This window comes from Streptomyces odontomachi (genome assembly GCF_024435355.1).
Classification (GTDB): domain Bacteria; phylum Actinomycetota; class Actinomycetes; order Streptomycetales; family Streptomycetaceae; genus Streptomyces; species Streptomyces odontomachi.
On the sequence record NZ_JAMJWG010000004.1, the window covers coordinates 1 to 57671 of the forward strand.

Sequence of the window (57671 nt, forward strand, 5' to 3'; positions counted from 1 at the left end):
GCGGAGTTTGGGGGGGAGGAGCGGCACACCCGGGGGCCCCCCGGCGGCCCCCGCGGGTCGGGGGGGGGGCGGCGCCGCCCCGCCCCCGCACGCCCCGCTTTCTTTTTGCCGCCGAGGCCGGGGCGGGGGGGGGGGGGGGGGGGGGGGGCCCCGGCGGCACCCGCCGTGAAGTAGGACGTGTCGATCGTCGCGCCGTGGGTGCGGAGCATCCGGTCGCTACGGTGCACGGCCGGCGTGCTGCCGGCCGTGGCCACGCCGGTCCAGATGCCGGCCGTGACGAGCACGGCCAACGCGAGGGCCGCCGCCGCGAGGCGCCGGGGGCGCGGTCGGCCGGGGAGTCGGAGATCCATGTCTCAACCGTACGGGCGGTTGTGGGCGGGGCGGCGGAGCGGAGGTCTGATCCGGGAAACCTTCCCGTGGTGTACACCTGCCGGTGGGGGTACTGCGGTGGCAGTACGTCCGGGTGTTCGTTGCGGTGTTGCCCCTTGGGGTGCGTTGCGGTCCGCGGGTGCGTTGTGGCTTGTCGCGCAGTTCCCCGCGCCCCTTTTTGTGGGCGCCGTTGGCCGTCGCGGTGTCCGTCTGATCTGCGACGGGCGCGTCAGGTCTCGTCCCGGGTCGGAGCCGCGGGGGGATGTACGTGCTCGATCCGGCGCGTGCCGTACGTCCACCGAGCACCCGGCACCTTATTGCGCCGGCTGCTGCGCGCGCACATCCCCCCACGTCTCCTCCCGTCTCGTACGCGTCCGCACCCCGGTGGGCCTGCTGGTGCCCTCAAGGCGTGCGGGGGAAAGCCGCCGACGGTGAGAAGGGGGTGTGGGGGTATGTGCGCGCAGGATCCGATGCATGCAACGAGCACCCTTCGGACAACGTCCACGCGTCGGACCGAGCACGTACATGCCCCCGCGCCCCCGACCCAAGAACCGGCATACAGCGCCCCGCACCACTGCGGTCAACGGCACCCACCGATAAGGGGCGCACGCCACCGCAACGGACAACCGCACCAATAAGGGGCGCGGGGAACTGCGCAAACGGCACCCTCGGCGCACGGGCACCGCAACGGACAACGGCACCGCTAAGGGGCGCGGGGAACTGCGCAAACAGCACCCCCGACGCACGGGCACCACAACGGACAACCACACCAATAAGGGGCGCGGGGAACTGCGCAAACAGCACCCCCGACGCACGGGCACCACAACGGACAACCACACCAATAAGGGGCGCGGGGAACTGCGCAAACGGCACCCGCGGCGCACGGGCACCGCAACGGACACGGCGCGACCCGCAGGCCGCAACGCACCCCAGGGGGCACCCCCAAGCCGCCTCGGCGCGCGGCAGCGCAGGGGAAGCCGGGGGCACCCCGGCGCGGCGAAACCCGGGCAACCGGGGGCACCCCGGGCAACCGTCGTCAGTGGTTCTTGGGGAAACCCAAGTCCACCCCGGAAGGGGCGTCCGCGGGGTCCGGCCAGCGCGACGTGATCGCCTTGCCGCGCGTGTAGAACCGCGCGCCGTCGTTGCCGTAGACGTGGTGATCGCCGAAGAGGGAGTCCTTCCAGCCGCCGAAGGAGTGGTAGCCGACGGGGACCGGGATGGGAACGTTGACGCCGACCATGCCGACCTCCACTTCCATCTGGAAGCGCCGCGCCGCACCGCCGTCACGGGTGAAGATCGCCACACCGTTGCCGTAGGGGGAGGCGTTGATGAGGGCAAGGCCCTCCTCGTAGGTGTCGGCCCGCACCACGGACAGCACCGGGCCGAAGATCTCGTCACGGTAGGCGTCCGCGGTGACCGGCACCCGGTCGAGCAGGGAGACGCCGACCCAGTGGCCGTTCTCGTAGCCCTCGACGGTGTGCCCGGAGCCGTCCAGGACGACGTCGCAGCCCTGCGCAGCGGCCCCGCTGACGTAGGAGGCGACCTTGTCGCGGTGCGCCGCGGTGATCAGGGGGCCCATCTGGGAGGCGGGGTCGGAGCCGGGTCCGATGACGATCTTCTCGGCGCGTTCCCGGATGCGCGCGACGAGTTCGTCCCCGATCGCGCCGACCGCGACGACCGCGGAGACGGCCATGCACCGCTCCCCCGCCGAGCCGTACGCGGCGGACACCGCCGCATCCGCGGCCGCGTCCAGATCGGCGTCGGGCAGCACGAGCATGTGGTTCTTGGCGCCGCCGAGGGCCTGGACGCGCTTGCCGTGCGCGCTGGCGGTGCGGTGGATGTGGCGGGCGATGGGGGTGGAGCCGACGAAGGAGACGGCGGCGACGTCGGGGTGCTCCAGCAGCCGGTCGACGGCGACCTTGTCGCCCTGCACGACGTTGAAGACGCCGTCCGGCAGGCCCGCCTCGGCGAGCAGTTCGGCGAGCCGGAGGGACGCCGACGGGTCCTTCTCGCTGGGCTTCAGCACGAACGTGTTGCCGCAGGCGATGGCGATCGGGAACATCCACATCGGCACCATGGCCGGGAAGTTGAACGGGGTGATGCCCGCGACGACGCCCAGCGGCTGCCGGATCGTGGCCACGTCCACCCGCTGGGAGACCTGCGTGGACAGCTCGCCCTTGAGCTGGTTCGGGATGCCGCAGGCCAGGTCGATGATCTCCAGGCCGCGGGCGACCTCACCGAGCGCGTCCGCGTGCACCTTGCCGTGCTCGGCGGTGATCAGCCGGGCCAGCTCGTCGCGGTGCGCGTGGACGAGGGCGCGGAACGCGAAGAGGATGCCGGTGCGCTGCGCCAGCGAGGAGCCGCCCCAGTCGGGGTAGGCCGCCTTGGCGGCGGCGACGGCCGCGTCCACCTCGGAGGCGTCCGCGAAGGACACGCGGGTGGTCACCTCGCCGGTCGCGGGGTCGGTGACCGGCCCGTACGAGCCGGAGGTGCCCTCGACGGGCTTCCCGCCGATCCAGTGACTGACGGTCTTCGTCATGGTCGAACTCCCGATCTGTGTGGGGTGGCGGGACTGCGTTCTCCCAGGGGCTGCGGCATCAGCGGCTGCCGCCGCGGGCCCCCGGACCCCCAGCCGGCTGCGTCTTTCCGGGGGATGCCCCCGGACCTCCAGCAGGCCGGCCGAGGTGACCGGCGCCAACGCACGTGGCAAACCTGGATAACCGGTCGGTGGTGCGGGGGCGGGTTCGCTCACACATGCCGCCTCCGCTGTGCGGCGTGCCGTGCGTACTCCTCGCGCGCCGCCTGCGCGGGCGCGCGGGTCGCCGTTTCGGCCACCGGCACATCCCACCATGCCTCAGCCGGTGGGGTGCCCGGCACCGCGCCGGTGTCGATCTCCACGTACACGCAGGTGGGACGGTCCGCGGCGCGTGCCGCTGCGAGCGCGGCGGGCAGCTCGGCCGCGGTGGTGGGGCGCAGCACCTGCATGCCGAGGCTGGCCGCGTTGGCGGCGAGGTCGACGGGCAGCGGGTCACCGGTGTAGCCGCCGTCGTCCGCCCGGTAGCGGTAGGCCGTGGCGAAGCGTTCGGCGCCGACCGATTCGGACAGGCCGCCGATCGACGCGTAGCCGTGGTTCTGGAGGATGACGACCTTGATCGGGATGTTCTCCTGCACGGCGGTGACGATCTCACCGGGCATCATCAGGTAGGTGCCGTCGCCGACCATCGCCCACACCGGCCGGCCCGGCGCGGCCAGGCAGGTGCCGATCGCGGCGGGGATCTCGTAACCCATGCAGGAGTAGCCGTACTCGACGTGGTACTGGTCGCGTGACCTGGCCCGCCACAGCTTGTGCAGCTCGCCGGGGAGGGATCCGGCGGCGTTGATGACGATGTCCTGGTCGTCGACGACCGAGTCCAGCGCGCCGAGTACCTGCGCCTGGGTGGGGCGCGCGGTCTCGTCCCGCACCTCGAACGCGGCGTCCACCCGGCGCTCCCAGCGGGACTTCGCGTTGCGGTAGTCGATGATGTACGCGTTCGGGACGTGGTCCATGACGCGCCGGGTGAGCGCTTCGAGGGCGGTGCGGGCGTCCGCGACCAGCGGCAGCCCGGCCATCTTGTGGCCCTCGCAGGGCGCGATGTTGATGTTGACGAAGCGCACGTCGGCGTTGCTGAAGAGGGTGCCGGACGCGGTGGTGAAGTCGGTCCAGCGGGTGCCTACGCCGATCACCAGGTCCGCCTCGCGGGCCAGGGCGTCGGCGGTGGCGGTGCCGGTGTGCCCGACGGCGCCGACCTCGGCGGGGTGGTCGTGGCGCAGGGCGCCCTTGCCGGCCTGGGTGCAGGCGACCGGGATGCCGGTCTCGTCCGCGAAGTGCTTGAGCGCCTCTTCGGCGGCGCTGTGGTGCACCCCGCCGCCGGCGACGACCAGCGGCCGGTGCGCCGCGCGGATCGCGCGCACCACCGCCTCCAGCTCCCGCTCGTCGGGGGCCGGGCGGCGCACGTGCCACACCCGCTCGGCGAAGAACTCCTCCGGCCAGTCGTACGCCTCGGCCTGCACGTCCTGCGGCAGCGCGAGCGTGACGGCGCCGGTGGCGACGGGGTCGGTCAGGGTGCGCATGGCGGCCAGCGCGGCCGGCATCAGCGCCTCGGGGCGGGTGATCCGGTCGAAGTAGGCGGAGACGGGCCGCAGGCAGTCGTTCACGGACACGTCGCCCGCGTAGGGCACTTCGAGCTGCTGGAGCACCGGGTCGGCGGGGCGGGTCGCGAAGATGTCGCCGGGCAGCAGCAGGACGGGCAGGTGGTTGATGGTGGCGAGCGCGGCCCCGGTGACCAGGTTCGTGGCGCCGGGGCCGATCGACGTGGTCACGGCGTGCGTGGCCAGCCGCCCGGACTGCCGGGCGTAGCCGACCGCAGCGTGCACCATGGCCTGCTCGTTGCGGCCCTGGTGGAACGGCATCTCGTCGGCGTACTCGACGAGCGCCTGGCCGATCCCGGCGACGTTGCCGTGCCCGAAGATGCCCCAGGTGGCGCCGATCAGGCGGTGCCGCTCGCCGTCCCGTTCGGTGTACTGCCGGGCGAGGAAGGCGACCAGGGCCTGTGCGGTGGTGAGCCGGCGGGTGCGGCGCGCGGGGGTGGTGGACTCGGGGGCGGCCTCGGTGCTCTCGGCGGCGGTGGCCGCGGTGGCCGCAGTGGCCGCTTCGGGGCGTGGGGTTCGGGGGGCGTGGGCGTGCGGGGCGGGATCCCCGGTGGCGGTGTGCGCCTCCGTGGGCGGCGGAGCGCCGGTGGGGGCCGCGGCTGCGGTCGACGCGGGTTTCTGGGGGGACGGCGCGGGCGTCGTGGCCGGCGAGGTGGGCGGCTGCGCGGCCGGCACCGCGTGGCCCTTCTTCCGTGTGCTCATCGGTAGCCCTCGGTGGTTGCGAGATGGTCGGGGTGGAAGGAGATCTGCCAGGCCCGTTCGGCACCGGGGCCCGCCATCACGTTCAGGTAGTACATGTCGTGCCCGGGTGCGGCGATCGACGGTCCGTGCCACCCGTCGGGCACCAGCACCGCGTCGCCGCTGCGCACCTCGGCGAGCACGTCGCTGCCGCCCGGGCGGGACGGGAAGACCCGCTGGTAGCCGAAGCCGTGCGGCCCGGCGATCTCGAAGTAGTAGATCTCCTCCAGCTCGCTCTCCTCACCCGGCCGGTGCTCGTCGTGCTTGTGCGGCGGGTACGAGGACCAGTTGCCGGCCGGGGTGAGCACCTCCACGGCGATCAGCCGGTCGCAGTCGAAGACGCCGGCGGCCGCGAAGTTGCGCACCTGGCGCGTGCAGCTGCCGCCGCCGCGGCTCTCGACGGGTACCTCCGGCGCGGGGCCGTAGCGGGCGGGGAGCTTACGCTCGCACTTCGCTCCTGCCAGGGCGAAGCGGCCTCCCGCACCGGAGGTGATTGTGGCGCGGGCGTCCCGCGGCACGTAGGCGAAGTCACTGACCGACTCGAAAACGTCGGGTCGACCCGCGAGTTCCATCGTCATCCCGTCCGCGTGCACCGTGCAGCCGCCGTTCAACGGCATCACGATCCACTCGGTGTCCCCGCTCGTGAAGGAGTGCGTCGCGCCGGCGGCGAGCTCCAGCACGCGCAGTGCGGAGTACGCCCATCCGGCGCGGGCCGGGGTGACGTCGAGGGCGTACGGGGCGGTGGCGGCGGTGCCGTGGGGGAGGTGGAGGCGGGTACGGCGTGGCGCGGCGCCGGTACGGCCACCGGCGCCGGTACCGCTCCGGGCACCGGCGCCGCCCGGTCCCGGTGCGGCCACTCCGCCGTCCCCGCCCTGACCGCTCGCCCCACTCGCCTCGACCATGCGCCTATCCCTACCCCACGCCTCACACACCGTTAACCGATCGATCTTTCCGGGCTTCACCCGAAGCCCCTGCCACGCGAGCACTCGGGACCGTCCACCGGCCCGGTGGCCCGGACACGACAGAAACAGCCCTCTGGGGCCGGTGACGACCCGACGATCTCGTCGGGGCTGGTCGCGCAGTTCCCCGCGCCCCTACCGGGCGCGCCCGCGCGCCGAAGGCGCTGAAAAGGGGCGCGGGGCTGTGTCGATATGCGGCTCCGCCGCGTGGGCGCGACCAGCCCCCACCGGCCGGTGGCCCGGACACGACAGGAACGGCCCCCTCGAGACGGTGACGACCCGCCCGTCTCGTCGGGCCGATCGCGCAGTTCCCCGCGCCCCTACCGGGCGCGCCCCTCCGAGGCACGGCCAGGCGCACGCCCCAGGGGGGCACGCAGTGCCCACAAAGGGGCGCGGGGAACTGCGCGACCAGCCCCCACCGGCCGGTGGTCCGGACACGACAGGAACGCCCCCACCCGGCCGGTGGCGACCCACGGTCCCGCCGAAACCACGCGCACCCCTGCCGGCAGGCACCCCGCCGGCAGGCGCCCGCGCTCACAGCAACCCCACCGCGGTGTCGACCGCCCCGACCACGTCGCCGTCCCCGGGATACAGCAGGGACCGTCCCACGACGAGTCCCTGCACCGTCGGCAACCGGAGCGCGGCGCGCCACCGTTCGTAGGCGCGCTGCTGGGCCTGAGCGGTGTCGCCCACCTCGCCGCCGAGCAGTACCGCGGGCAGCGTGGTGGTCGCCATGACGCGAGCCATGTCCGCCGGGTCCTCGGTGACGGGCACCTTCAGCCAGGTGTACGCGGAGGTCCCGGCGAGTCCGGACGCGATCGCCAGGGACGTGCTGACGGCCGCGGCGCTCAGGTCGTTGCGCAGGGCGCCGTGCGTGTCGCGGCGGCACAGGAACGGCTCGACGAACACCGGCAGGCCCCGTTCGGCCATGCCGTCCACCACCCGTGCCGCCGCCTCCAGCGTGCGCAGCGAGCCGGGGTCGTCGTAGTCGATGCGCAGCAGCAGCTTCCCCGCGTCGAAGCCGCGCCGTTCGATGTCCTGCGGGCGCAGCCCGGTGAACCGGTCGTCGAGTTCGAAGGCGGCACCGGCGAGCCCGCCCCGGTTCATCGAGCCGATGACGACCTTGCCGTCCAGCGCGCCGAGCAGCAGCAGGTCGTCGAGGACGTCGGCGGCGGCCAGCACACCGTCGACGCCGGGCCTGGCGAGCGCCCGGCACAGGCGGGTGAGGAGATCGGCCCGGTCGGCCATGGCGAAGGCGCGCTCACCGACGCCGAGCGCACCGCGCGCCGGATGGTCTGCGGCGATGATCATCAGCCGCTGCCGCGGCCCGAGCAGCGCCCGCCGGGTCCGTTGCGCAGCCGCCGCTGCCACCGCCTCCGGGTGCCGCGCCCTGGTCCTGGCCAGCGCGGCGACGTCGACGGCACCGTCGGCCGTCCACATGTCCGGCATGTCCACCGGCGCGTCACCGGTACCGCGGCGGCGCGGCCCGGACCGCGTACCGGACGACGACGTCACCGCACCGACCCCTCGGTCACCGCCGTCTCCACCTCGGCGGGCGTGGGCATCGCCGAGGAACACTCCAGGCGGCCGGCCACGATCGCCCCGGCCGCGTTCGCGTACCGCATGGTGCGCTCCAGGTCCCAGCCCGCCAGCAGCCCGTGGCAGAGGGCGCCGCCGAACGCGTCGCCGGCGCCGAGGCCGTTGAGCACCCGCACCGGCAGTGGCGGCACCTCTGCCCGCTGCCCGTCGGCGGTCATCGCGAGGACGCCCTTCGGGCCCTGTTTGACCACCGCGACCTCGACGCCAGCGGCGAGCAGGGCGCGCGCGGCGGCGAGCGGCTCGCGTTCCCCGGTGGCCACCTCCACCTCGTCCAGGTTGCCCACGGCGACGGTGGCGTGCCGCAGCGCCTCGACGTAGTACGGGCGGGCGCCGTCGGGGCCCAGTTCGTGGCGCACGGGGACGTCGGCGGGGTCGCCCGGGCCCGCGGTCGGCGCTCGTCCGGCGTTCTCCTCGTGCCAGAACATCGGCCGCCAGTCCAGGTCGAACACGGTCAGGCCGGCCCGTGCGCGGTGGGCGAGCGCGGTCAGCGTCGCCGTCCGGCTCGGCTCCTCGCACAGTCCGGTCCCGGTCATCCAGAAGACCCGTGCGGCGGCGACGGCGTCGAGGTCGAGTTCACCCGGCCTGATCACGAGGTCGGGCGCTTTGGGCTGGCGGTAGAAGTAGAGCGGGAAGTCGTCGGGCGGGAAGATCTCGCAGAACGTGACCGGGGTCGGCAGCCCCGGCACCGGGGTGACCCACCGGTCGTCGACGCCGAGGTCACGCAGCGTCCGGTGCACGTAGTCGCCGAAGGCGTCGTGACCGGTGCGGCTGATCACCGCGCTGCGCAGCCCGAGCCGGGCGGCCGCGACCGCGACGTTGGTGGCCGATCCGCCGAGGAACTTCCCGAACTGCTCGACGTCCGCCAGCGGCACCCCGGCCTGGAGCGGGTACAGGTCGACCCCGATCCGCCCCATCGTGAGGACGTCGAACGGGGTGTCAGGCGAGGCGTCGGGCAGGGCGGCGCCGTCGTCCGGGTCGGTCACGGATACGTCCCTTCCTGGCGAACCGGCAGGAGCAGGGCTGCCGGTACGGCCCAGGGGAGGCGGGCCCGCGGCGGCTCACCCCAAGGTCTAGTGCCGGGCGCCAGCCCTGTCAATGTTTTGTCCGGACATTCGGACCAGACCCTTGACACCCCGTCCGTGACGCCCGGAAAGTGACGCTCATGACGACGCTGTCACGCATCCGGATCGGTTCCGCACCCGACTCGTGGGGCGTCTGGTTCCCCGACGACCCGCGCCAGGTCCCCTGGCAGAGCTTCCTCGACGAGGTCAGCGCATCCGGCTACGAGTGGATCGAGCTCGGCCCTTACGGCTATCTCCCCACCGATCCCGCGGTACTGGGCGAAGAGACCCGGCGGCGCGGGCTCAAGGTCTCCGCCGGCACCGTCTTCACGGGTCTGCACCACGGCCCGGAGGTCTGGGAGTCCACCTGGCGCCATGTCGCGGGGGTCGCCGAGTTGGCCCGCGCGATGGGCGCCCGGCACCTGGTCGTCATCCCCGCCTTCTGGCGCGACGACAAGACCGGCGAGGTGCTGGAGGACCGTACCCTCACCCCCGCCCAGTGGCGCGACCTGACCCGCCTGACCGAGCGTCTGGCCCGCGAGGTGCGCGAGCGCCACGGTCTGAAGGTGGTCGTCCACCCGCACGCCGACACCCACATCGACAGCGAGGAGAACGTCACCCGCTTCCTCGACGCCACCGACCCCGACCTGGTCTCGCTCTGCCTGGACACCGGGCACTACGCGTACTGCGGCGGCGACAGCGTCAAACTCATCGAGACCTACGGCGAACGCATCGGCTATCTGCATCTCAAGCAGGTCGACCCCGGGATCCTGGCCGAGGTCCACGCCCGGCAACTGCCGTTCGGCCCCGCGGTCGCACGCGGCGTGATGTGCGAACCGCCGTGCGGCGTGCCCGCGTTGGAACCGGTGCTGGAGGCCGCCGGCCGGCTCGACGTCGACCTCTTCGCCATCGTCGAGCAGGACATGTACCCCTGCCCACCCGACCGCCCCCTGCCCATCGCCCGCCGCACCCGCGCATTCCTCCGGTCCTGCGGGGCCTGAGGGGCGCGCGAGGTTACGGCCCTTTTCGCACCGCTTCCGTCACAAACTCCTCCTTCTTGTCACACATGTCCGCGCTGGGCCGATTCCGTGTCACAGCCGATCCACACCCCCTGACCGGGATCACCCTGCGTCGTTCACCCGGCAAGGCTCAGCAATCGCCAGCGTCGCGCCCGGCTCGTCCGACGGCTCCCTGCCGCCGCTGGGCGCGGCGGGGAGGAGAAGCCACGGTGACCGACCACGGACTCTGGTCATACAGAGACATCGCCGCACACATCAAGGTCCGCCCGGACACGGTGCGTTCGTACCGCAAACACGGGCTGCTGCCCCCACCCGACCGCGTGGAGAACGGCAAGCCGTACTGGTACGCGGACACCGTCCGGGCGTGGGTCGCCGCCCGCCCGAGCAACCGCCGGCGCCAGGGCGACTGACCCCGCCCCGACCGCAACCACCGGCCGCCGGGGCCCGCGCCGGGCCCCGGCAACGGCACGCGGGGCAAGGGTCGGTCGGGCGCGGCCAGACGGGCCGGACGGGTCAGACGGGTCAGACGGGGGATCCTCGTTCGCCGAGAAATTCTCGTTCGCCGGGAGGATCCTCGTCTGCCGGGGGATTCTCGTTTGCCGGCGCCGACCGTGGCCACGCAGAATCCGCAGATGACAGCGGCACATGTGGACCATTCCTCGACGAATCCCCCGGACGACTTCTCCGTCAAGCCGGTACTGACCGGCGACAAGGTGGTGCTGCGCCCCGTCGCCGCAGCCGACGCCGCGGAGATGTTCGCGATGATCGGCGATCCGGAGGTGACCCTCTTCATGGGCCACCCGCGCAGCACGCTCACGGAGGAGCGGGTACGCGCCTGGTACGCGTCGCGCGCCACGACGGACGACCGGCTCGACCTCGCCGTGATCGACCGGGACAGCGGCGCACTCGTCGGTGAAAGCGTGCTGTTCGACTGGCATCCGGCCGACCGCAGCTGCACCTTCCGCATCATGCTGGGGCCCGCCGGCCGGAACCGCGGGCTGGGCACCGAGGCGGTCCGGCTCACCCTCGGCCACGGCTTCGAGCGGCTCGGCCTGAACCGCATCGAACTGGGTGTCTACACCCACAACCAGCGGGCCCGGCGTGTCTACGAGCGGGTCGGCTTCGTTGCAGAGGGCGTGCGGCGGGAGGCGATGCTGCGGGACGGTGAGCCGTTCGACGAGGTGATCATGTCGGTGCTGGCCCGGGAGTGGGCCGTCCATCACGGCCGCCCCGAGGCTACGCATTCCCCTACCCCCTAGGGGTATAGTGTGAGGAGAGTCGGGCGAGGCGCAGGTGCCGGGTGAGTCCGGCGCGGCGCCGTTCCATCCGCCCGTACGGGTCCGTGCGGTACGGGTCCGTGCCGTACCCGCGCCCGGCCCGGGTAGGCGCGCACCGTTCCCGTCCCCGCGCCCGGCTTTCCGTCCACCCACGCACACCGCACTCCCGAGGAGCCCCATATGACCACCCAGGGCGAGGCCGCCACCCCCACTCCGGCCACCGACGGCGAGGTCACCGCGACCTACCAGGTGACCGGGATGACCTGCGGACACTGCGAAAGCGCGGTCGTCAGCGAGATCGGCGAGCTGGCGGGCGTACGCTCCGTCGCCGCCGAGGCCGCCAGCGGCCGGGTCACCGTGGTCTCCGCGGCCGCGCTCGACGACGAGGCGGTACGCGCCGCGATCGACGAAGCGGGATACGAGTTCGCCGGCCGCGCCTGAGCCGGCACACCGGCGAGCCGGCACGCCTGGCGTCCCCCGGCCGGCCGTTTTCAGGAGCACGCAGCACCGCACCGCCATCTGGAGCCCGCAATGACCAGCACCGCACCAGAGACCGCCGGCCAGACCGCCGACCGGCCGGCCGGCCACCAGCCGACCGGGGTGGCCGAAGCGCCAGGCACCCCCGAGCCTTCCGCCGCTCCGCCGGCCACCGCCACCGCGGCCGCCGGGACCCCGGCACCACCCGACCACCCCGCGTCCGTCTCGCAGGTCGAACTCCGCATCGGCGGGATGACCTGCGCGGCGTGCGCGGCACGGGTGGAGAAGAAGCTCAACCGCATGGCGGGCGTCACCGCCACCGTGAACTTCGCCACCCAGAAGGCCCGGGTCAGCTACCCCGACGGGGTCGAGGTCGCCGATCTCGTCGCCACCGTCGTGAAGACCGGCTACACCGCCGAGCAGCCCGCGCCACCACCCCCCGCGGTCCCGCCACCCCACAGCGCCCATGACGCCGCCGACAGCGCCCCCGAACGGGATCACCGTACGGACCGGGCCGGACCGCACGGCCGGCCGGACGGGCGGGACTGGCCGGACCGCGGTCCCGCCGGAGCGGCCACCGACGCGACCGCCACCGGTCCGGCGGCCACCGCCGCCACCGACCCGGAGGTCACCGCGCTCCGCGACCGCCTTCGCGGCTCCGCGCTGCTCGCGCTCCCGGTGATCGTGCTCTCGATGGTCCCCGCCCTCCAGTTCGACAACTGGCAGTGGCTCTCGCTGACACTCGCGGCCCCGGTCGTCATCTGGGGTGGCCTGCCCTTCCACCGCGCCGCGTGGAAGAACGCACGGCACGGCGCGGCCACCATGGACACCCTGGTCTCGCTCGGCACCCTGGCCGCCTTCGGCTGGTCGCTGTGGGCGCTGTTCTTCGGCGACGCCGGGATGCCGGGCATGCGGCACGGATTCGACCTGCTCGCCGCACGCACCGACACCTCCTCGGCCCTCTATCTGGAGGTCGCGGCCGGCGTCGTCACCTTCCTGCTGCTCGGCCGCTACCTGGAGGCCCGTTCCAAACGACGCGCGGGAGCCGCCCTGCACGCCCTGCTGGAGCTGGGCGCCAAGGACGTCTGCGTGCTGCGGCCCGCGCCGGGCGGCGGCGCACCGGTGGAGACACGCGTCCCGGTGAGCCGGCTGGCCGTCGGTGACCGGTTCGTCGTACGACCCGGAGAGAAGATCGCCACCGACGGCACCGTCGTCGAGGGCACCTCGGCGGTCGACGCCTCGATGCTCACCGGCGAGTCGGTACCGGTCGACGTGACCGTCGGCGCCACCGTCACCGGCGCCACCGTGAACGCCGGGGGCCGGCTCGTCGTCGAAGCGACCCGGGTCGGCGCCGACACGCAGCTGGCCCGGATGGCCCGGCTCGTGGAGGACGCGCAGAACGGCAAGGCGCAGGTGCAGCGGCTCGCCGACCGGATCGCCGGGATCTTCGTACCCGTCGTGCTGCTGATCGCCGCGGGCACGCTGCTGGCCTGGCTCGTGGTCGGCGGCGGGGCCGGCGCGGCGTTCACCGCCGCGGTGGCGGTACTGATCATCGCCTGCCCCTGCGCGCTCGGCCTGGCGACGCCCACCGCCCTCATGGTCGGCACCGGCCGCGGCGCCCAGCTCGGCATCCTCATCCGGGGCCCCGAGGTCCTGGAATCCACCCGCCGCGTCGACACGGTCGTCCTCGACAAGACCGGCACGGTCACCACCGGCCGGATGACGCTGAGGGACGTGCACGCGCCGGACACGGACCAGAAGCTGCTGCTCCGGCTCGCCGGTGCCGTGGAGAACGCCTCCGAGCACCCCATCGCGCAGGCCATCGCCACCGGCGCCGTCGAGCGAGGGGCCACCGAGGCGGACGGGAGCGGTGCGGCACTGCCCACCCCCGAGCCGTTCGAGAACGTCCCCGGGCTCGGCGTGCGCGGCACCGTCGAGGGGCACGACGTGCTCGTCGGGCGCGAGCAGTTGCTCACCGCCGTCGGTATCGCACTGCCCCCGCAGCTGGCCGCCGCCAAGGCCGCCGCCGAAGAGGCCGGCCACACGGCCGTCACCGTCGCCTGGGACGGCACGGCGCGTGGCGTGCTGACCGTCGCCGACGCCGTCAAGGACACCAGCGCCGAGGCGGTGCGCGAGCTGCGCGCACTCGGCCTCACGCCGATCCTGCTGACCGGCGACCACCCGGCCGTGGCCGCGACCGTGGCCCGCACCGTCGGCATCGACGAGGTGATCGCCGAGGTGCTGCCGCAGGACAAGGTGGCCGTCGTACGGCGCCTGAAGGACGAGGGCCGGACCGTCGCCATGGTCGGCGACGGAGTCAACGACGCCGCCGCACTCGCCACCGCCGACCTCGGCCTGGCCATGGGCACCGGCACCGACGCCGCGATCGAGGCGAGCGACCTCACCCTGGTCCGCGGCGACCTGCGGGTGGCCGCGGACGCCATCCGGCTCTCGCGCCGCACACTGGCCACCATCAAAGGCAACCTTTTCTGGGCCTTCGGCTATAACCTTGCAGCCCTGCCGCTCGCCGCGGCCGGACTGCTCAACCCGATGATCGCCGGAGCCGCGATGGCGTTCTCGTCGGTCTTCGTAGTCAGCAACAGCCTGCGCCTGCGGAACTTCACGTAGCCGCCTTCACCTGGCGCCTACAGCAGTCCACGTATGTTGTCTCAGAAGCGAGACCCAAATTCTTCACAGGCCTTCACATGTGCGGTTCAACATCCTTACACTTAACCCCCGGTCACCACGACGGGGCTCTTGCGAAAGAGTTCGACGTATGCAAGAGACGTACGTCACATAGATTTAAGCGTAACCATAGAAGGGGCTCGCGAGTCTAAGAGGACGATGCTGGAGACGTCTTGGGGGGCGAATCCGACATCAGCGGAGATGTCTTGGGGGACGTCTCCGGAGGTTGTGAGCCGGGACACGTACACCGGGGAGCTTTGAGCGGCCCCCCCGACCGTACGCGTCCCGGCAGACCACAACGCGGCTGGCGCAGCCCACCGACGCCCGGCCGGATCCCGTGGGGGGAATCCGCACCGGGACACAGGAAAGCGCCCCGCCCGCCGGCCCGTGGGGGGACCGGCGACGGGGCGCTTTCCCTTTTTTTAAAAGCTCGGTTCGCCGCCGGGCGCCTCAGCCGGTGTCGAGCGACCGATCGTGCTCAGCCCGACTTCGTCGGGCCTCCGCGCGTTCGGCCACTCAACACCGGCGCGCCCTTTGGCTCACTCGCTGCACCGGGGTGCCGAACAGAGATACACGGCAACCCAACACGCCCCAAGAGCAGGCCGAAGGCCATGAACTTGGGGCGCAGGCGAGCAGGCCGCAGGCCGCGACCAAGGTGCGCAGGTGAGCAGGCCGAAGGCCGCGACCAAGGGGCGCGGGGAACTGCGCGACCAGCCACAACGAAACCAGCAGGTCGCCACCGCCCCAGAGGGGCACCCCCTACCGCAGCCCCCGCCGGCCGAAGGCCGCAATCAAGGGGCGCGGGGAACTGCGCGACCCGCCACGACGAGACCGGCAGGTCGCTACCAACGCCAAGGGGCAGCCCCCACCGCGCCGATCCCCACCCGGGGACACCGACACACGGCGGGACCGCCCCAGACCGGGAAGCCGAAGGCCGAAGGCCGAAGGCTACCGCTCCTCCACCGGGATGAAGTCCCGATTGACGACACCCGTGTAGATCTGCCGCGGACGCCCGATCCGCGAACCCGGCTCCTTGATCATCTCCTGCCACTGGGCGATCCACCCGGGCAACCGGCCAAGCGCGAACAGCACGGTGAACATCTCCGTCGGGAAGCCCATCGCGCGGTAGATCAGACCCGTGTAGAAGTCCACGTTCGGGTAGAGCTTCCGCTCCACGAAGTAGTCGTCGGCGAGCGCGTGCTCCTCGAGGCGCAGCGCGATGTCGAGCAGCTCGTCGGACTTGCCGAGCGCGGAGAGGACGTCGTGCGCCGCAGCCTTGATGATCTTCGCCCGGGGGTCGAAGTTCTTGTAGACGCGGTGCCCGAAGCCCATGAGCTTCACGCCGTCTTCCTTGTTCTTCACCTTGCGGATGAAGGTGTCGACGTCGCTCCCGGAGTTCTGGATACCCTCCAGCATCTCCAGCACCGACTGGTTCGCACCACCGTGCAGCGGGCCCCACAGGGCCGAGATGCCGGCCGAGATGGACGCGAACATGTTCGCCTGCGAGGAGCCCACCAGGCGCACCGTCGACGTCGAACAGTTCTGCTCGTGGTCGGCGTGCAGGATCAGCAGCTTGTCCAGCGCCGACACCACCACCGGGTCCAGCGCGTACTCGGCGGCCGGCACCGAGAACGTCATCCGCAGGAAGTTCTCGACATACCCGAGGTCGTTGCGCGGGTAGACGACGGGCTGGCCGACCGACTTCTTGTACGCGTAGGCGGCGATCGTCGGGAGCTTCGCCAGCAGCCGGATCGTCGACAGGTGGCGCTGCTTCTCGTCGAACGGGTTGTGGCTGTCCTGGTAGAACGTGGACAGCGCGCTGACCACCGACGACAGCATCGCCATCGGGTGGGCGTCACGCGGGAACCCGTCGTAGAAGCGCTTGACGTCCTCGTGCAGCAGGGTGTGCCGGGTGATCTCGTCCCGGAACTCCGCCAGCTCGTCGACGGTCGGCAGCTCGCCGTTGATCAGCAGGTAGGCGACCTCGACGAACGTGGAACGCTCGGCCAGCTGCTCGATCGGATAGCCGCGGTAACGCAGAATGCCCTGCTCACCGTCGAGATAGGTGATCCCCGACTTGTAGGCGGCAGTGTTGCCGTAACCGCTGTCCAGGGTCACCAGACCGGTCTGGGCGCGCAGCTTCCCGATGTCGAAGCCCTTGTCCCCGACGGTGCTGTCCTCCACCGAGTACGTGTATTCACCCTCGCCGTACCGCAGTACTACTGCGTCATCGCGTTTGTCGCTCACGTCTTCCCTCACCCGACGTTGTACCTCATCTTCGAGGTGCCTGCCCTGACTGCCCTGACTGCCTCTACCATCCCCCATTTGGCGCAGGAGAGTGCACTCGGGGTCGGCCATTGGGCCTATCGGCGGCACTGAGTGCCGCCAGTCTGCTCATCCTGCCCCCTTCGCCCCGGTTCCGGAAGGGCCCTGTGAGCTTTCCGACTGATTGATCGATCAAAATTCACGGCCTCGCCACGCCCCGCGGGACGCCGCGGGACCGACGGCGTTACGGGTGATCCGGATGCGCCTGGATTAGTCCTGATTTCCCTCGCCGGCGAGGGTGGGAGGGCTCGGCGTCCGGGGTTGCGTTCCCGCCACCGGGGCACGCGGGCGCCCCGGCGCGAGCCGGACCCCGTACCGTCGCTCAGACCGCCGCGCCCCGGCCGGAGCGCAACCGGAAGTCCAGGGCCGTACAGCGGCGGCCCGCCGAGACGGTGCGTACCGCCTGGCCGAGCGCGCGGCGCGAGCCGACCAGGACGACCAGCTTCTTCGCCCTGGTCACCGCGGTGTACAGCAGATTGCGCTGGAGCATCATCCAGGCACTGGTGGTCACCGGGATCACCACGGCCGGGTACTCGCTGCCCTGCGAGCGGTGGATGGTCACCGCGTAGGCATGGGCGAGTTCGTCCAGCTCGTCGAAGTCGTACGGGACCTCTTCGTCCTCGTCGGTACGGACCATGAGGCGCTGCTCGTCGGCGTCCAGGGCGGTGACGACGCCGACCGTGCCGTTGAAGACGCCGTTCTCGCCCTTGTCGTAGTTGTTTCGGATCTGGGTGACCTTGTCGCCTACGCGGAAGACCCGGCCGCCGAAGCGTTTTTCGGCCACATCGGGGCGGCCCGGGGTGATGGCCTGCTGGAGCAGCCCGTTGAGGACGCCGGCGCCGGCGGGGCCGCGGTGCATGGGGGCCAGGACCTGCACGTCACGGCGTGGGTCGAGGCCGAAGCGGGCCGGGATGCGGCGCGCGGCGACGTCCACCGTGAGCCGTCCGGCCTCCTCGGTGTCGTCCTCGACGAAGAGGAAGAAGTCCGTCAGGCCCTGGGTGACGGGCGGCTGCCCGGAGTTGATCCGGTGCGCGTTGGTGACCACGCCGGACTGCTGGGCCTGGCGGAAGATCTTGGTGAGCCGCACCGCCGGCACCGGGCTGCCGTCGCCGAGCAGGTCCCGCAGCACCTCTCCGGCGCCGACGCTGGGCAACTGGTCGACATCGCCGACGAAGAGCAGGTGGCCGCCTTCGGGAACCGCCTTGACCAGCTTGTTCGCGAGGAGTAGGTCCAGCATCGACGCTTCGTCGACCACGACGAGGTCGGCGTCCAGCGGTCGCTCCCGGTCGTACGCAGCGTCCCCGCCGGGCTTGAGCTCCAGGAGGCGGTGCACGGTGGACGCCTCGGCGCCGGTCAGCTCGGCGAGCCGCTTCGCCGCCCGTCCGGTGGGCGCGGCGAGCACCACCTTGGCGCGCTTGGCACGGGCCAGCTCCACGATCGAGCGGACCGTGAACGACTTGCCGCAGCCCGGGCCGCCGGTGAGCACCGCGACCTTGCGGGTGAGCGCCAGCTTGACGGCCTCCTGCTGCTCGGGCGCGAGATCGGCACCGGTGCGCCCGGCCAGCCAGCCGAGCGCCTTGTCCCAGGCGACGTCCTGGAACGCGGGCATCCGGTCCTGCTCGGTGCGCAGCAGCCGTAGCAACTGGCCGGAAAGAGACAGCTCCGCGCGGTGGAACGGCACGAGGTAGACCGCGGTGACGGGCCCGCCGTCGACCCCGGGCACCTCTTCGCGCACCACGCCCTCGTCCAGCGCGGCCAGCTCCGCCAGGCACTCGATGACCAGCCCTGTGTCGACCTGGAGCAGCTTCACCGCGTCGGCGATCAGCTGCTCCTCGGGCAGGAAGCAGTGGCCCTGGTCGGTGGACTGCGACAGCGCGTACTGCAAGCCGGCCTTGACGCGCTCCGGGCTGTCGTGCGGGATGCCAACGGACTGGGCGATCTTGTCGGCGGTGAGGAACCCGATGCCCCAGACGTCGGCTGCGAGCCGGTACGGCTCCTGCTTGACGACGGAGATCGACGCGTCGCCGTACTTCTTGTAGATGCGCACCGCGATGGAGGTGGAGACCTCCACGGTCTGGAGGAAGAGCATCACTTCCTTGATCGCCTTCTGCTCCTCCCAGGCGTCGGCGATCTTCTTGGTGCGCTTCGGGCCGAGGCCGGGGACCTCGATGAGGCGCTTGGGCTCCTCCTCGATGATCTGGAGGGTGTCCAGGCCGAAGTGCTGGGTGATGCGGTCGGCGAAGATCGGGCCGATGCCCTTGACCAGGCCGGAGCCGAGATAGCGCCGGATGCCCTGGACGGTGGCGGGGAGCACGGTGGTGTAGTTCTCACACGTGAACTGCTTGCCGTACTGCGGATGGGAGCCCCAACGGCCCTCCATCCGCAGCGACTCCCCCACCTGCGCACCGAGCAGCGCCCCCACGACCGTGAGGAGATCACCGCTGCCCCGGCCGGTGTCGACGCGGGCGACCGTGTAGCCGTTCTCCTCGTTCGCGTAGGTGATCCGCTCCAGGACGCCCTCGACCACCGCAAGCCGCCGCGGCTCCACCGGATTCGCCATGATCCGACGGTACCGCCGGCGAGTGACATCGGTGCCTACGGGACTTGGGGGGCGGCCGGGGGGAGCGCCGGCGGGCGCGTGGGGCAGGGGTGCGCATCCACCGACCGGTGGACCCCAGGTTCCATCGGTCGAGGCTGTTGGCACGCACACGCCCGCGACCAGCATGAATGCATGACAAATCTTCCTGTGCGGATGGCGCGTTGGAGCGCCTGGCACCCATGGCGCGCGATCGCCGGCTGGTTCATCTTCGTGGCGCTCTGCCTGGGTTCCGGCATCGCGGTCGGCGGCCATCCGGCCACCTCCGCGGACTTCCGGGTGGGCGAGGCCGGGCGAGCCGAGGCGATGGCGGCCTCGGGCGGTCTCCAGCAGCGTCCGGTGGAGCAGGTGCTCGTCACCGCGGCATCCGGCACGGGCCGGTTGGACGCGGCGGCGGCCCAGGCCGCCGTGCGGGACCTCACCGCGCGCATGCAGCGGCTGCCCGAAGTCCGCTCGGTGGCCGGCCCGGTGCGCTCGGCGGACGGCACGGCCCTGCGGGTGGCCGTGACCATGACGGGCGCCGAGCTGGATGCGAAGAAGCACGTCGCGCCGCTGGTCGCCGCCACCGCCGCCGTGCAGCGGGCCCATCCCGGGCTGCGGGTGGCGGAGACCGGAAGCCCCTCCATCAGCAAGGGCGTCGACACGCTGCGGGGGCACGACCTGTCCCGCACCGAGCTGATCGCGCTGCCGGTCACCCTGATCACCCTGCTGCTGGTGTTCCGCTCGGTCGCGATGGCGGCGGTGCCGCTGCTGCTGGCGCTCTCCTCGATCGCCGGGGCCGTGGGCCTGTCGATGCTCGCCTCGCACGCCTTCCCGGACGCCGGCGTCGGTACCAACATCATCCTGATGATCGGCATGGCCGTCGGCGTCGACTACACCCTCTTCTACCTGAAGCGCGAGCGAGAGGAGCGCGCCCGGGCCGGTGGCCGGCTCACGTCCCAGGCGCTCGTGGAGCTGGCGGCGGCCACCTCGGGGCGGGCCGTCGTCCTCTCCGGTCTCGCGGTCGCCGCCTCCAGCGCCACCCTCTTCCTGGCCGACGACGTGATCTTCTCCTCGATCGCGACCGGCGCGATCGTCGTCACGCTGGTCGCCGTGGCCAGCTCGCTGACCGTGCTACCAGCCCTGCTGGCGAAGCTCGGTGCCCGGGCCGAGCGGCACGCCGCGCGGAAGGCCGCCCGCGCCGCCGGGCACACCGGCAACACCTCGCGCCCGCACTCCCGGCCCGCGCGCCGGCGCACCCGATCCGGCACCGGTGCCGGGCGGTTCTCCGCGGCCGTGCTGCGCCCCACCGCCGCGCACCCCGCCGCCGCCCTCACGGTCACGGTGATCGCCCTGCTCGCCCTGACCGCACCGCTGCTCGGCCTGAAGCTGACCGACATGGGCCGCGAGACCCACCCCCGCAGCATCCCCGCCATGCAGACCTATGACCGGCTCAACGCCGCCTTTCCCGAGCTGAAGGCCATGCACCAGGTGGTGGTGCAGGCGTCGCCGGACCAGGCGGAGCGGATCGGCAGCGCGCTGCGCGCCCTCGCCCGGCGAGCCGAGCACGACCCGGCCCTGGCCGGCACCGCCGAACTGCGCACGTCCCGCGATCACCGGATCAGCCTGCTGGAGTTGCCGGTGCCGCACTACGTGAGCACCGACGCGGCCCAGGCCTCCCTCGACCGGCTGCGCACGACCTACGTGCCGGACACGGTCGGCAAGGTGCCCGGTGCCAGGGCGGCGGTCACCGGGGACGTGGCCCGGTACGCCGACTACCCTCGGCACCAGAAGCAGAAGCTGCCGCTGATCATCACGACCCTGCTGCTGGTCACCTTCGCCGTGACCGTCGCCGCGTTCGGCTCCGTCGTCCTGGGAGTCGTGGGCGTACTGCTCAACCTGCTGTCGGCGGGGGCCGGCCTCGGCTTGCTGGTGCTGGTCTTCCAGCACCGCTGGGCCGAAGGGCTGGTGGGCTTCCACTCCACCGGCTCGATCGGCTCCCGGGTGCCGCTGTTCCTGTTCGTGATCCTCTTCGGCCTGTCGATGGACTACCAGATGTTCGTGATCACCCGGATCAGGGAGGCGGTACGGCGCGGTGTGCCCACCCGTAGGGCGGTGCTGGACGGCATCGGCAGCTCGGCGGGCGTGGTGACCAGTGCCGCGCTGGTGATGGTGATCGTGTTCGCCAGCTTCACCGGCCTGCACATCATCGAGATGAAGCAGATCGGCTTCAGCCTGGCAGCGGCGGTCCTGCTGGACGCCTTCGTCATCCGGCTCCTCGTCCTGCCGTCCCTCATGCTGCTGCTGGGCGAGCGGAGTTGGTGGCCCTCGCGCCCGGTGCTCCGGGCCGGGTCGGCAGCGCCCGCGGCCCGGCCCACGGCGACCGTAGGCTGACGGTCATGGAGCACCGGCCGCGCCTTCACCCCTACGACGAGGTGACCCCTCCGCTGCCGATACCGGTCCCGCACCGGTGGAACGCCGTGCTGTGGGTGTTGTTCGGCCTGGTGCCGCCCGCCATCGCGGTGGCGGACGAGCCGGCCACCACGAAGCTCCCCTGCTACGCGGTGCTGGTGGTGCTCACCCTCGGCTTCGCGTCGGTGGCCCTGTTCCCCGGAAACCGCGTCCTGCGTCCGCACGCCTACCTGGGCGTTCTGGTCCTCGGTCTGGGCACGATGGGCTGGCTGATGGGCAGCGGCGCGGCCCTGTTCGTCGTGACGCTGCCGCAGTTCTGGATCTACGCGGCCGGCCCGGCGGCCTCGATCACGCTCAGCGGTCTGGCCGCCGCTGCCATGGTCGTCGGTATCGCCGCCGGGCAGGGCCCGCACGCACGCCTCCTGTCCGGCAACGTGGTCTTCACCCTGGTCGGCTACGCGGTCTCGGTGCTGTTCGGCCTGCTCGTCCGGCATCTCGTGGCGGGCAGCGACGAGCGGGAAGCGCGGCTGACCGCGGAACTGCGCGCCGCCCGGACGGTGCTGGCGGAGACCATCGAGCGGCGTGCTGCCGCGGAGGAGCGCGAGCGTCTCGCCCGGGAGATCCATGACACGCTCGCGCAGGGCTTCGCCTCCATCATCGTCCTCGCCGAAGCGGCCCGTTCGGGGCTGGCGGCCGATCCGGACAGGAGCGCACAGCAGTTGACGTCGATCGAGCAGACCGCGCGCGAGAACCTGGCCGAGGCACGGATCCTCGTCGGCTCGGCCCAGGCGGAGCGGTCGGGCCCGGGGTCCCTCACGCAGACCCTGGGCCGGGTCCTGGACCGGTTCGCCGAGGACACCGGGATCACCGTCGACGCCGAGCTGCCGGACGTCGTCTGCGACCAGCCGCCGCGGATCGCCCTCCTGCGCTGCCTCCAGGAGTCGCTGGCCAACGTCCGCAAGCACGCCGGCGCCGGCACCGTGGGCGTCCTGCTCGCCACCCACCCGCACGGCATCGAGCTGGAGATAACCGACGACGGCCGCGGTTTCGACGTGGCCGCCTCGATCGGGTTCGGCCTCGACGGCATGCGCAGGCGGCTTGCGGAACTCGGCGGTGAGCTCACCGTCACCAGCTCCTTGGGCGACGGCACCCGTGTCCACGCCCTGGTTCCCGCCCACGCACTGCACTGACCGACAGGAGGGGGCATGCCCCAGGACAGGATCCGCGTCGTCGTCGCGGACGACCACACGGTGATGCGGGCCGGCGTGCTCGCCCTGCTGGCCCCGGAGCCCGGCATCGAGGTGGTGGGCGAGGCCGGCAACGGCCGGGAGGCCGTCGAGCTGGTCGAACGCCTGGCGCCGGATGTCGCGTTGATCGACCTGAGGATGCCCGTCCTCGACGGTGTCGCCGCCACCACCGAGATAGTCGCCGGACCGGCGGCCACCGGTGTGCTGATCCTCACCACCTACGACACCGACACCGACATCGAGCGCGCGGTGGAGGCGGGCGCCATCGGCTACCTGCTCAAGGACACCACCCGGGAGCAGCTGGTCGACGCCATCCGGTCCGCGGCACGCGGCGAGACGGTGCTGGCCCCGCGGGTGGCCCAGCTGCTGGTGGCGCGCATGCGGCGGCCCGCCCAGCCCCCGCTGACCGCACGGGAGCTGGATGTGCTGCACGGCGTGGCCGACGGGCTGTCCAACGCGGACATCGGCAGGAGGCTGGTGATCGCGGAAGCGACCGTGAAGACCCACCTGCTGCGGGTCTTCGCCAAGCTCGACGTCAGCGACCGCACCCACGCGGTCGTCGTGGCCCTGGAACGCGGCGTGCTGGTCCGGCCGGAGCGTGACCCGCGCCCTTAGGACGCGGTCCACGCCCTCGGGATCCGTGGTGACCGCCGGGAACGTCCGGCGGTCCACCTCGTAACCTGCAAGTGACCCACCGCCCGCCACCCGTCACCAGTTCTGGGGAGCCATGCAGCACAACCACGACACCGGCCACGACCTGCTGGTCGTAGGGTCGGCCAACGCCGATCTGGTGGTCGGCGTGCAGCGCCGTCCCGGCCCCGGTGAGACGGTGCTCGGCACCGACCTGGCCGTGCACCCGGGCGGCAAGGGGGCGAACCAGGCGGCGGCGGCTGCCCGGTTGGGAGCCCGTACGGCGCTGCTGGCCCGGGTCGGCGACGACCCGTACGGGCGGCTGCTGGTGGATGCGCAGCGGACGGCGGGCGTGGACACGGCCGGTGTGCTGGTCGGTGCGGCGCCCACCGGGGTCGCCCTGATCACGGTGGACCCGTCGGGTGACAACAGCATCGTCGTCGCCCCGGGTGCCAACGCGCGACTGGTCCCGGAGGACGTGGCCGCTGCGGACGGGCTGCTGGGCGGGGCGCGGGTGGTCTCGGCACAGTTGGAGATCCCCCTGGAGACGGTCGCGGAGGTGGTGCGACGGCTGCGTCCCGGCACCCGTTTCGCCTTGAACGCCTCACCCCCGGTGCCGTTGCCCGCCGCGGTCCTGGCCGCCTGCGACCCGTTGATCGTCAACGAGCACGAGGCACGCGTCCTGCTCGGTCCGCAGGCCGACGTCGGTGACGATCCCGGGGCATGGGCACGGGCGCTGCTCGCGCTCGGGCCGCGTTCGGTGGTGATCACCCTGGGGGCGGACGGCGCGCTGGTCGCCGAGGGCTCCGTGCGTTCCGGGGGTGGCACGCCGGTGCGGGTGCCGTCGGTGCCCGTCACGGCGGTCGACACCACCGGCGCCGGCGATGCCTTCGCGGCCGCCCTGGCCTGGCGGCTCTCCGCCGGCGAGGACCTTCCGACCGCTGCGGTCTTCGCGGCACGCGTGGGCGCGGTGACGGTCACCCGGCCCGGTGCGCAGGAGTCGTTCCCCACGGCGGCCGAGGTCAGTGGGGCGGTCGACGGGCCGGTCGGCCAGGTCGACGGCCAGTCGGTCGACGGCCAGTCGGAGGACCGGGGAGGACACACTTGAGGGGGCCCGCCTCCCGGCCGGCCCCCTCAAGCTCCCCTCCCCATACATCAGAACCCCGCGATCCCCCCAGATCCCTCCCCCGGATGTTCCGATGCCAAGTACGACGACCTACTGGTCCGTAGGGTTGCGCATGGGGAAGGAGATTTTTTCGTTTCCCTCGGAGACGGCGGCGACAGGAGGGGTCGGCGGGTCCGGACGGGACTACGCGGCAGGTGGGACCGCGTGCCGGAGGAAGCGCTCCGTGGTCTCCGTGAGGACCTCGCGGCCGTCGCGTGCCCACAGGCCGTCGTTGAAGAGTTCCACCTCGATCGGGTCGGTGTACCCGGTGGCTTCCACGAGGCCGCGCCAGTGCAGCATGTCGACGGCGCCGTCGCCGATCTGGCCACGGCCGTTGAGGACGCCTTCCGGGAGCGGCGTGGTCCAGTCGGCCAGTTGGAAGGTGCAGATCCGGCCGCCGCGTCCGGCCCTGGCGATGTCCCCGGGCGCCCGGTCGTCCCACCAGATGTGGTACGTGTCCACGCAGACGCCGACCTGTTCGGACGGAAAGCGTTCGGCGAGGTCGAGCGCCTGGCCGAGGGTGGAGACGACGCAGCGGTCGGAGGCGAACATGGGGTGCAGCGGTTCGATCGCGAGGCGCACGCCGCGTTCGGCTGCGTAGGGGGCGAGTTCTCCGAGGGCGTCCGCGATGCGTTCGCGTGCGCCGTGCAGGTCCCTGCTGCCGGGTGGCAGGCCGCCGGACACCAGCACCAGCACCCGGGTGTCGAGGGCGACGGCCTCGTCGATCGCCGCCTTGTTGTCGTCGATCGCCGCGGCGCGTGCGTCCGGTTCGACCGCGGTGAGGAAGCCGCCCCGGCAGAGCGTGGACACCGTGAGCCCCGCGTCCCGCACCAGTGCGGCCGCGGCCTCGAGACCGTAGGCCTGCACGGGCTCCCGCCACAGGCCGACATGGCGCACGCCGAGTTCGGTGCAGCCGGCGACGAGTTCGGGCAGGGAGAGCTGCTTCACCGTCATCTGGTTGATGCTGAACCGGGCGAGGCCGGCGGCCTGTGCGGTCACTGGGCGACTCCGTAGACGTTGAGCAGGGCTGCCATACGGGACGCGGCGAGCGCCGGGTCCGGGAAGAGCCCCAGGGAGTCGGCGAGCTCGTAGGCGCGTGTGAGGTGCGGCAGCGAGCGGGCCGACTGGTGGCCGCCGACCATGGCGAAGTGGTCCTGGTGGCCGGCGAGCCAGGCGAGGAAGACCACGCCCGTCTTGTAGAACCGGGTGGGCGTCTGGAACAGGTGGCGGGAGAGTTCGACGGTGGGGTCGAGCAGCTCCCTGAAACCCTTCACGTCGCCGGTGTCCAGGATCCGCACCGCCTGCGCGGCCAGCGGACCCAGCGGGTCGAAGATGCCGAGCAGGGCGTGGCTGAAGCCGCGCTCGTCGCCGGCGATCAGCTCGGGGTAGTTGAAGTCGTCACCCGTGTAGCACCGGACCCCGTCGGGGAGCCGGCGGCGCAGCGCGATCTCCCGGTCGGCGTCCAGCAGGGAGACCTTGATGCCGTCGACCTTGTCCGGGTGGGTGGCGATGACGTCCAGGAACGTTTCGGTGGCGGCGTCCAGGTCGGCGCTGCCCCAGTAGCCCTCCAGGGCCGGGTCGAACATCGGGCCGAGCCAGTGCAGGATCACCGGCTCGGCGGCCTGCCGCAGCAGATGCCCGTAGACCTCGAGGTAGTCCTCGGGTCCGCGGGCCGTGGCCGCGAGGGCGCGTGAGGCCATCAGGATGGCCTGCGCACCGGTGCTCTCGACGAGCGCCAGCTGCTCCTCGTAGGCGCCGCGCACCTCGGCCAGGGACGCGGCCGCGGTGAGCTGGTCGGTGCCCACGCCGCAGGCGATGTGGCCGCCGACGGCGCGTGCCTCGGCGGCCGAGCGGCGGATCAGCTCGGCCGCGCCCGCCCAGTCCAGGCCCATGCCGCGCTGTGCGGTGTCCATGGCCTCGGCGACACCGAGCCCGTGGGACCACAGGTGACGGCGGAAGGCGAGCGTGGCGTCCCAGTCGACGGCCGCCGGGGAGTCCGGGGAGACGTCCGCGTAGGCGTCCGCGACCACGTGGGCGGCGGACAGCACCGTGCGGGACGCGAGGGGGACGGCGGATTCCGGGGCGGCGACGGCGGGGGTGGTGCGCGGGGTGTACCGGCGCAGGGTGCCGTCCGCGCCGGGCAGCAGCAGGGTCACCGGGTGGCCTCCGTGCCGTCCAGCCGCAGTTCGGGCACGGCGAACCGGCGGCCCTCGGAGGAGGACCTCAGGCCCAGTTCGGCGAGCTGGACGCCGCGGGCGCCGGCCAGCAGGTCCCAGTGGTAGGGCGCGTCGGCGTAGACGTGCTTGAGGAAGACCTCCCACTGCGCCTTGAAGCCGTTGTCGAACTCCGTGTTGTCGGGGACCTCCTGCCACTGGTCGCGGAAGGCGTAGGCGGCCGGCAGGTCGGGGTTCCAGACCGGCTTCGGCGTGCTGCTGCGGTGCTGGACACGGCAGTTGCGCAGGCCGGCGACGGCCGAGCCCTCGGTGCCGTCCACCTGGAACTCGACGAGTTCGTCGCGGCCCACCCGGACCGCCCAGGAGGAGTTGATCTGGGCGACGATGCCGCCCTCCAGCTCGAAGATCCCGTACGCCGCGTCGTCGGCGGTCGCCTCGTAGGCGTTGCCCTGCTCGTCCCAGCGGCGCGGCAGGTGCGTGGTGGCAAGCGCCTGCACGGAGCGGATCGGGCCGAAGAGCTCGTGCAGCACGTACTCCCAGTGCGGGAACATGTCGCTGACGATGCCGCCGCCGTCCTCCGCGCGGTAGTTCCACGACGGGCGCTGCGCCGGCTGCCAGTCGCCCTCGAAGACCCAGTACCCGAACTCCCCGCGCACCGACAGGATCCGCCCGAAGAAGCCGCCGTCGATGAGCCGCTTCAGCTTGAGCAGGCCCGGCAGGAACAGCTTGTCCTGGACGACGCCGTGCCGGATGCCGGCGTCCTGGGCGAGCCGGGCCAGCTCCAGGGCACCGGACAGGCCGGTCGCGACCGGCTTCTCCGTGTAGATGTGCTTGCCGGCGGCGATCGCCTTCTTGAGGGCTTCCTCGCGTGCCGCGGTGACCTGCGCGTCGAAGTAGATGTCGATGGAGTCGTCGGCGAGCACCTCGTCCAGGTCGGTGGACCAGTGCTCCAGGGAGTGCCGCTCGGCGATCTCCCGGAGCGCGTGTTCGCGGCGCCCGACCAGCACCGGCTCCGGCCACAGCACCGTACCGTCGCCGAGCGCCAGGCCGCCCGCCTCGCGCAGCGCGAGGAGCGAGCGGACGAGGTGCTGGCGGTACCCCATCCGTCCGGTGACGCCATTCATGGCGATACGCACCGTCTTGCGTGTCACGACTGTCCTTCCGTCCCGCCCGAGCCCATCCTGACTTCTCCGGCCGCATCCACGGGAGACGACCCGGGGACGACGGCACCCGCCGTCGGACGGGGCTCACCGATATGCGCGATAGCAAGCGCTTTCTATACGAGGAGAAGCTAGCCTCTGCACAGCGGATCGGGCAACACCCGATCGGGCCGTTCCCCGTCGGACCGCAGCAGGAGGACCTGCCGGGCCGGCAGGGGGACCGGCCGATTCCCCGCGCGGGCGGCGGCGGGAATCGATGGCAACGAGGATGGGGAGTCCCCCGCGACGAGTCGAGGAGACGAGGACGACGAGTTGACGCTCTTCCGCCTAAAGGCGGGAGATTCCACGGCTCGCGCCGTGGGTTTCCTGCTTCGTCGCCGACTGCCTGCCCGGAGTTCTCCGTTGAGGTACACCAGCTCCACAGGCTGTCACTGCCCGTCCGGCAGCCAGCAGGTTCTTCGCCGCGTTCACGTCCCGGTCATGGGTCGTGCCACAGCTTTCGCAGGTCCAGGTGCGGACGTGCAACGGCATCGACTCGGCGAGGGTGCCGCAGTGAGAGCACAGCTTGGAGGAGGGGAAGAAGCGGTCGACCGCGATCACTTCCCGCCCGTACCACTGGGCTTTGTACTCCAGCATGCTCCGGAACTCGGCCCACGCCGCATCCGAGATGGCGCAGGACAGGCTCCGATTCTTGACCATGTTGCGCACGGTCAGATCCTCGATCACGATCGTTTGGTTCTCACGAACGAGACGAGTGGTGAGCCTGTGCAGCCCATCACGCCGGCGGTCGGCGATACGGGCGTGGATCTTCGCGACGGCACGCCGGGCCTTGGCCCGGTTGTTGCTCCGCTTGGCCGTCTTCGCCAGGCGCCGCTGGGCCAGGGCGAGGCGAGCTCGGTCCTTGCGTTCGCGCCTCGGGTTGGCGATCTTCTCCCCGGTGGACAGGGTCAGGAGGTGGTCCAGGCCAACATCCACCCCGACCATACGGTCAATGACGGGGAGCGGCTTGACGCCGGGGTCCTCACACAGCAGGGAGACGAACCACCGTCCGGCCGCGTCCTGCGACACGGTCACCGAGGACGGCTTCGCCCCCTGCGGGAGCGGCCTCGACCAGACGATGTCCAGCGGCTGCATCATCTTCGCCAGGGTCAGCTTCCCGTCGCGGAAGCGGAAGCCGGACGTGGTGTACTCCGCGGACTTGCGGGACTTCTTCCGCGACTTGAAGCGCGGGTACTTGGCCCGCTTGGCGAAGAAGTGGGTGAACGCCGCCTGGAGATGGCGGAGCGTCTGCTGAAGAGGGACCGAGGAGACCTCGTTCAGGAACGCCAGTTCCTCGGTCTTCTTCCACGCCGTCAGCATCGCCGACGTCTGGTTGTAGTTCACCCGCTCCTGACGCGCCCACGCCTCCGTACGGGCAGCCAGCGCCATGTTGTAGACCTTGCGGACGCAGCCAAACGTGCGCGACAGCTCCGCTGCCTGCTCGTCCGTGGGATAGAAGCGGTACTTGAACGCCCGCTTCACCTGCGCCGCGGTCACGCTCACGAACTAGTGAGACCACAGCTAAAGATCAAATCCGCGGGTCAGAGCACGGTCTTTCGCCCTGGCAGCGAAAGCCCGCCCATTGCCCTGCTCCGCAGAAGTCCGTTCCCTCTCCGCCCTGAAGGGCGGAGTATCCACGGAGGAACCAGATGACCGTGACCCTTGCGGATGTGGCGGCGCGCGCCCGAGTCTCCCCCGCCACCGTCTCGCGGGTGCTGAACGGCAACTATCCGGTCGCCGCCGCCACGCGCGAACGCGTCCTGCGCGCCGTGGACGAGCTGGACTACGTCCTGAACGGCCCGGCGAGCGCGCTTGCCGCCGCCACCTCCGACCTGGTCGGCATCCTCGTCAACGACATCGCCGACCCGTTCTTCGGGATCATGGCCGGCGCCGTGCAGACCGAGATCGGCGGCCCGGGGGGCCGGGCGGGCGGCGAACGGCTCGCCGTGGTGTGCAACACCGGCGGGTCCCCGGAGCGCGAGCTGACGTATCTGACACTGCTCCAGCGCCAGCGCGCCGCGGCGGTGGTGCTCACCGGTGGCGCCGTGGAGAGCCCCGCGCACATCGAGGCGATGACCGCGAAGCTCCAGCGGCTCACCGAGGCGGGCACGCGCGTCCTGCTGTGCGGGCGCCCACCGGTCCCGGACACCGGCGCGATCGCGCTCACCTTCGACAACCGCGGCGGCGGACTACGGCTCACCCAGCACCTCCTGGCCCTGGGGCACCGCCGGATCGGCTACATCGCAGGGCCCGAGGAGCGCACCACGACCCGCCACCGCCTGGAGGGCCACCACGCGGCCCTCGCCGCCCACGATCTCGCGGCCGACCCGCAACTGACCCTGCACGGCCCCTACGACCGCCGCTCCGGCTACGACGCCACCCTGGAACTGCTCCGCCGCGACCCGGGCCTGACCGCCGTCGTCGCCGCCAACGACACCGTCGCCCTCGGCGCCTGCGCCGCCCTGCGCGACCGCGGACTGCGCATCCCCGACGACGTCTCCGTGGCCGGCTTCGACGACCTCCCCTTCAGCATGGACGCCGTCCCCGCCCTCACCACCGTCCGCCTCCCCCTGCACACCGCAGGCGCCCGCGCCGGCCGCATCGCCATGCACCGCGAGGACCCCCCGCCCGGTGGCATCGCCACGGTCCAGGGAGAGTTGATGGTGCGCGGGTCGACGGGGGTGCCGCGGGTGAGGTGAGGGGCTCGGGGGCGGGGCGGCAGGAGGCGGCAGGAGGTGACGGCCGCCGCTTGGGAAGCCTCGCCCCGTCGCACCCCCGCCCCGGCATCGGCACCGGCACCGGCACCGGGGCGGAGCCCCTGACGGCGCCTCGCCGCGAGCCACGGACAAGCGCGGAATCGAAGGACGGACGAAAGGGCTGACCACCCATGTGGACGAGCACGGCACACGTGACCGAGTGGGATGAGACGGACAGCCAGGGGTCCCCTGCCGTCTTCGCGCACGGCATCTTCACCTGGGGCACCGACCCGGAGTACGGCTTCGCGGCGCAGCGCCCGCTGGCGAGGACCCATCGGCTGCTGCTCCTGGACCGCCGCGGGTACGGCCTGAGCCCCGACATCCCGCCCGGGCGGCGCAGCGACTTCGATGCCGACGCGGATGACCTGGTGGAGGTCATGCAGCAGGCGGCCGCGCAGGCGCCGCGTGCGGCGGCCGGCCGAGTGCACCTGGTCGGGCACGCCAACGGCGGGCTCGCGGCGATGCTCGCCGCGGCCCGCCGACCCGACCTGGTGCGGTCGCTGACGCTGATCCAACCCAGCGCGTTCCGCGCGGCTGCCGGCCACCCGGCGGTCGACCGGATGCTGGCCCGCGTCGAGACGGCTGCCGCCACACCACCCGACCTGACACCACACCAGTTCCTCCACGCGTCGACGGAGGGCATCGGACTGCCGGTGCCGGAGCCGACGCCCGACCGGCTGCGGGCGGTGGCCACCTCGATGCACGAGCGCCCCGTATGGGAGGCCGACCCACCACTGGAACCGCTCGCCACCGCCCCCTTCCCCACGCTGGTGGTCTGCGGCACCTGGGAGGACGCCCCCGAGCTGTACCGAAGCTACGTGGGCGAGCCGATCATGGCCGCCTGTGCATCACTCGCCGAAACGCTCGGCGCCGACCTGCTGCGCGTACCCGGCTACTACCCGCACACCCAGCAGCCGGACGCGGTGAACGCGGCGCTCCGGAAGCTGTGGGAGTAGCGCGCCCGGACGTGGTGAACGCGGCGCTCCGGAAGCTACGGGAGTAGCGCGAGAGCGACGGAGGGAGCGGCAGCCGGGGGTCCAAGGGCCGCCCGGGTACGGGAGACGAACCCGGTCGGGGCCGGAGCGGACGGGGCGGGGCGGGGACTCGTGCTCAGGTCATTGAGGTACGGGGCACATTGCGCTGTTTGCGCTCATCGTGCTCGCTGGGCCACTGGATCACTGGGGCACTGGGTCGCCGGGGGACTGAGTCGCCGCGGCGTTGAGTCAGGGGACTCGGGGGCGGGTCAGGGTTTTCTCAGGGGTGGTCGGGGTTCCCGTGGGCCTCTCCGCAGGCATATCGTTGACTCAGTCAAAGATACGCAGAGCGTGGAGGAGTCGCGGCATGACGCGCGTGAGGGCCCATGACGTCGGGACGGCCGCCGGTACCGAGTCGGCCGAGCCCAGGACAGCCGAAGACGGCGCCGGACCGGGCGTCGGCCCCGCCCGTCCGGCCGCCGACGGGCCGGTGCAGGAGCTGCGCGCCTTCAGCCGCTTCTACACCAACCTGATCGGCGCCCTCGACTACAGCCGCCACCTCTACGTCCCGTACACCCTCACCGAGGCCCGGGTCCTGTACGAGCTGGCCCACTCCCCGCGCCTGGACGCCGCCGACCTGCGCACCGAGCTGTCCCTGGACGCGGGCTACCTGAGCCGGCTGCTGGCCAGGTTCGAGAAGGACGAGCTGGTCGAGCGCGCCCCGTCCGAGCGCGACCCGCGGCGCCAGAGCATCACGTTGACCGGCCGCGGCCACGACACCGCCAAGCTGCTCGACGAGCGCTCCCAGGAGAAGGTCGGCGCCCTGCTCGCCGATGTCCCCGCGCGCGACCAGGAGCGCCTGGCCGCCGCGATGCGCACGATCCGCGGCATCCTCTCCGCCGAGCACTCCCCGCAGTCCGGCCAGTCCCCCGCCCCCCGCCGCCCGGACGTCGTACTACGCCCCCCGCACCCCGGCGACCTCGGCTGGATCGTGCAGCGCAACGCCGCCCTCTACGCATCGGAGTACGGCTGGAACGAGGAGTACGAAACCCTGGTCGCCCGTATCGTCGCCGACTACGCCGCGCATCACGACCCCCGTCTCGAGCGGGTCTGGATAGCCGAGCTGGACGACCGCCCGGTGGGCTGCGTGATGTGCGTACGGGACGACCATGACGACGACCAGGCGGACCACCACGGCGGCACACCCGCCACAGAGGCCGCAGATGCCACCGGTGCAGCCGCCACCGACACAGCCACCGGCCGGCCCGCCACCGGCCCGTCCGGTGCCGCCCCCGACCGTCCCGGCACCGCGCGCCTGCGCCTGCTGCTCGTCGAGCCGGCCGCCCGCGGCCTGGGCGTGGGCGACCGGCTGGTCACCGCCTGTATCGACTTCGCCCGCGCCACCGGCTACGACGACATGGTCCTGTGGACGAACGACATCCTCGCCGCCGCCCGCCGCATCTACCAGCGCCATGGCTTCACCCTGACCGCCGAGCAGCCCCACCACTCCTTCGGCGCCGACCTGACAGGCCAGGACTGGCACCTACGGCTGCGCGACTGACGGCACGGCCGACGAAGCCCGTGGAGGCGCGCGCCGACCAGGAGACGCGGCCCCGTCGCGCGCGGTCCCGGCGCCCCTGCGGCCGTCAGACGGCTGTCCCGCGGCCGTCCCCCGGGAATGTCGCAGGGTTGACCGAGCGGGTGCGGCCGATAGGGTCCGGCCCATGAAGCTGGCGTTCTCCACTCTCGGCGTACCCGGGCTGCCCGTCTCCGACGTGGCCTGGCTCGCGGCCGACCACGGTTTCCACGGCGTTGAACTCCGCGCCCATGTCGAGGAGCCGGTGCACCCCGGCATCGGCAAGGCCGAGCGGGCGGAGGTGGTCAGACAGTTCGCCGACCGCGGGGTGGAGATCGTCGGGGTCGCCGGGTACGCACGTGTGGCGGCGCCGGGCGACGACGGCGCGGTGCTGGCGGACATCCAGGGCCTGTTGGAGCTGGCGCGCGATCTGGGCGCGCCGTACGTCCGGGTCTTCCCGGGCGGCGGCACCGAACAGAGCGCGGAGCAGGCGGATGCGACGGCGGCCCGTCGACTGGGCGCCGCCGCCGAGTACGCCACGGAGTGCGGTGTCCGGATCCTGCTGGAGACCCATGACTCGCACCGCACCGGAGCCGCGGCCATCCGGATCCTCGGCCAGGTCGGGCACGGCCGGGTCGGCGCCCTGTGGGACGTGATGCACACCTGGCTCGGCGGCGAGCAGCCCCAGGACAGCTACGCCGCGCTCGCCCCGCACCTGGGCTACGTCCAGGTCAAGGACATCGCGTCGGCGGAGGACACCACGCCGCTGCCGCTCGGCGCCGGAGTGCTGCCGCTCGCCGAGTGCGTGGAGGTGCTCACCCGGGCGGGCTGGGACGGCTGGCTCTGCTGGGAGTACGAGAAGCGCTGGTACGAGGCCGCACCCCCGCTGCCCCCACTCCTCCGTCCGGCCCACGACCACCTGAGCCGGCTACTGACCGAGGCAGCGTAGGCGGGAGGCGTGGACGCGGGGGCGTAGACGGAGACGGAGGCGTAGACGGAGGCGGGGGCGGGGCTCAGGTCAGGACGGGAGCGCGGCACGTCGCGGCGCCGGTCACGCCTTCACGGTCCCGCACCGTCCCAACCGCCCGTGCTGCCCCGCACCGTCGCACCCCGCACCGTCCCGTCCCATGCCGTCCTGCCCCGCGCCGTCCCGTCCCGCACCGTCCTGCCCCGCACCGTCCCAGGTGGCACCGTCACCGGCGCGTCCGCTGCATCTCGGTCACCGTCCCGCGTTCGCCGAACGCGTCCGTGCGCTCCGGACCTTCTGCAACGAGCGGCGTCCAGAGGCCTCCGTCACCTCGCGCGCGACCAGCACCAGGGGCGCGGCGAGCACAACGAGCGCCGAGGACGGTCGCTGGGCGACGCCCTGAGGAGGCGTGTCCGAGACGTGGGTCATGCCGTCGGCGGCACAGGGTAACCGCGGGTCAAGCGACGTCGGCGACGAGGAGGCGGACCCGCACCGAGGGGCCGCCCTGGACTTGGGATGGGTATGGCCCGCAAGGTAGTGCTCTTCGGATACGAGATCGGCAAGGCGACTCCTCCCAAAGGCAGGAAGACCGCTTCCGGCAAGGGAGGGAAGGCGGCTCCCCGCGGGGGCGGAAAGACCGGTTCCGGCGACAGGAGCGGGGAGACAGCGAAGCGGTCCGCCAAGACGACCAAGGCGCCCGCCAAGACGACCAAGACGTCAGACAAGGCAACCAAAGAATCCGGCAGGGCGACGAAGCGATCCGGAAAAAACTCCAAGGAGCCTGACAAGGCCGCGAACCGGCCCGGGAAAGCCCCCACCACAGGGCCCGGCAAGGCGGCGGGCCGTTCCGGGAAGGCGTCGAGCCAGCGCGGGAAGACGGGCAACCAGCGCGGCAAGGCGACCAACCGGCCCGGGAAGACGGCGACGCAGCGCAGCAAGGCCGCCCCGCGCCAGGGCCCCGCGAAAGGCGGCCCGCCGGGCGACCGGCAGGGCAGGAGCCGCTGGCACCTTCCGTGGTTCGCCGCCGGCCAGCAGACGAAATCGGCGTCCAGCAAGCCGTCCAGGCCATCCGGGACGTCCGGGACGCCCAAGTCATCCAAGCCGTCCGGACCGTCCAAGTCATCCGGGCCGGACGGCGCATCCGAGCCGGACGGATCGCGCGAGTCGTCCGGATCCTCGCGGCCGCCGACCGCGGTCCGGGTCCTCATCATGGTGGTCGCGTTCGCCGCGATGGTCGCCTTCGCCGTCGTGCTGGCGAGGCTGACGTTGCAGCCCTCGGCGGCGTCGGTGCCGCTGACGCACAACAACCTGCGGCCGGGTGACTCCCTCCGCGCCTACCTCGGGCAACCCGCCTTCCAGGACACCGTGAAGCAGATCGGCGGCAACATCGTGCTCGGCGTGCCGTTCGGGCTGCTGCTGCCGGTGCTGCTGCCCAGGGCCCGCGGGCTGCTGCGGGTCGGGATCGCCACGGCGCTGGTGATGGTGCTGGTGGAGCTGGTGCAGGGTGCGCTGGTCACCGGCCGTGCCTTCGACATCGACGATGTCATCCTCAACACCAGCGGCGCGCTCATCGGTTATCTCCTGCTCGGCCGGCGGATGGGCCGGGCGCTCCACCCGCGCCGCGTCCACTGGTGGCACCGCTTCACCAAGCGCCAGACCGCGGGCTGAGCGTCGTCCGCCAGGTCCTGCCGCGCCACCGAGCCGGCCCAGGCCGCTCCGGGCCCGGCCCATCCCCGGGGCCCACGTCCCGTCGCTCTCGCCTTCCTCGCGCGGACACTTGACCGGATTCGCGCGGACACTTGACTGGAAATTATTTTCGGTCTATCGATCGTCCTCGGAAGTTTCCTTCAGCATGTCGCTCGGTACGGCTCGCCACCGCTCGCCGTACACCCACCGTTGCACGCTCTCAGGGCCCCCGGTCCACCTGAGGGAAGGAGCACACGTGCAGTACAGACACGCCGGCACCTCCAGACGCAGCCTGCTCGCCGCATCCGCGGGGGCGGTCGCCCTGGCGGCCACCGGTGCCACCGCCGGTCCCGCGCACGCCGCCGACGCCGACCCGGCCGCCCCACCCGGCGCCACCGGTGCCCACCAGGGCGCCCACCACCTCGACGACGATGACCTGAAGAAGCTCATCTCCGGGATGACCCTGGAGGAGAAGGTCGGCCAGGTGTTCGTCATGCGGGTCTACGGGGCCTCGGCCACCGACCCCGACCAGGCCGACATCGACGCCAACCTCGACGAGATCGGCGTCCGCACCGCCGCCGAGCTGATCGAGAAGTACCGCGTCGGCGGCATCATCTACTTCGCGTGGGCGCACAACACGCAGAACCCGCACCAGATCGCGGACCTCTCCAACGGCATCCAGCGGGCCGGCCTCGCCCAGCCCCGCGGTCTGCCGCTGCTCATCGCCACCGACCAGGAGTACGGCATTGTCGAGCGGGTCGGTACGCCGGCGACGCTGATGCCCGGTGCCATGGCGCTGGGCGCGGGCGGCTCGACCTCCGACGCACGCGAGGCGGCCCGCATCGGCGGCACCGAACTGCGCGCCATCGGCATCCGCCAGGACTACGCCCCGGACGCCGACGTCAACGTCAACCCGGCCAACCCCGTCATCGGTGTGCGCTCCTTCGGCGCCGATCCCGAGGCGGTGGCCCGGATGGTCGCGGCGCAGGTCAAGGGCTACCAGAGCGCCGGCATCGCCAGCACCTCCAAGCACTTCCCCGGCCACGGCGACACCGCGACCGACAGCCACTACGGCTTCCCGATCATCCAGCACACCCGCGCGCAGTGGGACGAGCTGGACGCCCCGCCGTTCAGGGCGGCCGTCGCCGCCGGCATCGACTCGATCATGACCGCGCACATCATGGTGCCCGCGCTGGACGACTCCGGTGACGCGGCGACCCTCTCGCAGCCCATCCTCACGGGCATCCTCCGCGGCGAGCTGGGCTACGACGGCGTGGTCATCACGGACTCGCTCGGCATGGCGGGCGTCCGGGAGAAGTACGGCGACGACCGGGTGCCGGTGCTCGCGCTGAAGGCGGGCGTCGACCAGCTGCTGAACCCGCCGGACCTGGACGTGGCCTGGCACGCCGTGCTGGACGCCGTCAAGGGCGGCGAGCTGACGGAGGACCGGCTCGACGAGTCGATCCTCCGCATCCTGCGGATGAAGGCACGCCGTGACCTGTTCACCGCCCCGTACGTCACGCACGCGGGCGTGGACCGCTCCGTCGGCACCCGGGCGCACCTGGCCGCGGCCGACCGGATCGCGGAGCACACCACGACGCTGCTGGTCAACGAGGAGCGGGTGCTGCCCCTGTCGCGCCGCACGCACCGCGACGTCCTCGTGGTCGGCGCCGACCCGGCCTCCCCGTCGGGCACCACGGGACCGCCCACGACCGTGCTCGCCAACGCGCTCACCGAGTTGGGCTTCACCGCCACCGCGCTGTCCACCGGCGCCAGCGGGAACCCGTCCCAGGCGGTGATCGACGAGGCGGTGGCCGCCGCGGCGGACGCGGACGCGGTGCTCGTCGGCACGTACAACGTCTCCGCGAGCGGCACCCAACGCACGCTGGTGCAGGCGCTCGCCGCGACCGGGGTGCCGGTGGTCGTGCTGGCGATCCGCAACCCGTACGACGCGGCGTACGTCCCCGACGCCAAGGCGGTCCTGGCCGCCTACTCGTGGACCGACGTCGAACTGCGGGCCGCGGTCCGGGTCCTCACGGGCCAGGCACGCCCCCGCGGCCACCTGCCGGTCGCGGTGCCGCGTGCGGACGATGCGAGCCAGGAGCTTTACGCGATCGGGTACGGGCTGTCCTACTGAGGTCCATGGAGTACCGGGAGCCGTCGGGCGAGCCGCCCGGCGGCATGCCCACACCGCCGAACGCCCCACCGGGGAGGGGACGCCGCAGTGCCCTCCCCGGACGGGGCGGCGCCGCGGTCGGCGCCCCGGACCCCACCGCTCCGGCCACTCCGGGCCCCACCGCTCCGGCCGCCCCTGTCCCTACCGCTCCGGCCGCTCCCGGCGCTACCGCTCCCCCCGGCTACCGGGACCTGCTCTCCCGTGAACTGCTGCTGTGGGCCTTGCTCGCCCTGACCAGCAAGGCCCCGGTGGCCATGGCACCGCTGGCCCTGGTGTTCCTGAGCAGGCAGGGCCCGGGAGGCTACACCCTGGGTGCGGGCCTGGCCGCCGCCTACGTGGTGGGCGAGGTGGTCGGCGCCCCGCTGCTCGGGGCCCGTCTGCGCCCCGGCCGCATACGCCGGAAGCTGTCCGCCGGGCTGCTGGCGGGGGCGCTCGCCTTCGGCGCCCTGCCGCTCGCGCGCTCCGCCCCGTCCCCCGTGCTGGTCGTGCTCGCCTTCCTGGCCGGTGCGACGCCGGGCGCCTGCCCCGGCGGCATCCGTGCCGTGCTGACCCGGCTGGTGGCCGATGGCCTGGTCACCCGCGCGCTGAGCGCCGAGGCCGTCCTGACGCAGCTCATCTGGGCCGTGGCGCCCGGCCTGGTAGTCTTCCTCGCCCTCCAGGTGCACCCGGCGGGCCCCTTGGTGCTGGGTGCGCTGCTCGCGGCCACCGCCGCGCTCCTGCTGTTCCGGCTCCCCGAACCACAGGCCGGCGAACCCGCCGCGCCTGCCGCCGCACCGACGGCGCGCACGCTGCTCTCCGCGTGGCCCGTCTACCTCACCGGTGCGGCCGCCATGGCGATGCTGGCCACCGCGGAACTCGTGCTGCCGGCCCTGCTGGAGGACCGGCACATCCCCGTCAGCTGGTCCGGGCCCCTGCTCGCCGGGTTCGCGCTGGCCAGCGCGGTCGGCGCGTTCTGCTACGGCCTGCGGACCTGGCCGGGCTCCGCACGCGTGCAGAGCCTGGTGTTCCTCGTGGCCACCGCCGCCTGCATCTGCCCGATCTCGCTCCTGCCGAGCCTGCCGGGCATCGCGACCGGGCTCCTCCTGGCAGGCGTCTTCCAGTCCGGCGCCATGGTCACCCGCAGCCTCACCCTTCGAGAGTGCCTCCCCGAACACACCCACGCCGCCGCGTACTCCGTCATGTACGCGGTGGGGGGCGTGGGCTACAGCCTCACCGCGACCCTGTCCGCCGTCGCCCTGAACCGGGCGACCCCCTCGGCGGCCCTCCTCGCCGGCGCCACGATCACCCTCCTCGCCACCGCCGTCAGCGCCATCGCCGAACGCGGCACCCCGACCCGGGCCTCCGGCCCGTGACCGCACCCGCGCCATCCCTCGTCGCGGTCAGGGCCCCCGAGGGCCGGGCGCTCCGTAACTCCGCGACACCCCTCACACGTTGACCGACTCGGACTGCGGCTCGGGCCCCGGGCCGCTGCCGTCGGGCCAGCGCGCGGGGTCGAGGCCGGTCCGGTCATCGGTCGTCTCGGAGCCGAGGAACGTGCGCCACAGGCGGGCGTAGTGGCCGTCGGCGGCGACGAGTTCGTCGTGGGTGCCGTCCTCCACGACCCGGCCGTGGTCCATCACCACCACCCGGTCGGCGCGGGCCGCCGTGGTCAGCCGGTGGGCGACGACCAGGGTCGTGCGCCGTCCGGCGAGGCGCTCCGTGGCGTGGTTGACCTGGGCCTCGGTGGCCAGGTCGAGCGCGGCGGTGGCCTCGTCGAGCAGCAGGATCGCGGGGTCGACGAGCTCGGCGCGGGCCAGCGCGATCAGCTGCCGTTGGCCGGCGGAGAGGTTACGGCCGCGCTCGCTGACCTCGTGCAGATAGCCGCCGTCGAGCGTGGCGATCATGTCGTGCGCACCGACCGCGCGGGCCGCCGCCTCCACCTCGGCGTCGCTCGCGTCGGGTCGGCCGTAGGCGATGGCGTCCCGCACGGTGCCGGGGAACAGGTACGGCTCCTGGGGGACGACGCCGAGCCGGTGACGGTAGGCGGTCAGATCGAGGTCGCGCAGGTCGACACCGTCGACGGTGACCCGGCCGCCGGTCGGGTCGTAGAACCGCGCGACCATCTTGACCAGCGTCGACTTGCCCGCTCCGGTCTCGCCGACGAAGGCGACCGTCTGGCCTCCCGGGATGCGCAGTCCGATCCCGCGCAGCGCGGCCTCACCCTTGCCACCGCCCCCGTCGCCGTCGCGAATACCGTCACCGTCGCCGATACCGACACCCGCGCTGTCACCGCCGCCGAAGGCAGCAGCGTCCGGCCCGGCCGGGTCCGGCAGGGACGCCCCGTAGTCGAACACCACGTCCTCGAAGGAGATCTCCCCGCGCAGCTCGTCCACCGCGTGGGGCTCGATCGGGGCCCGGGTCGACGTCGGCTCGCGCAGGAGTTCCTGGATGCGCCCCAGCGAGACGGTGGCCTGCTGGTAACCGTCGAAGACCTGGGACAGCTGCTGGACGGGGGCGAAGAACAGGTCGATGTAGAGCAGATAGGCGACCAGCGCGCCGGTCGTCAGCGTCTCCGCCGCTATCCGGTTCGCGCCCACCACCAGTACCGCGGCCGCGGCCACCGAGGACAGCAGCTGGACGAAGGGGAAGTACATGGAGATCAGCCACTGGCCGGTCAGCCTGGCCTCGCGGTACGAGGTGCTGCGCCCGGCGAACCGTGCGGCGCTGTCCTGCTCGCGCCGGAACGCCTGCACGATCCGCAGTCCCGCGACGGTCTCCTGGAGGTCGGCGTTGACCACGGAGATGCGCTCACGGGCCAGTTCGTAGGCCTGCCTGCTCCTCTTCCGGAAGAAGTACGTGGCGACAAGCAGCGGCGGCAGCGTCGCGAAGACCACCAGCGCCATCTCCACGTCGATGGCCAGCAGCGCGACCATGATCCCGAAGAAGGTGACGAGGGAGACGAAGGCGGTCACCAGGCCGGTCTGGAGGAAGGTGGACAGCGCGTCGACGTCCGTCGTCATCCGGGTCATGATGCGGCCGGACAGCTCTCGCTCGTAGTAGTCCAGACCGAGGCGCTGGAGCTGGGCGAAGATCTTCAGCCGCAGGGCGTAGAGGATCCGTTCGCCGGTGCGCCCCGTCATCCGGGTCTCGGCGATCTGCGCGCCCCACTGGACGAGGACGGCGAGCAGGCCGAGCCCTGCGGCCGACCACACCGCGCCGAGCGCGAGACGGTTCACGCCCTGGTCGATGCCGTGCCGGATCAGTATCGGCAGCAGCAGGCCGACGCCCGCGTCGACGGCGACCATGAGCAGGCTGATCAGCAACGGGGTGCCGAAGCCGCGCAGCAGTCTGCGCAGCCCGTACGACGCCTCGGGCTGCGCGGCGCCGTGCTCGTCGATGTCGGGGGTGTCGTCGGCCGGCGGCAGCGCCTCGACCTGGGCGAGCAGCTCCGGAGTGGCGGGGGTGCCGGACAGGGCGGCGTCCTTGGGGGTGCGGTCGCCCGTCCACAGCCTGGGGGTGATGCCGCGCTCGGCGTCGAACTCGGCGTCCAGGCCGCTCAGCTCGTTCAGATCACCGAGGTCATTCAGGTCGTTCAGGTCGTCGAGCTCTTCCAGCTCCTCGTGCGCCGCGCGGTCGCACTCCTCGGTGGCGGGCGCGGTGCGGGGCCGGTGGCCGGACGAGGGATCGCCCAGCTCGTCGGGGTCGGTGAGCAGCCGCCGGTAGAGCGCGGAGCGTTCGGTCAGCTCTTCGTGGGTGCCGATGTCGGCGAGCCGTCCGCGGTCCAGCACGGCGATCCGGTCGGCGAGGCCGAGGGTGGAACGGCGGTGGGCGATCAGAAGGGTGGTGCGCGCTTTGGCGCTCGTTGAGGGGTGGTGGTCGGGCGACGGGTGGGCGGTGCGGCCGGCCATGACGCTCCGCAGCGCCTCGTGGATCTCGTGCTCGACACGGGCGTCGACGGCGGAGGTGGCGTCGTCCAGGACGAGCAGCCGCGGGTCGGTGAGGATCGCGCGGGCGAGCGCGACGCGCTGGCGCTGGCCGCCGGAGAGGGTGAGACCGTGCTCGCCGACCTTGGTGTCGTAGCCGTCGGGCAGGGCGGTGATGAAGCCATGCGCCTGGGCGGCACGGGCCGCCGTCTCGATCTGCTCCTGGGTGGCCTCCGGATGGCCGTAGGTGATGTTGGCGCGCACCGTGTCGGAGAACAGGAAGCTGTCCTCGGGGACCAGGCCGATGGCGGCGCGCAGCGACGCCAGGGTGAGCTCGCGCACGTCGTGGCCGCCGATGAGGACGGCGCCGCCGGTCACGTCGTAGAAGCGTGGCAGCAGCAGCGAGACGGTGGACTTGCCGGAGCCGGACGCGCCGACGACGGCGAGGGTCTCGCCCTCGCGGATCTCGAAGGAGAGCCCGCTGAGCACCTGCCGACCGCCCTCGCCCGACCCCTGCCCCTGTCCCTGCCCGCCGTCGGGCACGCCGCCCGGGGTGTCGTCACCCGAAGCGGTGGCACCGTCCGGGGCGGGAGACGCCGCGGAGGCGCTCCGGTAGGCGAAGGTGACGTTGTCGAACTCGACGGTGGCGGGCGCGTCGGCCGGCAGCTCCTTGGTGCCGCCGGTGAGGGTGGGCCGGGTGTCGATCAGCTCCAGGACCCGCTCCACGCTGGCCCTGGCCTGCTGGCCGAGGGTGAGCACCATGGCGAGCATCCGCACCGGCCCGACCAGCTGGGCGAGGTAGGTGGAGAAGGCGACGAAGGTGCCGAGGGTGATCTGGTGGCGCACCGCGAGCCAGCCGCCCAGCGCCAGCATCACGACCTGCCCGAGTGCGGGCACCGCCTGGAGGGCCGGGGTGAACTTGGCGTTCAGCCGGATGGTGCGCAGCCGTCCGGCGAAGAGCCGGCGTCCGACGTCCCTGAGCTTGCCGGTCTCCTGCGCCTCCTGCCCGAAGCCCTTGACGATCCGGACACCGGAGACGGCGCCGTCCACGACACCCGCGACGGCCGCCGCCTGGGCCTGCGCGTACCAGGTGGCGGGGTGCAGCTTGGCGCGGCTGCGTCGGGCGATGAACAGCAGCGCGGGGGCGACCCCGAGCGCGACCAGGGTCAGCGGCGGGGAGAGCACCGCCATGATCACCAGGGAGACGAGGAACAGCAGGACGTTGCCGAGGGTCATCGGCAGCATGAAGAAGAGCCCCTGGATCAGCTGGATGTCGCTGGTGGCACGCCCCACCACCTGCCCGGTGGACAGCTCGTCCTGCCGGCGGCCGTCGAGTCCGGTGATCGTGTCGTGCATCTCGGTGCGCAGATCGTGCTGGACGTCGAGCGCGAGCCGGCCGCCGTAGTAGCGGCGCACGAAGGTCAGGGCGTAGACGATCACGGCGGCGACGAGGAAGAGCGCGACCCAGACGGCCATGGAGCGGCTGTGGTCGCCGATCACGTCGTCGATGATCACCTTGGTGAGCAGCGGCACCACCGCCATGACACCCATGCCGACGAGCGAGGAGCCGATGGCGAGCACGACGTCCTTCGGGTAGCGCCAGGCGTACCCGATCATCCGCCTGACCCAGCCCGCCTCCGGATCCTCGGCGGCCCCGCTCCAGCGGCGGCCGCGCGCTCTCCGGCCGCCACCGCTCCGGCCGCCCGCACCACTCGTGTCCGCCGCCACCCGGTCGTCTCCTCGACTCACGTCGCCCCTATGTCCTCGATCGCTCTCGTTCGCTCTGATCTTCGAAAGGCGGCAACACCGAGGCTTCCGGATTTCATCCTTCCGCAACACTCCCGGGGCGAAGGTCGCAGGGAGGTAGGGCGCAAGGCCTAGGCCCGCGTCGGGCAGGGTCCGCCCTGATGCGCCGAGTGGACACACCCGCCTCCACCGGTGGCCGAGGAGAACCGCGACGCGCCGCTCGACGATCCGCCACGGGCCGTCGAGCTGTGCTACGGTTTTCGTGTTGCAGTTGTGGTACCCATGAACCTATGTGCGCCTGACGGAATGCTTCCCTCAGGCGCATTATTTGTTTTCCGGGCATCTCCGGATGGGGCCTCTGCCTACAGAAGGAGAATGTCATGGCACAGGGAACCGTGAAGTGGTTCAACTCTGAAAAGGGTTTCGGCTTCATCGAGCAGGACGGCGGCGGCCCCGACGTCTTCGCCCACTACTCGAACATTGCGACCCAGGGCTTCCGTGAGCTTCAGGAAGGCCAGCGGGTCACCTTCGACGTCACGCAGGGCCAGAAGGGCCCGCAGGCGGAGAACATCGTCCCCGCCTGATCGCCGGACGCGTATTCCGCTCACCGGGGTCCGCACCGTCATGGTGCGGACCCCGGTTTGTGCTGTTTTCAGGAAGGCAGATAACTGCATGCCCCGTAGGCCCCAGAAGCCGAATCGGCGCGAGAAGCCGAACCGGCGCGCCTCTTCACCCCCGCCCCCCGCGTCGTCGTCAAGGGAATTCCGGCTGCCGGAAAGCACGACACCCGCACTTCCCGCGGTCGAGGAATTCGCCGACCTGGACATGCCCGCGGCGCTGCTGACCACCCTCACCACGCAGGGCGTGACCACCCCTTTCCCCATCCAGGCCGCCACCCTGCCCAACTCGCTCGCCGGCCGTGACCTGCTCGGACGCGGACGCACCGGCTCCGGCAAGACCCTCGCGTTCGGTCTTGCGCTGCTGGCCCGCACGACCGGGCTGCGTGCGGAGCCCAAGGCCCCCCTCGCCCTCGTGCTGGTGCCCACCCGCGAGCTCGCCCAGCAGGTGACGGAGGCGCTGACGCCCTATGCGGCGGCGGTGCACCTCCGGCTGGCCACCGTGGTCGGCGGGCTGTCGATCACCAAGCAGGCCGGTGCGCTCCGGCGCGGCGCCGAGGTGGTCGTGGCGACCCCGGGCCGGCTCAACGACCTCGTGGAACGCGGCGACTGCGTGCTCGACCAGGTACGCATCACGGTGCTGGACGAAGCCGACCAGATGACCGACATGGGCTTCCTGCCGCAGATCACCAAGCTGATCCAGCAGGTACGGCCGGACGGCCAGCGCATGCTCTTCTCGGCCACCCTGGACCGCAACATCGACCGCCTGGTGCAGCGGTTCCTGACCGACCCCGTGGTGCACTCCGTGGACCCGTCCGCGGGAGCGGTGACCACGCTGGAGCATCACGTGCTCCATGTGCAGGACGAGACCGACAAGAAGGCCGTCACCCTGCGCATCGCGGCCCGTGACGGTCGGGTCCTCCTCTTCCTCGACACCAAGAGGTCCGCCGACCGGCTCGCGAAGCGGCTCCTCGCCGTCGGGGTCCGGGCCGCGGCACTGCACGGGGGCCGCTCCCAGCCACAGCGCAACCGCACCCTGGAACAGTTCAAGAACGGCCAGGTCACCGCGCTGGTGGCGACGAACGTCGCGGCCCGTGGCATACACGTCGACGACCTCGACCTCGTCGTGAACGTCGATCCCCCCGCCGACCACAAGGACTACCTCCACCGCGGCGGCCGCACGGCACGCGCCGGCGGCTCCGGCAGCGTGGTCACGCTGGTCCTGCCCGACCAGAAGCGGGACGTCACCCGGCTCATGTCCGACTCGGGCATCCGCCCCCGCACGGCCCGCGTCACGTCGAGCGACGCGGAACTGGCCGCCATCACCGGCGCCCGCGAGCCCTCCGGCGTGGCCGTCACCATCGAGGTCCCGCAGCCGGCGGCACCGACGGCGTCCCGCCCGGACCGGAAGGCCGGCGCCCAGCCCGGCAGCCGGCGATCCGGCCGCCGGCGCCGTGGCGGCAGCGGTGCCAACGCGGCAACGGCTTCCGCCCCGAGGGGAGCCGGCCGGGGCACCGACCGCCGGGCCGCGACCGGGGCGTCGGCGTCCGGTGGCGCCTCCGCAACGCGCGGCCGCGGTGCTGCCCGCCGGGCGGGCTCCGGCCGGGCCACGGGCGGTGCCGTCGCACAGGGCAAGGGTTCCGCGTCACGGCACTAGGTTTACGGGCCGGCCCGTCGCAATCGAACGCGCCGGCCCTAGGCTCAGTCTCATGACGAACGGGGATATGCGCCACGGGCGCTGCGGCGTGTGCGGTGGCGGCGAGGTGTACCAGGGCGAGTACGTGGCACAGAACGGGCTCCGCCAGAGGGGAGCGAGCGTGTTCGGCTCGAAGCAGGTCGTGTTCGACGCGTTCGTCTGCGCGGCCTGCGGCCATGTCCAGTTGCATGTGCAGCTGAACGCCAAGATATCGGCGCACATCCGGAACAACCTCGACTGGATACCGCCGCGCCGGGACATGGGCTGATCGCGGGCTGGTCACGCCCTCCCGAAGCACTCCTAGTGACCGTCCCGGCGGCGTAGTTCGTCCCCGAGTGCGCCGAGGCAGTTCGCCAGTTCCTTGTCGCTCATGTCCGACGGGCGCGTGCCGCAGTTCGTCGTCGTGGCACCTGGCTTGTCCGGCGTGCGGGAGACGTTCACCGTGTGCGGCTCCACCCTGCCCACGATGGACAGGTCCACGTAGAACTCGGTCAGGCCGCGGCGGACCCCGAAGACCCGCCACATGTCGTTGCCGAGCGGGGTGAACTCCTCCAGTTTGCCGCCGGTGTTGAGGAACGTCGGATCGACCGTGCGCACCGCGTCCGTGGCCTTGTTCGTCAGGGTGTTGAGGTTCGCGGTGTTCGGGTCGCCGTCCGGGAGCACGTAGACGTCGAGCCGGTTCAGCCGTCCGTTCTCGACGCTGTCGGCCGGGGAGACGGCGTAGGCGATGAAGGCCTGGCTCTTGGACGCGTTCGGCGTCAGCGGGGTGACGTAGTAGAGGTGGTGGTCGGGCCCCCGCAACAGGTACTCGCTGGTGTTGCCGGCCTGCACGTCGTCGACGGTGGGCTTGTACCCGAAGGAGGCCCGGTCGTGCCACTTGCGGCCGGCCGCCCACGCGGTGGCCTGGCGCTGCGTCTGCGAGAGGTGCTCCGGGTAGACCGGACCGGGCAGGTCGCCGGCCTTCACCTCGGGCCGGTACACCGCGTGCACACCGTGGTCGCCGGTGACGACCAGCACCCCCGCGGCCGTGATCACACTGCGGTTCTTGTACCCGATCTCCCGCTGCACCGGCACGACGATCACCGGCTTGCCGTGTTTGCAGTATCCCCAGACATCGTCGTCGTCCCAGACCAGGTCGGGAAACTTCTCGGCAAGCAGGTTACGCAGGCTGTTTCCGCGTTCGCCGTGGAAGGCCCGGTCGAACGTGCCGGACGCGAACCGGCACGCCACCCGCACGCGGTTGGACGCCCCGTCCCATGACGCGATGCCGTAGGTGGGGGTGGCCTTGCCGGAGCCGTCGAGGACCGCCGTCCAGATCCCGGACGTGCCGTCCTTCCCGTACAGGTAGGTGATCGTCTCCTCCCAGGCGTCGACCTTCGGGGCGATGGAGGCGGCCTGCCCCATCATCTGCGACGCGGAGGCGTACGACGACGTGCGGCCCTCCCAGGACCGGATGCCGGACAGCCCGCCGACGTTGATGCAGGTGTGCACATCGGACGGGCTCTGGTAGGCGCAGCCGCCGCCGCTCTTGTGCGCGCCGCGCAGCAGGTACGCCGTCGACGCGGGCGCATCGGTCTTCGACGTGATGTGCCAGGTCGTGACGGTGTTGTAGTACCGGCCCTCGTCCTTGTCGTTGTCCCAGACGGCCCGCAGGAAGGGCACGAAGAACACCAGGGCGGCGGCGATCCAGGAGACCGCCCAGAACAGCCCCCCGGTCTGTCCCCCCGGCGCGTCACGTGCGACGTAGCTGTCCGAGAACGCGCCACCGAGAATCAACCCGGTGCCGACCAGCCCGATCGTCACCCACATCCAGAACAGTCCCGTGGGGTGACCCAGCCCCCCGCCGGGCAGCCAGTACCGCTGCACGACGTCGATCCGCCACCACTGCTCCCAGGTGCCGATCCCCCCGAAGAGCACGTGCAGCATCAGCCAGTACAGGTACGCCAGCACCGGCATCCACGCCCACCAGAGGAAGGTGACACCGATCCGGCCCTTGAGTTCCATGCAGAAGCCCCCCTGTGCTTTCAACACGGCTGTCCCCGCGGCGAGTTCACCTGAACCGCACGATGCCATACCGTCGCGGGGACCCGTCCCGACCGTGGGCCGGGCCGGTCCGGTCCGGTCACGCAGTCGGTGGGGCGGAGCCCGCGTCGACGGCGTGGGCCCGGTTCCGTGACGACGACCCCCATCGGAGAAGGGAACACGTGCATGCCGGTCGACACCCCGCAGGTCCGCCTGAGGCCCGTGGGCGAACAGGACCTCCAGATGATCCGGCGCTTCGTTCTTGAGCCGGGTCTCGTCGGCCTGGACTGGACGGGTTTCCGCGATCCGGGTGTGGTCAGGCGCCGGTTCGACGCTGACGGCTTCCTCGGTGAGGACGACGGCCGGCTCATCGTCGCCACGGGAGCCGACGGCGAGGCTGCCGGAATGGTGTCGTACCTGGCTCGGCGCCGCGGCAACCCGCGGTCGTACGGCTGGGAGATCGGCATCGTCCTGCTGCCCGAGTGGCGTGGCCGGGGAATCGGGTGGCGCGCGCAGGCGATGCTCTGCTCCTACCTGTTCGAGCACACGCCGGTGCAACGGATAGAGGCGGCGACCCACGCCGAGAACATCGCCGAGCAGCGGTCTCTTGAACGTGCCGGATTCGAGCGTGAGGGCGTGCTGCGCGCGGCGGAGTTCCGCGCCGGCCGGTGGCGCGACGGATGCCTCTACAGCCGGTTGCGCACCGACCCTGATCCGCTGGGTGCCGCGGACCAGGACTAGCCGGGGCCCTGCCAGGGCCCTGCCAGGGCCACACGTTCGGATCATGCCCGAGGCGGCGGGGGCGGGCCTTCGGCCGTCATGCGTCGATGTCGTACTCCAGGATGTAGGCGGACGCGTCCAGGATCATGTCGTTGACCTCGACGGCGCGGCCGGTTGCGGTGACGGCGGTGCGGCGGATCAGCATCACTGGCGTCCCGGGCAGCAGCCGCAGGTGTTCGGTCTCGGCCGCACCGGGCATGCGGGATCGCACTTCCTCCCGGAACCGCACCGGCCGGTGGCCGATGTCGCCGAGCCGGGCGTAGATGCCGCCGGGACCGGTGTCGGACTCGGTGATCGGTGTGCCGGAGACCAGGGCGGCATCCAGGTAGGACGTGGCGACGAGGACGGGCCTGCCGTCGAGCACGAAGCGGCGGCGGCGCACACAGGCCGGCACGCCCTCGGCCAGGCCGAGAATCCGGGCAACCACAGCCGGCGGCTCTTCCTCGGTCACCGACGTCGCGTCGACCACGAGGTCACGCCCCTCGGTCTCGGTCGACCAGACCGAGTGCCCCGCGCCCCACGTCGCCCCGGACAACCGGGAGGTGCCGCGCCGCCGGACCGGGCGGAACTCCCGCACGAAGACTCCCGCACCCTTTCGAGCCTCGACGAGCCCTTCGGATTGCAGCACGCCGAGCGCTTGACGGGCGGTCATGCGCGCCACCTGGTGACGCGCCATGAGGTCGTTCTCACCCGGCAGACGGTCGCCGGGCCCGTACTCACCCCGCTCGATGGCGGCCTTCAACTCAGCGGCTATGCGCTGGTACTTCGGTTGTGACCTGAGGTGTCGCCCGGAGCGCTCGCTCGCCATGAATGATCCTCCCTGACCATCTCTAGACATCCTAGGTGCCCGTTTCCGATCACCTGCCTCTGCCCCGTGAACGCCCGTCACTCGTTCCGGTTACATACCTAGAGAACTACTGCCCCAGTCTGCTTCCGGCTGGTTCACTCACAACATCTCTAGACATGCTGTACTCGTCGTCATTCATGGAGGCAGTCGTGACGACCGTTGACCCCGCCGAGGTCCAGTGGCAACTCCCCCGAACCCCCCGCAGCGCCACCCGCGCCCGCGCACTCCTGCGCACCCAACTGTCGACGTGGGGCATCCACGGCGACCCGGCGGCCACCGCTGAGCTGCTGCTCTCCGAACTCGTCGGCAACGCCGTGCGGCACGCCGGCACGCCGCGTGGCCGGCAGATCGGCGTGCGGTTCGCGCGGTATGACGGGACGCTGCGCGTGGAGGTCGCCGACGCGGACGATCGGCTGCCCGCACCGCGGGTGGCCGCGTGCGACGACGAGGGCGGGCGGGGGCTCGCGGTCGTCGACGCCCTTGCGGAACGGTGGGGCCACTGCCCGAGGCCACACGGCATCGGCAAGACGGTCTGGGCCGAGGTGGCGGCCGGGTGATCGCCGGCGGCCGGTGTGCGCTGTGGGCGGGTGCTTAAGCAGGCGCGTTCCGGACGGTGGCGTGGCAGGATCGGCCCACGATGTGGACGGTCTCGGGGCCGAGGAAGGGGCACGATGTTCGCGATACCTCTGGGAGACGGCGGCGCCGAGCTGCGGCCGTTGGAGCCGTGGCAGGCCGAGGAGTTCCTGGCCCACATGGAGCGGGGACGGGAGTACATCGGGCAGTACATCGGGCTGCCGGACGCCGTCACCGGACTGACGTCGAGCCGCGCCTACCTCCAGTCGTACGCGGACAAGGCCGCATCCGACACCGGGCGGATCTACGGCATCTGGGTGGGCGACAAGCTGGTCGGCGGGGTTCTCTTCCGGACGATGGACGTCACGCTCGGCACCGCCGAGGCGGGCTGCTGGCTGGAGCCGTCGGCGGTGGGCAAGGGCCTGGTGACCCGGGCCGCACGCCTGATCATCGACTGGGCCGTGGAGGAACGCGGCATCCACCGCATCGAATGGCTGGTCGCCGCGGAGAACGCGGCCAGCATCGCCGTGGCCCGGCGGCTCGGCATGACGAAGGACGGCGTGCTGCGGGAGAGCCACCCGTACCGCGGCGAGCGGCTCGACATCGAGGTCTGGTCGGTACTCGCACCCGAATGGCGGGCGGCCAAGGAGGACGACGCGGGCGACCTCGCCGGGGGCGCGGGCTGACGCGGACGTGCGCTCGGGGCGCGCCCATCGGCAGGGCGCGCCGCACGCCGGCTACGTCGGCTACGTCGGCTACGTCGGACGGGCCGTCCCGCCGGTCGGCTCGAACGCCGGACGGAGGAAGGTCCGGTCGAAGCGGCGGATGCAACGCGTCGCCGCGCTGAGCCGCCACAGTTCCCGTGCCTGCGGATCCTGGCGGATGGCGGCGCGGTACGTCTCGTAGTCGGCGAGGCTGGGGAACGAGAACAGCGCGTAGGCGATGTCGTTGGCCCCCTCGTGCGGCAGGTAGCAGCCGTGATGGGTGCCGCCGAGGCGGGTGACGATCGGGATCCAGCCCGTCACGTAGCGCTCGAAGGCCTCGGCCTGGGCGGGGTCAATCTCGTAGCGCAGATGGCACGTGATCATCCGCGCATTCTCCCCGGGCGGGGCGTGGCCCGGGAAAGGGGGCGGGCGGCCACCCGGGAAGGGAAGACCGCCCGCAGAAGCGTCAGGCCGCCTGGGTGAGCTCCGCGCGGCCGAAGAGGAGGGCGTAGCCGGAGGGCAGCCGCGTCAGGATGCGGTCGAGCAGGGCGTCGCCGGCCAGGTGGGCGACGGTGGTGAGGACGGCGCCGGTGTCCCAGCGCGTGGTGGCGGGAGTGCCACCGGTACGGGCGGCGAGTTCGTTCACGAAACCCCAGCCGTTCAGGACTTCGGGGTCGGATGGTTGCGAGGTGATGGCGCGGGCGGCCTCGGCCGGCAGGCAGGCCGCGAGAGCCAGCCGGTCCTCGTCGGCGAGCTGACCGCCCAGTGCGGTGAGCACGGCACGGACCACCTCCTCGGCTCTCTGGCGCGTCGGATACGCGCCGTCGTAACGGACTCGTTCCAGCAGGTGGGCGAAGGTCATGCCCGCCGACGGGCTCTGGTCGGGCTGGGGATACATAGGTGACGCGTTGCCTTTCTCATCCAGGGGGCGAACTGCTCCAAGAGTGGGCGGGCCAGGGGAAGGACGGGTGGGTGTGTAGGACTCCGGCTTCGCTGCCGGCCCGGGTGTGCGCCCCCGGGTTCTTGTGCCCAAAGTGGCGTGTTGTATGCCAAGTTGACGAAGGTTCGCTTGGGGTGAGCTCTTGCGGGGCGCGTTGCGCGGGCTGGAGAGAGTGCGTTGCGCGGGCTGGAGACGGCGTGTTGCGCGGGGTCGGGAGGGGCGTGTTGCGCGGGCCCGCGGGTCGCGGACTGCGGCTGCGCGCCGTCGGGCGCCCGGCGCCCCGACGTTCCCGCGTTCCTGCGCCCCCTCGCCCCCTCGCCCCCTCGCCCCGGCGGGCGGACGGCTGCCCCGGATGGCGTACGGCGGCCCCAACGGGCCCGGAGCGGGACCACGAGGCGCCGGGACGGAGAGAGGCCGCCGCCGACCGATGCGCTGCGCTGCGCCGCCGACGGACCCGACGCGCCGCCGGCGAGGGAACCGGCGGCCGGGGCCGGCGACCGCGGCGGCGCGGCCTCCTCGGTACCGATCGCGCGACACGGGCGTCCATGCTCCGGAACACCGTCACCCGTCACCGCAGCCCGGCGGCACAATAGGAGCCATGCCGATACCCCGGACCCCCAGCCGCCCCGCACTCGTCGAGCACCTGGTGCGCACCCGTATCGCGGGCGACGTCGCCACGCCCCGCGAGAACAACCTCTCGCACTACCGGGCACTGGCGAACGGCGACCGGCACTACTGGCTCGGTCTGGAGCTCGGCGACCGCTGGGAGGACGAGCAGGACGTGCTGGCGGTGATGGCCGAACGGTGCGGGGTCAACGACGACCACGAGTACCGCTTCGGCCAGGACACCATCGACCCGGAGCTCACCGTCGACGGCCTGGAGCGGATGGCGGCGCGCCTGCACAAGGCGGCCGAGGACGGGCAGCGGGTGCTGTTCGCGACGGGGCACCCCGGCGGGCTGCTCGACGTGCACCGGGCGACCGCGGCGGCGCTGCGCGCCGCGGGCTGCGAGATCATGGTGATCCCGGACGGGCTGCACACCGCCGAGGGCATGATCTTCCAGTTCGCCGACGTCAGCGTCCTGGAGCGCGGCGCCACCCTGTGGCACACCCACTCACCCGACCCGATGACGGTGATCCTGGACGCCCTGGAGCGCCTGGGCCGCCCGCTGCCCGACCTGGTGGTCGCCGACCACGGCTGGGCGGGCTGCGCGGGCCAGCGCGGCCTGGACTCCGTCGGCTACGCCGACTGCAACGACCCGGCGCTGTTCATCGGCGAGGCCGAAGGCACCGTCCAGGTCACCGTCCCGCTGGACGACCACGTCACCAGCCCGCGGCACTACGACCCCATGACCGCGTACCTGCTCACCGCCGCCGGGCTCGACACGGACGTCTGACGGATACGACCCCCACCGCCGAGGCGCGCCCCACGTCAGCCCGCGCCCCACGTCAGCGGAGTGGGGGCAGAGCGGGGGTGGACCGGACCGCTCAGGAGCCACCCGGCACGACCGGACGGGCCGACGGTTCGTCCCCGGGGCGCCGCGGGACGATCACCGCGCCCTCGGAGAGCGGCCGGACGAGGCGCTGGTAGATCGCGAGCCAGCCCCGTTCGGAGGTGGGCTCCGGCGGCTTCCACGCCGCGCGCCGACGCTCGACCTCGGCATCGGGGACGAGGAGGTCGACGGTGGCCGTGGCCGTGTCGATGGTGATCTCGTCGCCGTCCTCCACCAGCCCGATCAGCCCCCCGACGGCCGCCTCCGGGCAGACCTGGCCGACCACCACCCCATGGTTGAGCCCGGACAGCTGGCCGTCGGTGACCACCGCGATGTCCTCGCCCAGACCGGCACCGTGGATCGCCGCGACGAACCACGAAGCGGAGGCGACACCGGGCCCGCCCTGCGGGCCGAGGCCGCGCAGCACCACCACGTCGCCGGAGCCGATCCGCCGGTCGCGGATCGCCTCCATCGCGCCGTCCTGGGTGTCGAACACCCGGGCGGGACCGCGGAAGCGGAGCTCGCCGCCGGCGGCGCCCCGCTTCATGATGCCGCCCTCCCGCGCCAGCGATCCGTAGAGCAGGAGGAGCGTCGGCGCCGGCGCGTGCGGCTCGTCCACGGTGCCGACGACGGCGGGGTCGGCGACGGCGGTCTCGGCCAGCAACTCCCCCGCGGTACGGCCGCTGACGGTGCGGGCCGCCGGGTCCTGCCATCGCTCGAGCCCCTTCATGACGGCCCGGGTCCCGCCCGCCCGGTCGAGTTCGTCGACGCGGATCGGGCCGTTGGGCCGTACCGCCGTCAGCAGCGGGATCTGCCGCGACCACTTCTCGTACAGGGCGTACACGTCGACGCCGTTCTCCGCCTCGGTGGCGACCCCCTGGAGGTGGCGCAGCGCGTTCACCGAGCCGCACACGGCCAGACAGGTCCGCACCGCGTTGGCGAACGCGCCCTCCGTCATGACGTCCCTGGGCCGCAGGTCCTCCTCGACGAGCCCGACGATCCGCTCCCCCGCCGCGTGCGCCAGGCTCCGGACCCGCTCGCCGCGCGCCGGGATCAGCGACGCACCCGGCAGCGTCATGCCCAGCGCTTCGGCGGCCACGTGCATCGTGTTGGCGGTGCCCATCCCCGCGCACACGCCCGGACCGCAGACCGCGACATCGCACATCCGGCGCAGTTCGTCGACGCTCAGCCGCCCGTCGCTGACCGCGCCCACCGACTCGAAGACGTCCTCGATGTCGACCGGCTCGTCCCGGTGGATGCCGTGGTCCTGGTATCCGCCGGTCACCACGATGGTCGGAACGTTGAGCCGGGCGGCGGCCATCAGGTGCCCCGGAGTGGTCTTGTCGCACGACGACAGGCAGACCATGCCGTCGAGCAGGGCGCCCTCGACGACCACCTCGATGTCGTTGACCAGCAGGTCCCGGGTGGCGAGCAGATAGCGCGCCTGCCGTCCCGCGTTCGTCACGAAGTCGCTCGGGGCGGTGGTGCGGATCTCGAACGGCAGGCCGCCGGCCGCCCGGACGCCCTCCTTGACGACGGCGGCCAGTTCGTCCAGGTGGCTGAAGCAGGACGACAGCTCCGACGAGGTGTTGACCACCGCGATCTTGGGTTTGTCCATGTCGGCGTCCGGTATGCCGAGCGCACGCCACTGGGCCCGGCGCACGGCCCAGGGAGTGGTTCCCGGCGTGAAGTTGCTGCGGAGCTCAGGCATCCTGATCGTCCCTCTCCTCGGTGCGGTTCCCACCGGTGCGGTGCTCGCCGGCACGGGTCGGCTCGGCGTGGATCTGCTCGGCGTGGATCTGCTGGTCGGCCGTGGTGCCGAGGAACGCTCCCCGGTCCGTCAGCACCCGCCGGACCCGCTCGGCCGGCACGTCGCGCGGTCGCTGCGCACCCTCGGTCGCCAGGTGGGCCAGCACCCCGGCCGCCTCCCCCATCGCCATGCACTGGGCGGTCACCCGCAGGGACGCCTGCGCGCCCAGGTCCGCCGACGCACAGCGCCCCGCGACGAGCACCCCGTCGAGATCGCGCGGCACGAGCACGCGCAGCGGGATCTGGTAGTAGGCGCCGGGGTCGAGCCAGCCCCACTGGGTCCCACGACCGGCCCCGTGCCGTTCCATCGGCCAGGCGCTGCATCCGATCGCGTCGGGGAACCGTGCGGCGCCCGTCACGTCGTCGCTGCTCAGCACGTACGCTCCGGCCACCCGACGGCTCTCCCGTACGCCGAGCTGGGCGCCGCAGTCGAGTACGAAGGCGTGCTCGAACCCCGGCACGTACCCGCGGAAGGCCTGCTCGTAGCGGAGCACCTGCCGGCGCCCCTCGGCCTCCGCGGCGCCGAACTCCTCGGTACGGGCGGGGTCCGGCGGCCTGCCCCGGTCGCTGACCCGGGTGATGTTCAGGTGCATGATGCCGGGGTGCACGCTGTACATGCCGCCCGCCGTGCGGGGCAGGTCGATGCCCGCGGCCACCGCACGCTCCAGGTGCGCGTGCAGCTCGGCACGGCTGATGGTGGCGGCGCGGTCGGTGTCCACCCCGCCGAAGCGGAACATGGTGCTCGGGAACTGCGGCGGCCCGTCGACCGGCAGGAACTCCCCGCCGGCCTGCGCGACCACGTCGGCGTCACCGGTGCAGTCGACGACCACCGGGGCCCGCAGCCGGCGCGGTCCCTGCTTGCTGTGCACCTCGATGCCGGTGACCCGGTCGCCGTCCCGGAGCACGCCGGTGACCATGCTGTGCAGCAGGACGTCGACACCGGCCGCACCCACCAGCTCGTCGAGCACCAGGGTGAGCCGGAACGGGTCGTACGGAAGGGACGCGGTGCGCAGCCAGAAGACCGGCTTGTCCGGCGCGCCCCCGCAGTCCCGCAACCGGTCAGCGACCTCGGTGGCGAAAGAGCCCACGACGGGGAGGGCCGCACCGTCCCGCACCGTGTAGTAGCCGCACAGGCTGCCGAGCGTCACCGCGGTCATCGTGCCGCCGAGGAACCCGTACCGCTCGACCAGCGCCACCCGCGCGCCGGAGCGCGCCGCCGCCACCGCCGCCGCCACTCCGGCGGGGCCGCCGCCGGCCACCAGGACGTCGTAGGTATCCGTATCCGTGGTCGTTGCCAAAGGCGTCATGGGTACGTATTCATACCCGGGTCCCCGTCGCTCGTCAATGGATCCGACCGATGCTAGGGTCAAGTCAAACAGGAGGCAGGGTGAAACCATCCCGAGAAACCGGTCTGACCAGCAAAGATATCGCCAAGATCGCTGGAGTCTCGCAGTCCACGGTGTCCCGGGTGCTCACGAACGACCCCCGGGTCCGCGCCGAAACCCGCGAGCGGGTACTCCGGGTCCTGGCGGAGAAGAAATACGAACCCAATCTCGCCGCCCGGATGATGCGGACCGGCCACACCGGTGTGGTGGGCGTGGTGATCGCGCGGATGACCAACCCGTTCCACTCGTACCTGCTGCACACCCTCGCGGCCAAGCTCACCTCAGTGGGCTTGCAGACCATCTTCTGGCACGCCGAACAGGGCGCCGACCAGGCCGCCGTGCAGGCGATCCGGCAGCGCCGGGTGGACGCGATGATCTTCACCACGGCCGCGGCGGACTCCATCCCGCTCGCCGCAGCGGTGGACCAGGGCATCCCCGTCCTGCTGGTGCACCGGGCGGTCGAGCGCCTCGCCTGCGACCAGGTCACCGGTGACAACTGGGAGGGCGGGCGGATGGTCGGCCAGTACCTGACGCGGCGCAGCCGGATCGGGTTGATCAGCGGCGACCTCAACGCCAGCACCATCCGGGAGCGCGAGATGGGCTTCCGGTCGGCCCTGGCGTCCGCGGGTGTGGAGATCGCCGACCGGGACTGCGCACGCGTCGACGTCTCCCACCGGGAGGGACGCGAGGCAGCCCGGCGGATGCTGGACCGCGACGACCCGCCGGACGCGATCTTCGCGGTGAACGACATCACGGCGTTCGGGGTGGTCGACGCCGCACGCTCGCTCGGCGTCACGGTCCCCGACCAGCTGTGGGTGGTCGGCTACGACGACATCGAGATGGCCTCGTGGGAGGCGTTCAACCTGACCACGGTCAACGAGCCGGTGCAGGACATGGTCGACCGCGGCGTCGCGCTGCTGCGCC

Annotated in this window: 41 protein-coding genes and 2 pseudogenes (1 of these 43 running past the window's edge); 24 read left to right on the forward strand and 19 right to left on the reverse strand. The window is 72.3% G+C overall.

The genetic code is table 11. The features are described from left to right. Window positions 1-1405: 1405 nt before the first annotated feature. The 5 genes from NQO67_RS10980 to iolC all read right to left on the reverse strand — a co-directional run bounded on the left by NQO67_RS10980 (window position 1406) and on the right by iolC (window position 8767). Window positions 1406-2908, reverse strand: a complete 1503-nt coding sequence (locus tag NQO67_RS10980) for a CoA-acylating methylmalonate-semialdehyde dehydrogenase (protein ID WP_255949672.1) — start codon at window positions 2906-2908, stop codon at window positions 1406-1408. A gap of 209 nt (window positions 2909-3117) precedes the next feature. Next, window positions 3118-5259 (reverse strand): 3D-(3,5/4)-trihydroxycyclohexane-1,2-dione acylhydrolase (decyclizing), encoded by a 2142-nt coding sequence (gene iolD, locus NQO67_RS10985; RefSeq protein ID WP_255949673.1) that lies wholly within the window; start codon window positions 5257-5259, stop codon window positions 3118-3120. Further along, window positions 5256-6197 (reverse strand): 5-deoxy-glucuronate isomerase, encoded by a 942-nt coding sequence (gene iolB, locus NQO67_RS10990; protein ID WP_255949674.1) that lies wholly within the window; start codon window positions 6195-6197, stop codon window positions 5256-5258. The genes iolD and iolB overlap by 4 nt, the downstream gene beginning before the upstream one ends. A gap of 591 nt (window positions 6198-6788) precedes the next feature. Next, on the reverse strand, window positions 6789-7694 hold the full coding sequence (locus tag NQO67_RS10995; RefSeq protein ID WP_445195097.1) for a Cgl0159 family (beta/alpha)8-fold protein: 906 nt from the start codon (window positions 7692-7694) through the stop codon (window positions 6789-6791). 71 nt (window positions 7695-7765) lie between these two features. Then, window positions 7766-8767 (reverse strand): 5-dehydro-2-deoxygluconokinase, encoded by a 1002-nt coding sequence (iolC, locus tag NQO67_RS11000; protein ID WP_255950011.1) that lies wholly within the window; start codon window positions 8765-8767, stop codon window positions 7766-7768. A 248-nt stretch (window positions 8768-9015) separates the two neighbouring features. On the opposite strand from iolC, the gene NQO67_RS11005 reads away from it, so the two are divergent. The 5 genes from NQO67_RS11005 (at window position 9016) to NQO67_RS11025 (ending at window position 14315) form a co-directional block, all read left to right on the forward strand. After that, window positions 9016-9915, forward strand: coding sequence for a sugar phosphate isomerase/epimerase family protein (locus NQO67_RS11005; protein WP_255949675.1), 900 nt, complete (start codon window positions 9016-9018; stop codon window positions 9913-9915). A gap of 227 nt (window positions 9916-10142) precedes the next feature. Next, window positions 10143-10343, forward strand: coding sequence for a helix-turn-helix transcriptional regulator (locus NQO67_RS11010; protein WP_255949676.1), 201 nt, complete (start codon window positions 10143-10145; stop codon window positions 10341-10343). A 222-nt stretch (window positions 10344-10565) separates the two neighbouring features. Beyond that, window positions 10566-11192 (forward strand): GNAT family N-acetyltransferase, encoded by a 627-nt coding sequence (locus tag NQO67_RS11015; protein ID WP_255949677.1) that lies wholly within the window; start codon window positions 10566-10568, stop codon window positions 11190-11192. Between the two features lie 198 nt (window positions 11193-11390). Beyond that, window positions 11391-11651: a heavy-metal-associated domain-containing protein gene (locus NQO67_RS11020; RefSeq protein ID WP_255949678.1), complete on the forward strand. Its 261-nt coding sequence runs from the start codon at window positions 11391-11393 to the stop codon at window positions 11649-11651. A 90-nt stretch (window positions 11652-11741) separates the two neighbouring features. Further along, entirely contained in the window at window positions 11742-14315 is a 2574-nt protein-coding gene (locus tag NQO67_RS11025) for a heavy metal translocating P-type ATPase (protein ID WP_305125696.1), read from the forward strand. 1005 nt (window positions 14316-15320) lie between these two features. Here the strand turns inward: NQO67_RS11025 and NQO67_RS11030 are convergent. After that, complete coding sequence (locus NQO67_RS11030; protein ID WP_255949679.1) at window positions 15321-16631, reverse strand: citrate synthase; 1311 nt, start codon at window positions 16629-16631, stop codon at window positions 15321-15323. A 388-nt stretch (window positions 16632-17019) separates the two neighbouring features. Then, window positions 17020-19257 carry an SF1B family DNA helicase RecD2 gene (gene recD2 / locus NQO67_RS11035; RefSeq protein ID WP_255949680.1) on the reverse strand — a complete coding sequence of 746 codons (2238 nt, stop codon included), beginning with the start codon at window positions 19255-19257 and terminating at the stop codon, window positions 17020-17022. A gap of 171 nt (window positions 19258-19428) precedes the next feature. Here recD2 and NQO67_RS11040 point away from each other — a divergent pair, with 171 nt between their 5' ends. The 4 genes from NQO67_RS11040 to NQO67_RS11055 all read left to right on the forward strand — a co-directional run bounded on the left by NQO67_RS11040 (window position 19429) and on the right by NQO67_RS11055 (window position 24669). Further along, the gene (locus NQO67_RS11040) at window positions 19429-21666 is read left to right on the forward strand and encodes an MMPL family transporter (protein ID WP_255949681.1); all 2238 of its coding nucleotides are present in this window, start codon (window positions 19429-19431) and stop codon (window positions 21664-21666) included. 5 nt (window positions 21667-21671) lie between these two features. Next, the gene (locus NQO67_RS11045) at window positions 21672-22874 is read left to right on the forward strand and encodes a sensor histidine kinase (RefSeq protein WP_255949682.1); all 1203 of its coding nucleotides are present in this window, start codon (window positions 21672-21674) and stop codon (window positions 22872-22874) included. 15 nt (window positions 22875-22889) lie between these two features. Continuing rightward, entirely contained in the window at window positions 22890-23546 is a 657-nt protein-coding gene (locus NQO67_RS11050) for a response regulator (protein WP_255949683.1), read from the forward strand. 112 nt (window positions 23547-23658) lie between these two features. Continuing rightward, window positions 23659-24669, forward strand: coding sequence for a ribokinase (locus tag NQO67_RS11055; protein WP_255949684.1), 1011 nt, complete (start codon window positions 23659-23661; stop codon window positions 24667-24669). 201 nt (window positions 24670-24870) lie between these two features. Here NQO67_RS11055 and NQO67_RS11060 read toward each other — a convergent pair whose 3' ends face one another. The 4 genes and pseudogenes from NQO67_RS11060 to NQO67_RS11075 form a co-directional block, all read right to left on the reverse strand. Further along, window positions 24871-25680, reverse strand: coding sequence for a sugar phosphate isomerase/epimerase family protein (locus NQO67_RS11060; protein WP_255950013.1), 810 nt, complete (start codon window positions 25678-25680; stop codon window positions 24871-24873). A gap of 41 nt (window positions 25681-25721) precedes the next feature. Then, window positions 25722-26882 carry a dihydrodipicolinate synthase family protein gene (locus NQO67_RS11065; protein WP_255949685.1) on the reverse strand — a complete coding sequence of 387 codons (1161 nt, stop codon included), beginning with the start codon at window positions 26880-26882 and terminating at the stop codon, window positions 25722-25724. Beyond that, window positions 26879-28051, reverse strand: a complete 1173-nt coding sequence (locus NQO67_RS11070) for a Gfo/Idh/MocA family protein (protein WP_255949686.1) — start codon at window positions 28049-28051, stop codon at window positions 26879-26881. Before NQO67_RS11070 ends, NQO67_RS11065 begins: the two co-directional genes overlap by 4 nt. Window positions 28052-28406: 355 nt before the next feature. Next, window positions 28407-29602: pseudogene (locus tag NQO67_RS11075) on the reverse strand (RNA-guided endonuclease InsQ/TnpB family protein); the annotation flags it as partial. Between the two features lie 146 nt (window positions 29603-29748). Between NQO67_RS11075 and NQO67_RS11080 the strand changes: the two are divergent. The 4 genes from NQO67_RS11080 to NQO67_RS11095 all read left to right on the forward strand — a co-directional run bounded on the left by NQO67_RS11080 (window position 29749) and on the right by NQO67_RS11095 (window position 34354). After that, window positions 29749-30798 carry a LacI family DNA-binding transcriptional regulator gene (locus NQO67_RS11080; RefSeq protein WP_255949687.1) on the forward strand — a complete coding sequence of 350 codons (1050 nt, stop codon included), beginning with the start codon at window positions 29749-29751 and terminating at the stop codon, window positions 30796-30798. 188 nt (window positions 30799-30986) lie between these two features. Beyond that, on the forward strand, window positions 30987-31811 hold the full coding sequence (locus tag NQO67_RS11085) for an alpha/beta fold hydrolase (RefSeq protein WP_255949688.1): 825 nt from the start codon (window positions 30987-30989) through the stop codon (window positions 31809-31811). Between the two features lie 385 nt (window positions 31812-32196). Then, entirely contained in the window at window positions 32197-33390 is a 1194-nt protein-coding gene (locus NQO67_RS11090) for a bifunctional helix-turn-helix transcriptional regulator/GNAT family N-acetyltransferase (protein ID WP_255949689.1), read from the forward strand. 163 nt (window positions 33391-33553) lie between these two features. Beyond that, window positions 33554-34354 carry a sugar phosphate isomerase/epimerase family protein gene (locus tag NQO67_RS11095; RefSeq protein WP_255949690.1) on the forward strand — a complete coding sequence of 267 codons (801 nt, stop codon included), beginning with the start codon at window positions 33554-33556 and terminating at the stop codon, window positions 34352-34354. 270 nt (window positions 34355-34624) lie between these two features. Here the strand turns inward: NQO67_RS11095 and NQO67_RS11100 are convergent, their stop codons facing one another. Then, the gene (locus tag NQO67_RS11100; protein WP_255949691.1) at window positions 34625-34801 is read right to left on the reverse strand and encodes a hypothetical protein; all 177 of its coding nucleotides are present in this window, start codon (window positions 34799-34801) and stop codon (window positions 34625-34627) included. A 762-nt stretch (window positions 34802-35563) separates the two neighbouring features. On the opposite strand from NQO67_RS11100, the pseudogene NQO67_RS11105 reads away from it, so the two are divergent. The 3 genes and pseudogenes from NQO67_RS11105 to NQO67_RS11115 all read left to right on the forward strand — a co-directional run. Further along, window positions 35564-36040: pseudogene (locus tag NQO67_RS11105) on the forward strand (VanZ family protein); the annotation flags it as partial. Window positions 36041-36314: 274 nt separating this feature from the next. Continuing rightward, window positions 36315-38195: a glycoside hydrolase family 3 protein gene (locus NQO67_RS11110; protein WP_255949692.1), complete on the forward strand. Its 1881-nt coding sequence runs from the start codon at window positions 36315-36317 to the stop codon at window positions 38193-38195. Window positions 38196-38200: 5 nt separating this feature from the next. After that, window positions 38201-39586 (forward strand): MFS transporter, encoded by a 1386-nt coding sequence (locus NQO67_RS11115; RefSeq protein WP_255949693.1) that lies wholly within the window; start codon window positions 38201-38203, stop codon window positions 39584-39586. Window positions 39587-39658: 72 nt separating this feature from the next. Here the strand turns inward: NQO67_RS11115 and NQO67_RS11120 are convergent, their stop codons facing one another. After that, complete coding sequence (locus NQO67_RS11120; protein WP_255950014.1) at window positions 39659-43753, reverse strand: ABC transporter ATP-binding protein; 4095 nt, start codon at window positions 43751-43753, stop codon at window positions 39659-39661. A gap of 509 nt (window positions 43754-44262) precedes the next feature. Between NQO67_RS11120 and NQO67_RS11125 the strand changes: the two genes are divergently transcribed. From NQO67_RS11125 to NQO67_RS11135, 3 genes are all read left to right on the forward strand, one after another. After that, a complete protein-coding gene (locus tag NQO67_RS11125; protein ID WP_031013754.1) occupies window positions 44263-44466 on the forward strand; it encodes a cold-shock protein in 204 nt (67 codons plus the stop codon). Window positions 44467-44554: 88 nt separating this feature from the next. Then, window positions 44555-46156, forward strand: coding sequence for a DEAD/DEAH box helicase (locus NQO67_RS11130; protein ID WP_255949694.1), 1602 nt, complete (start codon window positions 44555-44557; stop codon window positions 46154-46156). A 52-nt stretch (window positions 46157-46208) separates the two neighbouring features. Further along, complete coding sequence (locus NQO67_RS11135; protein ID WP_255949695.1) at window positions 46209-46463, forward strand: hypothetical protein; 255 nt, start codon at window positions 46209-46211, stop codon at window positions 46461-46463. Window positions 46464-46495: 32 nt separating this feature from the next. Here NQO67_RS11135 and NQO67_RS11140 read toward each other — a convergent pair whose 3' ends face one another. Further along, the gene (locus tag NQO67_RS11140; protein WP_255949696.1) at window positions 46496-48199 is read right to left on the reverse strand and encodes a hypothetical protein; all 1704 of its coding nucleotides are present in this window, start codon (window positions 48197-48199) and stop codon (window positions 46496-46498) included. Between the two features lie 204 nt (window positions 48200-48403). On the opposite strand from NQO67_RS11140, the gene NQO67_RS11145 reads away from it, so the two are divergent. Then, window positions 48404-48958, forward strand: coding sequence for a GNAT family N-acetyltransferase (locus NQO67_RS11145; RefSeq protein ID WP_255949697.1), 555 nt, complete (start codon window positions 48404-48406; stop codon window positions 48956-48958). Between the two features lie 76 nt (window positions 48959-49034). Here the strand turns inward: NQO67_RS11145 and NQO67_RS11150 are convergent, their stop codons facing one another. After that, entirely contained in the window at window positions 49035-49805 is a 771-nt protein-coding gene (locus NQO67_RS11150; protein WP_255949698.1) for a GntR family transcriptional regulator, read from the reverse strand. Window positions 49806-49993: 188 nt separating this feature from the next. On the opposite strand from NQO67_RS11150, the gene NQO67_RS11155 reads away from it, so the two are divergent. Both NQO67_RS11155 and NQO67_RS11160 read left to right on the forward strand, forming a co-directional pair. Next, the gene (locus NQO67_RS11155) at window positions 49994-50401 is read left to right on the forward strand and encodes an ATP-binding protein (RefSeq protein WP_255949699.1); all 408 of its coding nucleotides are present in this window, start codon (window positions 49994-49996) and stop codon (window positions 50399-50401) included. Between the two features lie 114 nt (window positions 50402-50515). Continuing rightward, window positions 50516-51103 (forward strand): GNAT family N-acetyltransferase, encoded by a 588-nt coding sequence (locus tag NQO67_RS11160; RefSeq protein ID WP_255949700.1) that lies wholly within the window; start codon window positions 50516-50518, stop codon window positions 51101-51103. Window positions 51104-51172: 69 nt separating this feature from the next. Here NQO67_RS11160 and NQO67_RS11165 read toward each other — a convergent pair whose 3' ends face one another. Next, window positions 51173-51505 carry an NIPSNAP family protein gene (locus tag NQO67_RS11165; protein ID WP_255949701.1) on the reverse strand — a complete coding sequence of 111 codons (333 nt, stop codon included), beginning with the start codon at window positions 51503-51505 and terminating at the stop codon, window positions 51173-51175. An 82-nt stretch (window positions 51506-51587) separates the two neighbouring features. Continuing rightward, on the reverse strand, window positions 51588-52019 hold the full coding sequence (locus NQO67_RS11170) for a DUF2267 domain-containing protein (protein ID WP_255949702.1): 432 nt from the start codon (window positions 52017-52019) through the stop codon (window positions 51588-51590). A 640-nt stretch (window positions 52020-52659) separates the two neighbouring features. On the opposite strand from NQO67_RS11170, the gene NQO67_RS11175 reads away from it, so the two are divergent. Next, window positions 52660-53457, forward strand: a complete 798-nt coding sequence (locus NQO67_RS11175; RefSeq protein WP_255949703.1) for a phosphatase — start codon at window positions 52660-52662, stop codon at window positions 53455-53457. Window positions 53458-53548: 91 nt separating this feature from the next. Here the strand turns inward: NQO67_RS11175 and ilvD are convergent, their stop codons facing one another. Both ilvD and NQO67_RS11185 read right to left on the reverse strand, forming a co-directional pair. Continuing rightward, complete coding sequence (ilvD, locus tag NQO67_RS11180; RefSeq protein ID WP_255949704.1) at window positions 53549-55264, reverse strand: dihydroxy-acid dehydratase; 1716 nt, start codon at window positions 55262-55264, stop codon at window positions 53549-53551. Then, window positions 55257-56669: an FAD-dependent oxidoreductase gene (locus tag NQO67_RS11185; protein ID WP_255949705.1), complete on the reverse strand. Its 1413-nt coding sequence runs from the start codon at window positions 56667-56669 to the stop codon at window positions 55257-55259. Before NQO67_RS11185 ends, ilvD begins: the two co-directional genes overlap by 8 nt. Window positions 56670-56749: 80 nt before the next feature. On the opposite strand from NQO67_RS11185, the gene NQO67_RS11190 reads away from it, so the two are divergent. Next, window positions 56750-57671: the 5' portion of a LacI family DNA-binding transcriptional regulator gene (locus NQO67_RS11190; RefSeq protein WP_255949706.1), read on the forward strand. 101 nt of this gene lie beyond the right edge of the window; only the first 922 of its 1023 coding nucleotides appear in the window; it begins with the start codon at window positions 56750-56752; the stop codon falls past the right edge of the window.

What these genes read in the sequence shown, in the direction of transcription:
- NQO67_RS11100 (WP_255949691.1), bottom strand. Translation starts at nt 34,801, where the DNA reads ATGACCCACGTCTCGGACACGCCTCCTCAGGGCGTCGCCCAGCGACCG.
- NQO67_RS10980 (WP_255949672.1), bottom strand. Translation starts at nt 2,908, where the DNA reads ATGACGAAGACCGTCAGTCACTGGATCGGCGGGAAGCCCGTCGAGGGC.
- NQO67_RS11175 (WP_255949703.1), top strand. Translation starts at nt 52,660, where the DNA reads ATGCCGATACCCCGGACCCCCAGCCGCCCCGCACTCGTCGAGCACCTG.
- NQO67_RS11080 (WP_255949687.1), top strand. Translation starts at nt 29,749, where the DNA reads ATGACCGTGACCCTTGCGGATGTGGCGGCGCGCGCCCGAGTCTCCCCC.
- recD2 (WP_255949680.1), bottom strand. Translation starts at nt 19,257, where the DNA reads ATGGCGAATCCGGTGGAGCCGCGGCGGCTTGCGGTGGTCGAGGGCGTC.
- NQO67_RS11020 (WP_255949678.1), top strand. Translation starts at nt 11,391, where the DNA reads ATGACCACCCAGGGCGAGGCCGCCACCCCCACTCCGGCCACCGACGGC.
- NQO67_RS11090 (WP_255949689.1), top strand. Translation starts at nt 32,197, where the DNA reads ATGACGCGCGTGAGGGCCCATGACGTCGGGACGGCCGCCGGTACCGAG.
- NQO67_RS11115 (WP_255949693.1), top strand. Translation starts at nt 38,201, where the DNA reads ATGGAGTACCGGGAGCCGTCGGGCGAGCCGCCCGGCGGCATGCCCACA.
- NQO67_RS11145 (WP_255949697.1), top strand. Translation starts at nt 48,404, where the DNA reads ATGCCGGTCGACACCCCGCAGGTCCGCCTGAGGCCCGTGGGCGAACAG.
- NQO67_RS11165 (WP_255949701.1), bottom strand. Translation starts at nt 51,505, where the DNA reads ATGATCACGTGCCATCTGCGCTACGAGATTGACCCCGCCCAGGCCGAG.
- NQO67_RS11055 (WP_255949684.1), top strand. Translation starts at nt 23,659, where the DNA reads ATGCAGCACAACCACGACACCGGCCACGACCTGCTGGTCGTAGGGTCG.
- NQO67_RS10995 (WP_445195097.1), bottom strand. Translation starts at nt 7,694, where the DNA reads ATGTGGACGGCCGACGGTGCCGTCGACGTCGCCGCGCTGGCCAGGACC.
- NQO67_RS11135 (WP_255949695.1), top strand. Translation starts at nt 46,209, where the DNA reads ATGACGAACGGGGATATGCGCCACGGGCGCTGCGGCGTGTGCGGTGGC.
- NQO67_RS11185 (WP_255949705.1), bottom strand. Translation starts at nt 56,669, where the DNA reads ATGACGCCTTTGGCAACGACCACGGATACGGATACCTACGACGTCCTG.
- NQO67_RS11040 (WP_255949681.1), top strand. Translation starts at nt 19,429, where the DNA reads ATGACAAATCTTCCTGTGCGGATGGCGCGTTGGAGCGCCTGGCACCCA.
- NQO67_RS11130 (WP_255949694.1), top strand. Translation starts at nt 44,555, where the DNA reads ATGCCCCGTAGGCCCCAGAAGCCGAATCGGCGCGAGAAGCCGAACCGG.
- iolD (WP_255949673.1), bottom strand. Translation starts at nt 5,259, where the DNA reads ATGAGCACACGGAAGAAGGGCCACGCGGTGCCGGCCGCGCAGCCGCCC.
- NQO67_RS11140 (WP_255949696.1), bottom strand. Translation starts at nt 48,199, where the DNA reads ATGGAACTCAAGGGCCGGATCGGTGTCACCTTCCTCTGGTGGGCGTGG.
- NQO67_RS11170 (WP_255949702.1), bottom strand. Translation starts at nt 52,019, where the DNA reads ATGTATCCCCAGCCCGACCAGAGCCCGTCGGCGGGCATGACCTTCGCC.
- NQO67_RS11150 (WP_255949698.1), bottom strand. Translation starts at nt 49,805, where the DNA reads ATGGCGAGCGAGCGCTCCGGGCGACACCTCAGGTCACAACCGAAGTAC.
- NQO67_RS11050 (WP_255949683.1), top strand. Translation starts at nt 22,890, where the DNA reads ATGCCCCAGGACAGGATCCGCGTCGTCGTCGCGGACGACCACACGGTG.
- NQO67_RS11160 (WP_255949700.1), top strand. Translation starts at nt 50,516, where the DNA reads ATGTTCGCGATACCTCTGGGAGACGGCGGCGCCGAGCTGCGGCCGTTG.
- NQO67_RS11005 (WP_255949675.1), top strand. Translation starts at nt 9,016, where the DNA reads ATGACGACGCTGTCACGCATCCGGATCGGTTCCGCACCCGACTCGTGG.
- NQO67_RS11060 (WP_255950013.1), bottom strand. Translation starts at nt 25,680, where the DNA reads ATGACGGTGAAGCAGCTCTCCCTGCCCGAACTCGTCGCCGGCTGCACC.
- iolB (WP_255949674.1), bottom strand. Translation starts at nt 6,197, where the DNA reads ATGGTCGAGGCGAGTGGGGCGAGCGGTCAGGGCGGGGACGGCGGAGTG.
- NQO67_RS11045 (WP_255949682.1), top strand. Translation starts at nt 21,672, where the DNA reads ATGGAGCACCGGCCGCGCCTTCACCCCTACGACGAGGTGACCCCTCCG.
- NQO67_RS11085 (WP_255949688.1), top strand. Translation starts at nt 30,987, where the DNA reads ATGTGGACGAGCACGGCACACGTGACCGAGTGGGATGAGACGGACAGC.
- ilvD (WP_255949704.1), bottom strand. Translation starts at nt 55,264, where the DNA reads ATGCCTGAGCTCCGCAGCAACTTCACGCCGGGAACCACTCCCTGGGCC.
- NQO67_RS11095 (WP_255949690.1), top strand. Translation starts at nt 33,554, where the DNA reads ATGAAGCTGGCGTTCTCCACTCTCGGCGTACCCGGGCTGCCCGTCTCC.
- NQO67_RS11125 (WP_031013754.1), top strand. Translation starts at nt 44,263, where the DNA reads ATGGCACAGGGAACCGTGAAGTGGTTCAACTCTGAAAAGGGTTTCGGC.
- iolC (WP_255950011.1), bottom strand. Translation starts at nt 8,767, where the DNA reads ATGGGGCGGATCGGGGTCGACCTGTACCCGCTCCAGGCCGGGGTGCCG.
- NQO67_RS11015 (WP_255949677.1), top strand. Translation starts at nt 10,566, where the DNA reads ATGACAGCGGCACATGTGGACCATTCCTCGACGAATCCCCCGGACGAC.
- NQO67_RS11025 (WP_305125696.1), top strand. Translation starts at nt 11,742, where the DNA reads ATGACCAGCACCGCACCAGAGACCGCCGGCCAGACCGCCGACCGGCCG.
- NQO67_RS11120 (WP_255950014.1), bottom strand. Translation starts at nt 43,753, where the DNA reads ATGATCGGGTACGCCTGGCGCTACCCGAAGGACGTCGTGCTCGCCATC.